We start from the raw sequence: 57512 nt of genomic DNA, 5'->3' as shown, positions 1-57512 counted from the left end.
GAGCACGTTTCCCCTTCTTGCGATCCACGAGCGCGAACTCGGACTCCCCGCACCCCCACTGCCCCAGCGCGACCAACACGAGCAAGAGCCCTCTGCCCTTCTCCGTGAGGACGTAATCCTTGTACGCGCTCCCGTCGGACGCGGGGATCTTCTCAAGCACCCCATCGTCGACTAGTTTCTTGAGCCGCACCGTGAGGATGTTCTTCGCGACGCCCAAGCTCGCTTGGAACTCCCCGAACCGCTTCTTCCCGATGAAGGCATCGCGCACGATCAGGAGCGCCCACCAGTCGCCCACCGTGTCCAGCGACCGCGCGATCGGGCACTCCTCCTTCGCGAAACTTGTTCGCTTCATACCGCCCCCTCAATAGTCTTGTATCAAGTTGCAATGTGCAACCTCTCTGGAATTGTACCTGTTTAGTTGCAAATTGCAACTTCCTTCAAAGGATGGCCAAGTGACTTCGTTCAAGGCGGTCCGTGTGAGACAGGCGCGGATCTTGTCGGTTGAGGTGCCGGCGGCTATATTCGTAATAATCGTGCTGTCCACTTTGGAAACGAATTGGGGATTGGTGTAACGGTAGCACGAGTGACTCTGACTCACTTAGTCTAGGTTCGAATCCTAGATCCCCAACTCAATCAAACCCCACGATTGTCTTGAAATCGTGGGGTTTTTCATTTGTCAGCCCCAAGTCACTTACACTCTGTAGCCAAATTGTCACCAATCGCCTTTCTGCTCCTTAAACTGTAACCGACTCAAAAAAGTTCACGAACAAGTTTGCGTAATTTTTACATATTTGCGATGTCCTTTTGCTCGCCCAAAGGAGTTCCACCTTCGAGGAGGTTTCACGATGGCATCGAATAACTTAAAGTCGGGCAGCGAGTGCGAGGCGCAACGGTGACCCGGCGTGACAAAGCATGTTGAAGCGCACTCCCCGCCCTTGCGGGCGGGGTTCGCCAAAACACGATCGATTCCGACTGCCAGCGCTTCGCGCCGGTCACATCTTCGGTTAGCATCTCGTCCGTTTCCCCCGCCGAGACGGAGCTTCACGCCATGTCCTCTCCCGACCGCCGCACGTTCATCGCGAGTTCGGCCGCAGGCGCCTTCGCACTTGGAGCACCCGCCGTTCACGCCCTCGGAGCCAACGAGTGCCTCAATATCGGCCTCATCGGTAGCGGGAACCGCGGGCGCACGATCAGCACCGAGTGCGTGAAGGCCGGGCACAACATCGTCGCGGTCGCGGACGTGGCCAAGTTCCGCCACGACTTCATCATCGGAGAACTGGCGAAGGTCCGAGGCCCGAAACCCGCTATTTACGACGACTACCGCGAGTTACTGGACCACAAGGGCCTCGACGCGGTCATCATCGCCACCCCGGACCACCACCACAAAGAGCAACTCCTCGCGGCGATGGCCGCGGGCAAGCACGCCTACTGCGAAAAGCCGCTCAGCCACAGCATCGAGCAGGGCAAGGAAATGGTCGCGGCCGTGCGGAAGGCGAAGAAGATCGTGCAGGTCGGCAACCAGCGGCACAGCGGCGAGCACTGGGCGCGCTGTAAGGACGTGATCCAGTCCGGTGACTTCGGCGATCTGGTGTGGGTCAAAGTGTGGGACTGCCGCAACTGGCTCAAGCGCGACCCGTTCGCGCCGCCGAAAACGTTCGACGAAGCCCAACAGAAGGGCGTGAACTGGGAGGCGTTCCTCGGCACCGCGAAGAAGGTACCGTTTGACCCGGTCCGATACTGGGCGTGGCGCTGGTACTGGGACTACGCGGGCGGATTGCTCACTGATATCGGCGCGCACCAACTCGACATCGTGCAGTGGCTCGGCGGAGTCGAGATGCCCAAGAGCGTGACCGCCAACGGCGGTACCTACCACTTCAAGCACTGGGAAACGCCGGACGTGGTCCACGGCGTGTGGGACTACGGCAAGTTTACGGCCACGTTCGCGGTCGAGTTCATCAACGGCTACGACGGAGTGGGCGCCACGTTCTACGGCACGAAACAAACGCTCCAGTGCGACGCGGACCCAGGCGGGATGATCCGGCTCTACGATACCATCGACAAGTTCTCCCCCACCATGAAGCCGAAGGCCCAGTGGAAGGTGGAGAACGAAACGCCGCTCCACGTCCGCAACTGGCTTAGTGCGGTGAAGGACAACAAAGACCCGAGTTCTCCGATCGAATTGGGGCACCGCGTCATCACCGCCGCGCACCTCGCGAACGTCGCGTACCGGACCGGCAAGAAAGTGGTGTGGGATGCGGCGAAGGAACAGATCGTCAGCGGGTGAAGCCCATGTCCGATGAAGCCGCGTTTCTGGCCGCGCTCAAGGTGGACCCCGCCGATGATACGGCGCGGCTAGTCTATGCTGACTGGCTCGATGAACACAACGAGCCCGTGAGGGCGGAGTATTTGCGGCTCGTGGTCACCACCGCCCGGAACGAAGGGAATCTGGCTGCGGCCCCGGGTGCGGAACGATTCGTGGGTTTCGGTGTCGCACTCGCAGAAGAATGGCGAAAAATAGTCGGTTCGCGATTCAGCCTCTTACTCGACTGGTTCTCGGACAATGTAAAGACCACTGCGTTTGTTCGCGAACTGACGGGTTGGGGCTTTGGCGAAGCGAAAACAGTTATTGGGGGAAATCCACCCCGCGCACTGTTATCGCAGATTCTGTTTGAGGATGCTTCGCGTGTGTGCGAACGTGTCCGGGATTGGGACTTCCTTAAACTCAGCATCGCCTCGTATCCGCCTACTCCCTCTAACTGAATCGTCCCCATGTTCATATTCGAGAAAGCTCCCTTCCCGTCTTGCCATGCCTCCACCATCGTGGAGCACGAAGAAGGCAAGTTCATGGCCGCGTGGTTCGGCGGCAAGGACGAAGGCGCGAAGGACGTGCAAATCTGGGCCAGCACCTTCGAGGGGAAGGCGTGGAGCGAACCGAAGGTGCTCGGTACCGAACCAGGGCAGCCGTGCTGGAACCCGGTGCTGTTCAAGACCACAAAGGGGACGCTCTTCCTCTGGTACAAAGCTGGCCCAAAGCCGGACAACTGGACCGGGTACGTCCGCACTTCGACGGACAACGGTAAAACGTGGACGAAGCCCGAAATCATGCCCAGCTCGCTCGTCGGTCCCGTGCGCGCGAAGCCGATTCAGCTCGCGAACGGCACGATTCTCGCTGGGACTTCGTGGGAGAGTTATCGCAACTGGACGCCGTTCGTGGATCGCTCCACCGACGAGGGGAAAACCTGGAAGCGCTCGAACCCGTTCCCGGTGCCGGAGAAGTTCCACCAGATTCAGCCGACTCTGTTTGAAACGAAAGATGGGAAAGTCGTCGCACTGATGCGGTCGAGCAACCCGCGCATGATTTGCCGGGCGGAATCTGCGGACGGCGGCGCCACGTTTTCACCGGCCGAGGAAACGAAGCTCGCGAACCCGAGTTCGGGGATCGACTGCGTGAAGACAAAAGAGGGGGACATATTCCTGATTTACAACCCCACCGCCCTGCTCCGCACGCCGATCAGCCTCGCCCGTTCGACCGATGACGGTAAAACGTGGGCCAAGGTCGTGGACCTCGAAACCGAACCGGGCGAATACTCGTACCCTGCCATCATTCAGTCCGCCGCGGGAACGCTGGAGATCACGTACACGTGGAAGCGAACACATATCAAGTACCACAGCGTGGACCCCAAGAAGTACCGGAGCTGACAACCGTCCGGATTCTTCCCACGCAGACGGAACAGGCCGAACTCGCGATCATCCGAGCTCTGGCGAAGGTGATGGACGAAGCCGTCACTCTGCCCAACACGAACCTCAAGGTCGGACTCGACACGCTACTCGGACTTCTGCCCGTTGTGGGCGACCTGAGTAGCGCGGCGATCGGCGCGTACATTCTCCGCGCCGCCACGCGACTCGGGGTGCCGTCGGTCGTTATCGCCCAGATGCTGCTCAACTTGCTGATCGACGCGGTGCTCGGGATGGTTCCGATTTTCGGGGATTACCTCGACGTGCTGTATAAGGCGAACGTGAAGAACGTCGCCCTGATCGAACGGGCCATCGAGAACCGGCGGACGGCCGCGGCATCGAGTTGGTTCAAGCTGATCGGCACGTTTGGGGCGTTCGCCCTGATCGTTGGTGGAGGGATAGTCGGTACCGTGTTTGCTGTGAAGTGGTTATGGAACGCGATGTGACATCAGCAGTTACGGCGCGGCCAAGGTCTGAGCCGCGCCCCGACGAATTGGATGTGACGATGGATTCTCGTCGCTTTTCCCAATAGACTAACGTTCGGTTTTGGGGCGGTGCGAATCCACCTGTAACTGCCCCTTCTCACCGCTCGCTGCCCGCGCCCGTCGCGCGGGCTCGCTCGCGGCACGCCTCCCCCTCAAATGAGCGATCAACCCGGTGCCCACGCGGAGCCGGCCAAACCGCACCACCAGTCCTTCTGGCTGTGGGTGATGTGTCTGACCGGCGTCGACTACTTCTCCACCCTCGGCTACCAGCCGTCCATCGCTTACGAGAACGCGGGCCTGCTCGCGCCGCTCGCGACGATCGTGCTCGTCCTCGTCACGCTGTTCGGCGCGCTGCCCATCTACTGGTACGTGTGCGGGCGCTCGCACGGGGGTCAGGGGTCGATCGGGATGCTCGCGAAGCTCGTCTCCGGGTGGGGCGGGAAGGTGCTCGTCCTGACGCTGCTCGGGTTCGCGGCCACCGACTTCGTCATCACGAAGACGCTCTCGGGCGCGGACGCGGCCGTCCACCTGATTACGAACCCGAACTGGCCGCTCGCGGTCCCCGACGACGCCGAGAAGACCCGGCAAGCGATCTACGTGACCGGGTTCCTGCTCATGCTCCTCGGCGCGTCGTTCATGCGCGGGTTCCGCGAGGTCATCGGACTGGCAGTCGTGATCGTCGGCGCGTACCTGCTGTTGAGCGGGATCGTGATCGGAGCGGGCGTGGCGCACCTGGTCAAGCACCCGGAGGCGTTCCACCAACTGATCGAGCACATCCGCGCGGGCGAGTGGTACCTGAAAGAATCGGAGCGCCCGCTCGCGGGCACCGGGCTGTTCACGATCATCGCGATCAGCCTGATTATTTTCCCCAAACTGGCCCTCGGCCTCTCGGGGTTTGAAACGGGCGTCGCCGTTATGCCACTCGTGAAGGGGCGCCCGACCGACGACCCGAAAGACCCGAAGGGCCGGGTCGCGAACACGCGCAAACTGCTCATCACCGCGGCCGCGATCATGTCCGTTTACCTCGTCTGCTCGTCGGTCGTGGTCGCGTGCCTGGTGCCCCCCGAACACCTCGTGAAAGTGAACGCGGCTGGGGCCGAACGGGACGGGGTCGCCGACAAAGAACTGAAGGCCAAGGACCGCGCGCTCGCGTACCTGGCGCACGGCGAGAACCGGGCGGGCAAGTTGCTCCCGTTCTTCGGCGACGAGTTCGGGACCGTCTACGACATTGCGACCGTCATCATTCTGTGGTTCGCCGGGGCGAGCGCGATGGCGGGGTTGCTCAACCTCGTCCCACAGTACCTCCCGCGCTACGGCATGGCCCCCGAGTGGACCCGCGCGACGCGCCCGCTCGTGCTGATGTTCACGGTCATCAACCTTATTGTGACGGTGATCTTCAGAGCGAACGTGGACGCCCAGAGCGCGGCCTACGCCACCGGCGTGCTGGTGCTCATCACGAGCGGTTGCGTCGCCAGCGTCATCGACGTCTGGCAGCGGCGCACGGGTCGGTGGTATTCGCGGTTGTGCTGGCCGTTTTTGCTCATCACGCTGGTGTTCGTCTACACCACGATCGCCAACGTGTTCGAGAAGCCGGACGGGATTAAGATCGCGGCGTTCTTCATCCTCGCGATTCTGGTCACGTCGTTCTGGTCGCGCTGGGCGCGGAGCCGCGAGCTGCGGTTCGCCGGGTTCAAGCTCCCGGACGCGGAATCGCGCCTCATGTGGGACACGATCCGCGACTTGGAACTGACGGTTCTGGTGCCGCACCGCCCCGGGCGCCGGAGCCTCGCCAACAAGGAAGGCCAGATCCGGCGCGAGCACCGCATCCCGCGCGACCTGATGATCGTGTTCGTCGAGGTGGAACTGGACGACACGAGCGACTTCGTGAACGAGCCGGAGCTGCGGGTCACGCGCGAGGAGGGGCGCTACGTGGTGAAGATCACGGGGGCCGCATCGATCGCGCACACGCTCGCGGCGCTCGCGCTGGAAATGGCGAAGGTCGGGCGCCCGCCAGAGGTCCACTTCGGGTGGACCGACGACAGCCCGGTATCCGGCACGCTCGGCTTCCTTCTCTTCGGCGAGGGCAACGTGCCGTGGATGGTGCGCGACCTGATTCGCCGCGCTCAGCCCGACGAGTCGAAGCGCCCGCTCATTATCATCGCGGGCACTGCGTAAGTGTGGAGGTACCACCCGCGCGTGCCAACGAGCGGTTCGCCAAAATCCTCCGGGCGAACCGCGCGTGCCAACGAGCGGAGGGCTACGAGAACTAAACAGCTTTGGATATTAAGACTTGTGATCTTGCGGCTTTCGCCCGCAGCACTAGTCTCGTTTCGAGATCCACGTAGCGACCAAACGAGCCGCGACCGCAAGGGAGCGGGGCTACCTGTGTGTGGAACCGCGACGATAACGGGGGTGCCTCTCGCTACAAGGAAACTGAAACGGGACTAATCCCGGGTATCCCACACCGCAATTTGGCCGTCCCCGCCCGTGACCATGAACTTGCCGTCGGCAGAGAATTCGATGGCGGTCACAGGTGTGGAGTGCCGCCGGATCACGAACAGATCCTGACCCGTCTTCAGATCCCAGAACGCGACCTCGCCCGTTGCGTACCCACTGACGAGCGTGCGCCCGTCGGGGGAAACGCCCAAGCCGGTCACGCGCCCGACGTGCCCGAGCAACCGCATCTCCTCTCGACCGCTCACGGACCACACGATCAGCCCGCCGTCGCGCCCCGCGGTCACGATGCGGTCACCACCGGGAAGGAAGTGGAACACCGACCGCTCGTCGGCGTAGATCGTCGTGAACTGCCCGGGCGTACCGAGCGCCCACGCGCACACACCGACAGGGGTGCGCGTCGCAACGAACCGGCCGTCGTCCGAGGCGACCAGGTCGCGCACCGCGTGCCGCGAACCGGTATCGATCGTCTCGATCACGGCCCGGTCCGTGACCGACCACACGGTAACGTGACCCGAGTCGTCACCGATTGCCAGTCGCGCGCCGTCCGGTGTGAGCGCGACGGCGGTCGGTGCCCGGCGCCCGGGTACCGTGGCCCGGAACTGTTCGCGTGACGTGCTCGCCGCAAAGTCGGACACGACGACCGACTTCCCCTCGAACGCGACCGCGCGCGTGGCTCCGGTGCTGAGGGTCTGAACCGCTCGTACCGTACCGGCGATCTTCACCCGCGGCCCCGTCCCGTGACGATGAACGGCACGATCGGTCGCAACGACGAACTCGCCACCCGCGGACGAAACAGTAATCGAAACGACCCGTCCCTCGCTCCACGCCGCTCGCTCGTGCGGATCGCGCCCCACGTCCCACGACCGAACGGTCCCGTCCTCACTTCCCGTGAAAAGCGTCTTACCATCGTGCGAAAATGCCCCCGCGAGGACCGCACCCGTATCGCCCGTCGCGAGGTCCGCGTCGCCAATTCGCACGCGGCCCGGTTTCCCGTTCGCCGCGATGTTAGTTCCACTAACTGCCACCCACGAAATGCGCCCGCTACCCGCGCCCGGAGGTGCCGTGCCCGCAACGAACACGGTCCCGCCTTCGGTCCCAATCACAGGTGCGCCGCTCGCGTTAGTCGCGACTGCGGTGACGTCCGCGCGTGATACCGGAGCGGGCAGCGATTCTTGTTCCAAATCGGCGGTCCGACGGCACGTGATCCCGCTCGAATCGGCCACGAGCACTTTCGCCCCATCCGGGGTGATCGAAACGGCCACAATCGCGGCCCCGCTCACGCGGCCCGGGACCACGAGCCGCGCCTGCGGATTCGCGAACTGCACTTTCACTAAGGAACCGCTAGGGCCGCCGACGAACACGGCCTTCCCGTCGGGCGCTACGACACAACAGGTGACGTCAGCGATAGCGACGCGCCGGCTGCCCGATTCGGGGGCCACGATCCCGGCCCGTGTGACGCTCCACGTGGTCAAATTCGAGGAGGAATCATCGAATCGACCGACGGTCACGATTACGGTTCCGTCCAGGCCGAACGCGACGTGCGTTACAGCGCCCGCGTGCGCCTTTAGCGTCCCGAGCTGGTTCCCCGTCGCGCGGTCCCACACGGTGAGCGTCCCGTCGGCATGGCCGGTGGCGAGCCGCGTCCCATCGGGCGTAACCGCGAGGGCAGTCACGGCTCCCGCAGGGCACTCGATGTGGAGCCGCTCCGCTTTGACCAGGCGCGCGAGGTAATCAAGCGGGAAGTCCGTCGACTCCACGAGCGCGCTCGCGGCGCGCCGGGCCGAATCAAGCGAGTCGGTAGCGACTCCGGGGCTCCCGCCCCGCCAGGCGTAGAATGCGTCGCGCACGTGGCGCGTGTACTCCCGCTGCTGATCGAAACGGTTGCGCTCGGCCTGACTACTGAGGACGTCGTTGAGTTCCTTGTTGTGGGTACTGCGGAGGTTCCGGTTCTGCCACGAGTTCCACGTACCGAGGAGCGTGACGAACAGGGCGACCACCGCGAGCACCGCGATGGCCACGATCTGGTCGTTACGGCGGAGCCACCGGATCGCGCGCCCGGACCACGCCAGCGGGCGCGCGATCGTCGGGCGCCCGTCGAGGAACCGGCGCAGGTCGTCGGCGAAGTCGATCGCGGTACGGTACCGTTCGGTCGTGGTCCGGGCCATCGCCTTGAGGCAAATCGCTTCCAGGTCGCGCGGGAGATCGGGCCGGAAGTGGCGCGGGGGCGCGGCCTTTCCCTCAACGGACTGCCGGAGCACTTCCACGTCGCTCGCGCCGTCGTAGGGGGCGCGCCCGGCGACCAGTTCGTACAGAACGACCCCGAGCGCGTACACGTCGGCCGGCGGGCCGATGTCCTCGCGCCGGGCCTGGGCCTGTTCCGGCGCCATGTACTTCGGCGTACCGAGGATCTGGCGCGTGGCGGTCTCCGAGGGGCCGCCGCGCTCGGCCAGTTTCGCCAGCCCGAAGTCCACCACGCGCGGGATGAAATATTCCCCGCGCATCTGAACGCCGCCCGCCGGCGCCTCGTCGTTCTCCTCGACCTTCACTTCCTGGAGAATCACGTTGTTCGGCTTCAGGTCGCGGTGCAACACACCGCGGTCGTGCGCGTGCTGAACCGCGTCGGCGACCGTGGCGACCAACCGGGCCGCTTGCCGCAAGGGAACGGGAAACGCTTGCCGGTCGATCCACTCCGCGAGCGTCAGACCGGGGCAGAACGCGGTCGCGATGAAGCAGAGCGGGCCGATCTCGCCCCACTCGTAAACCGGCACGAGGTTCGGGTGATCGAACTCCGAGGCCGCGAGCGCTTCGAGCTTGAGCCGGCGCTTCGCGTCCAAGTTGAGGAGCATCTCGGGGCGCGGGATCTTAAGCGCGATCTCGCGCCGGAGCTTCGGATCGTAGGCGAGAAATACGATGCCACAACCGCCCTTACCGAGTTGCCGGCGCAGCTCGAACCGGCCGATGCGGTGGGGGTTACCAGCGAGAGAGGGGGGCGGTGTAAGCGACGAGCGCCCGCCCCGGTATCCCGGGTCCGGGAGCAGTTCGCCGAGCGAACCCTCGTTCGGTGCGTCCGGGCGCATTGGCGTGACTGGGCGCTCGGTGGTGACCGAGGACGAGTTGGCCGGTTGAAATGGGACGTTGACGGTCAGCGCGTCTGTGTCCCCGCCCTCAAGCCCCTGGTCGTAGGCGGCCAGAAATCGCGCGAGGTTCTCGTCAATTTTCAGCGAATCGGACGAATCCATCAGCGAGTAACCAGACGCGAGTGGACGATTCGTCAACCAGATTGTGCTCAGTTTACCATAGGTAATCCGGGCGACAGAATCGTGAATTCCGTGAAAACCGCTTCGTGCCCACCAAAATCGCGCCCGGGATGAAGCACGAAATTGCGAGCGGCGCGCCGTTTTCTTCACAAACGGGTTGTCTTCCGTAGCACAGGTCGAAAGCCGTGTCCCGTCGCCCGAGGAACAATACCTTGAAGGCACTCGTCATCCAACCCACGTTCGGATTAGAAAATCTCGCTGTTGTAGACCGGCCCGATCCGACCCCGGGACCGGGTCAGGTGCTCGTCCGCGTGCGAGCTATATCGCTGAACTTTCGTGACCTGTTGCTCGCGAAGGGGCTGTACAACCCCAAGCTCCAGTTCCCCCGAATCCTCGGTTCCGATGCTGCGGGTGAAGTTGTCGCAACTGGCAGCGGCGTGACGCGCTTCAACGCGGGCGATCGCGTCGCGAACTGTTTCATGCCCGACTGGGAAGACGGACCGATCAGCGACGCGGCGGCGAAATCGACGTTCGGCAGCGACCGCGACGGCGTGTTCGCCGAACTCGTAGCGGTCGAAGAGCGTGCACTGGTGGCTACTCCCGCCCACCTCACGTTCGAGGAAGCCGCGACACTCCCGTGCGCGGCGGTCACCGCGTGGAACGCACTGACGACCGCGGGCACGAGTGCCGGAACGACCGTACTTTTGCAAGGAACCGGGGGCGTTTCCATCTTCGCGCTGCAACTCGCGCACGCACTCGGCGCACGCGCACTCATTACGTCCAGCAGCGACGAGAAGCTCGCTCGCGCCTCGGCACTCGGTGCCACAGCGGGCATGAACTACCGCACGAACGCGGGCTGGGATAAGTGGGCGCGTCAACAGACCGGCGGAGCGGGTGTGGATGTGGTCGTGGAAGTCGGCGGCGCGGGAACGCTGGAGCGCTCGGTCAAGGCGGTCAAAACGGGTGGGCACGTCGCGCTGATTGGGGTGCTTTCCGGTATGGGAGCGTTCAACCCGTTGCCGATCCTGATGAAAGCGGTCCGGCTTCAGGGTGTGTTCGTCGGCTCGCGCGCGATGTTCGAGCAAATGAACTGCATAATTGCGGAGAAGCAAATTCGGCCCGTCATCGACCGCGTATTCCCGTTCGCCGAAGCCCCGGCCGCATTCAAATACTTGGAAAGCGGCTCGCACTTCGGCAAAGTCGTCATGAGCGTGTGAACACAGCGGTTCAAGACGGAGCAAAAGCAGGAAAAGAGCCGCGGATAACGCAGATTACGCGGATCAGACAGAAGACAGTCCGCTAGGGGTTGCGCTCGCATAGCTCGCTTCACCCCTGACTACTAGCAGACTGTTGAAAGTGCCGATGTTTGGGGCGCTCGTAGCTCAGCAACGATCTGTGCGTCGGTCGGGCGGGCGATCGCTTCGCCCGCCCGACGCACCACCGCGGCTCCAACCGCCGGGAGCGGTCCACATCCACAATCGATGTTCAGAGCGAGTTCGGGCACGGGTGCCGGGTCACGATTCGGCTGCCGCACCCGCCGGTCCACATAATGACAGGAAACGAAGTACGCACAGGAGAAGCACGATGACGCGGCGCCGGTTTCTGGCACTCATGGCCGGCACGACCGTCGCCAGCGGGTCGCTCCTGGCGTGGGGCGTGGAACACCACACCCGGAACTTTCACACAGTCGAACCGGGTGTGCTCTACCGCAGCGGCCAAACGACTCAAACCGGGCTGAAACTGGTTCTGAGCGCGTACCACATCAAAACGGTCGTGACACTGCGCACCGTGCGTAACCCCGATCGCCCGTTCCCCGATGCGTGGGAAGAAGATGTGTGCGCGGCGCACGGCGCCCGACACATGCGTATCGTCCCGCGCTCGTGGTCCGTGGATAAGAAGGGCGAACTTCCCGCCGAACAGGTCGTCAAATCGTTCCTGGACATCGTGAGCGATCCGACCAACCAACCGGTACTCGTTCACTGTTTCGCGGGCATTCACCGGACCGGGACCATGTGCGCGCTCTTCCGCATGGCCCGCCAGGGATGGAGCGCGGACCAAGCCATCGCGGAAATGCAGAGTTACGGTTTTAAACCCGGGAGAAGCCGCGAAGAGATCGAGCGGTACTTGCGCAACTATCACGCCGAAAACCGCGCCGCGGCGTAGCTCCGGTCCGCACCACTGTTTTCTTCCGGATTGCGATTCTCCGCGCAACAAACTTCCAGTCGCGCGGACGAACTCCGGACATTTCAGGAACGTAGAATCCTGTAACCTCCGGGCACATTTTCGCCGCGTCTGCGGCCCGGGTGGACAAGGCATCATCGCTCAATTTGCTCCCACTTGTGTCCCCCAACCGCGCGCAAGTCGAGAGCTGCCGTTTCTCACAACACAGGAGTTTCCCCACGATGTCCGGTATCCGAATCCGCACCGGCGCAGCAAGCGCTGTGCTCGGGTCCGCTGCGTTGGCCCTCGCGCTGGGCTTTTCGATGTCGCACGCGGACGAGCCGAAGGCTCCCAAACCACCTACCCCAGAAGCACTCCCGAAAGAAGGGAAGTCGCCCTTCTCTGCCGATCTCAAAAAGGCCCAGGAACAGATGTTCCGAGCGGTGGAAGCCCTGGCCAAAGACCCGAACGACGCGGAAGCCCGGAAACAGTTGGACGAAGCCCGCGCCGCGCTGATGAAGGCGCTGGCAAGCGGGGCGAACGAGATCCCGCGCCCCGGACCGGGGTTCCCGGGATTCAGCCTCGGTCGTGCTTCTGATCGCGCGCGACTGGGAGTTCAACTCGAACCGCTCACGCCGCTGGTGGCGGATCAACTTAGCCTCGATCCAAACTCGGGCATAGCCGTCGCTGGTGTGCTCGAAGGTTCGGCTGCAGCAAAGAGCGGTTTCAAAGTTCACGACGTTGTGATCGAGTTCGCCGGAAAGCCCGTCAGCAATGATCCGCGTGATTTCACCCGCCAGGTGAATGCGGTGAAGCCCGGCGAGAAGGTGAACGCGGTCGTCGTGCGGAAGGGGAAGAAGGTCGAGCTGAAGGGGATCGAGTTGCCCGCCCCGGAAGTCGTTCCACAACCCGAGGCCCAGAGGCTCCCCACGAACCCCAAAGCGCTCGAAAACAACAAAGCCGGTGATTCGGTTTCTGTGTCGATCAACAACGGGAAATTCGTCGTCAAGGCGACGCAGAGCGGCGTGAATTTCGTAATCACCGGCCAAGTGGGAGCCGACGGAGCAACTGCGGACAAGGTGACCATCAAGTCCGGCGACGAAACGATCGAGGTAGCGAGTCTCGACAAGGTGCCCGAGAAGTACCGTCCGACGGTCGAGAAATTGCTGAAGAACGTCGGGCCGTCTCGGGCGAAGGTTCGGGATTAACCACGACTGAACAACCGGTTTCGCTCCGACCCGTTTGTTTAATCGGGCCGCGGGCATCGCCTTATGGGGTGCCCGCGGCCCGATCGTTACTGAGTCGGTGCTTGCAATTCTCCGCGCGCTGCCGCATTCTGCACGTCTGGCTATTCGCACGGAGTCCCACCATGCGCCTCCTCGTCTCGCTTTGCGCACTTCTCTCCTGCGCACCGTTCGCGTTCGCCGACGGTCTGACACCCGAAGAAGCCGCGAAGCGGTTCAAACTGCCTGAAGGCTTTTCGGTTCGCACGATCGCGGCCGAGCCGATGATCCGGCAGCCCGTGAGCATGAGCTTCGACGCACGCGGGCGCTTGTGGGTGCTGCAATACCTCCAGTACCCGAACTACGCGGGACTCAAGCCCGTGAAGCAGGACCAGTACCTGCGCACGATCTGGGACAAGGTACCGGAAGCGCCCCCGAAGGGACCGAAAGGGTTGGACCGGATCACCATTCTCTCCGACCCGGACGAGAACGGTGTGTTCCGCAAGTCGAAGGATTTCGTGACCGGGCTGAACATCACGAGCGGGTTCTGCATCGGTAACGGCGGCGTGTACGTTGTGCAGCCGCCGTACTTGCTTTTTTACCCTGATAAGAACGAAGACGACGTGCCCGACGGCGACCCCGAAGTGTTGCTCTCCGGCTTCGGCATGGACGACACGCACTCACTCGCCAATTCGCTCCAGTGGGGGCCGGACGGTTGGCTCTACGGCGCCGCGGGGAGCACGAGCACGTGCAAGATCAAGCCGCCGGTGCCATCTGCTACAGGTGGTCCCGAGTTCATCGAGTTCCAGCAGGGCATCTGGCGCTACCACCCGAAAACGAAGCGGTTCGAGCTTTTCAGTGAAGGCGGCGGGAACACCTACGGTCTCGACTTCGACAGGAACGGCCAGATCATCGCGGGGACCAATTGGGGCGGGTTCGCGTGCCTGCACCAGATGCAGGGCGCATACTACGTGAAGGGTTTCAGCAAACACGGCCCGCTCCACAACCCCTACACTTACGGCTACTTCGAGCACGTCCCGTACAAGGACTTTAAGGGCGGGCACGTCACGTGTGGCGGCGTGCTGTACGACGCGGACCGGTACCCGGAACAGTATCGCGGTCAGTACATCGCCGCGAACCTGCTCTCCAACGCGATCCACTGGCACAAGCTCGAACCGCACAAGTCGTCGTTCACGGCCGGTCACGGCGGCGAACTGATGACCACCGACGACTCACATTTCCGCCCGGTCGATTGCCTGCTCGGGCCGGACGGGTGCATCTACGTCGCCGATTTCTACGACCGGCGCGCGGCGCACCTCGACCCGGTGGACAACTGGGACAAGGCCACCGGCCGGATTTACCGCATCGACTACAAGGGGCCGCCAAAGCAACAGCCGTTCGACTTGCGGAAGAAGTCCACATCCGAACTCGCGGAGTTGCTGAAGCACCCGAACAAGTGGTGGCGCACCGAAGCGCGCCGGCTCATCGCCGAACGCGGTGACGCGAGCGTTCACCCGAAGTTACGGAAGTGGCTCATTACCGAGAAGGGCTCGCTCGCGCTCGAAGCGCTGTGGGCACTCGCGTCCTCGGATGGGTGGGTGGAACGGGACTTCGACAACATCGGCGAGCACCCGAACGAGTACGTCCGCGCCTGGATGATTCGGCTCATGTGCGACGAAGAAGCCGTTTCGAGCGCGACGCAGTTGGCCCTGGGGGGCATCGCCGCGAGCGAAAAGAGTTACGCGGTGGTGGCGCAGATCGCGTGCTCCATTCGCCGGCTCGCCCCGCCGCAGGAGTACGACATCGTTTCCGCACTGATGATGAACCCACTGGTGGGCGACGACCCGCAGTTACCGCTCCTCGTGTGGTGGGCGCTCGAAGACTGCAACCGCCGCGACACGACCGACATGGTGCGATTCCCCTACGCCAACGAACCGATCCAAAAGCTTGCAGACTTCTTTAACGAGCGGGTCGCGCGCCGGCTCATGTCCGGGAACGTCACCCGCGGGCGCGAGCGCATCGGCACCCTGTTCGGCCTGACCACCGGCGCCAACGACGACATCGCGCCCGTACTTCGAGGCATCGCCACCGCGCTCCGGGCACAACCGCTCGATGCGATCCCCCCTTCCCTCCAACCGCCACTGAATCAACTGCGACAGCAGCGAAAAAAAGACCTGCTTCTGCTCGAAGTGCTGGCGCGGATGAAAGATCCTTCGGCCCGATCCGCCCTCCGTGACCTCGTAACAGACGAATCAATCGGTGATGGGAACCGCTTGCGTGCGATCGCTCTTCTGCGTGACGTGCGTGACCCGCGCGCGGAAGAACTGTTCCTGGAGCAACTCTCCGTGCAGAAGTCGGATAATTTGCGCACGGGTCTACTCGATGGTCTCGAAGCGTTCGAGCACGCCTCTATTGGCGAAAAAGTGCTCGCGGGTTACCCAGGCTACACCCCAGCCGTGAAGAAGCGCGCGGTGCAGCTCCTGCTCACGCGCCCGGCGTGGGCGCTCATGCTCCTCAAAGAACTGGACGCGGGCAAGTTCCCCAAAACCGACGTGACCGTGGACAACGCCCGCACCGCGACGAACCTCAGCGACAAAGAGGTCACAACCCTCGTCGAAAAGCACTTCGGGAAACTCGCGCCCGCAACGGCGGGCGAGAAGCAAGCTCGTATCGCGTGGCTGAGTACCGCGCTCGGGCGGGCAAAACCCGGCGACGCCGTGAACGGCAAAGTGCTCTTCACCAAACACTGCGCCGCGTGCCACCAACTGCACGGCGACGGCGGCAAAGTCGGTCCGGACCTGACCACCGCGGACCGCAAGAACCGCGGGTACATGCTCACGCAGATCGTCGATCCGTCAGGCTACATTCGTCCGGAATTCGTCGTTCACAGCGTATTAACCAAGGACGACCGCAAGCTCTCCGGGATCGTCACAGAGACGGGTGAATCGATCGTCGTCACGAACGTTGTGAACGATCAGGTCACGAAAACGACGCTCGCGAAAGCCGACGTCGCGGACCTGAAGCCGTCACCGGTGTCGCTGATGCCGGAGAAGCTGCTCGATACGCTCACGGAACCACAAATCGCGGACCTGTTCGCGTATCTGGCGAGCGATGCGAAGAAAGAAGAAAAGAACCTAACCCCCCGCCCCCCTTCCCTTGAAAGGAAGGGGGAGCAGAACCACCGACTGGATCTGGCCCCTCTCCCCTTGAGGGAGGGATTGGGGAGGGGTTCTTCGGAAGCACCCAAGCCCAACGCGAAGGGCGCAAATACGTTGAAAATCGCTCTCGTGTCCGGATCGTTCGAGTACAAATCGGACGATTCCCTGAGCGCGTTTCAGAAGTACCTGGAAGCGAATTACTCGGTTGAGTGCGTGCTGATATCGGCGAAAGCAGAAAAGGACACGTCGTTGTCGGGTTTGGAGCAGTTGGAAACGTGCGACGTCGCCGTCTTCTTTACGCGCCGGCTCCAGATCGACGGAGATTCGCTCGAACAGGTGAGGAAGTACGTCAAATCCGGCAAACCGATTGTGGGCATCCGCACCGCGAGCCACGGGTTCCAGAAGTGGCTGGAAATGGACAAGAACGTGTTCGGCGGTGATTACAAGGGACATTTCGGCGCCGGCGCCGCCGAGATACACGCGATCGAGAAAGTCAAGGATCACGCGATCCTGAAGGACGTAAAGCCGTTTAAGACGAACGGCAGCCTGTATAAAAATCCCAACGTCACGGACGACGTGACCGTTCTCCTTCGGGGGACAATGGGCAAGGAATCGGAACCGGTCGCGTGGGTGCGGGAGAAAGACGGCCGGCGGGTCTTCTACACCTCTTTGGGCCACCCGGACGACTTTAAGGACGAGAACTTCACCCGGCTCCTCGTCAACGGTCTGGCCTGGGCAACAAAAACCGATTTTAAACCAACGAAATGAGACCATTGCTCGTCTGTATAGTAGGCGAGAATATCTCCACCAAACCTATTCGCGGCACACAGAGGGATGAGTAGGTAGTACAGACGAGAAGAATTTTGACAGAATCCACGGAATTGCAAACAAAAGGGTAACAACCTCGTGAAGAATGTTAGCCGTTTTTACCCTTTTCGGCGATCGAACAGAAGGCGAATCGTTGTGAAACCCTGGCAATTCCAGCCTTTGGTGCGGAGGAGCCGATTCTGCCTCCGAGAACGTTAGCAAATGTTACTGCTGGCCACCACCAGCATCGAAAGCGCTTCCGCAAACTGAATAGCAATATCGACTATTACCCTTACCCTTGTAAAGTCCCGATCACTGCCGCTCCTAAACGACGGCAGCCCCGCGGAGTAGCCCTTTGGCTCGACAAACTCTCCTCGCTCTCGGCGCGTGTTTCGTTCTGACGGTGGGCACGGCGACCGCAGCGCCGACCGATGTCGCGGACGTGTTCCCGCCGAACACGCTCGCGTATGCCGAACTGCACAACCCCGCGGAACTCGGCCCCCAACTCGCCGCAGTCTTCAAAGGCACGCCGCTGGAAGACAGCATCCCGTTCATTCACGGCAAAAAGGACGGGGCCAAGACGCTCGCGGAACTCAAAGCGAAACAGGAACTCGCGCAACTCGCGCTGTTAATGTCGCCCGAGGTACTCGGCGAGTTCCGCAAACTCGGCGGGGTCGCGGTCGGGCTGATCGGCTTTAACGAACGCGGCGATCCCGAATTGGCGGTCGCGGTCCTCACGGGTGATAGCGCCGCGGCCGGACTCGCCGCGCGCGCGTTCGTCACCACGAGCCAGGATCTCCGGCGCGTGGGCGAAGTCGGAAAGGTGCCCGTGTTTCAACACCGCGCGCCGGCAACCAACTACGACCCGAGCAGCAACCCGAAACTCGCAACCGACAAACTGGTGGAGGGGACATACGAGCCGACGTTCGCGTATGTTCCGGGGCTGTTCGTCGCGGGCACGAGTAAAACCGCGATCGCACCGATCATCGCGCGGTTCCGCGGGGACGAGAAGGATTCACTCCGCGCGACCGAGGGTTTCAAGACCAGCGCGCCGACCTATCGCAAGCCCGGACTGTTCTTCTACGCCAATGCCCCGGAATTCTTCACAAAACTGGACGCGGCCGCACGCCTCCGCGGTGCGCCGATGGACCTCGATTTCTTCGCCTGGCTCAAGCTCGTCACCAACCCGAAAGCACTGAAGACCGTGGCCGGGTGCGTGCAGTTCCGCGACGGCGGATCGTCACTCGTGATCGGCACGCGATTCGACCCCGCACAAAAAAGCCCGCTACTTGATGCCTTCTCCGGCCCCGCGGTGAAGATCGATGCGCTCCACCACGCCCGCAAACCCGCGTCGTTCGCCGCGACAATGAATCTACCCGAAAAGGACCGTGCGGCGGCCGTACTCAGCCTGTTGGACGCACTCGCGAAAGGGAGCGGCGAACTCGGCCGTTTGCCGAGCGATGTGGTGAAAGACCTCGACGCGAAGTACAAGATGTCGGTGAGTGACACCGTGCTCGCGAAGATCCGCGCGATCACAGTGATAGTGCCCACAAAACAAGATCTGGCGAAAGGCGCGAAGCCGATCCCGATGTTCGTGGTCCACGCAGAGGACGCGGACGCGGCGACCGAACTGGAAGCGTTCGTTCCGAAACTGATTGCGGAGATCGCAGGAGAGAAGGACGCGGCGCAACCTTCAACGGAAACGACGGGGGATGTGAAGATACTCTCGCTCGCGGGCACCAGTTTACCGTGGAAGGCCGCGGTCCACTACGCGCGCAAGGACTCGGTACTGGTTTGGGGCCTGGACCGTAAGCTCGTGGCCGCAGCTACCGCACCCGACGCCGCAAACTCCGTCGCGGGTAACAACAAGGAAGCGCCCCTCCCCTCCGGCGGTCTCGCACTCGTCGGCACCCTTAACATCGGCGACCTCGTCGCGTCGTTCGAGACGAAGCCCGTTGCCGGCGGCCCCGTGCGCCCGGTCGAACCGCTCCGGCTACCCCCAGGCGGCGGCAACGTGGCCGTTCACGAGGCGCTTCAGAAAGACGTGGAAAAGGCCCGCGTCGCGTTCCAAACCTCGCTGAGCGAATTGCCCCCCGCGCTCCTGACCGCACAGCGCACCGGAGACGAACTCCGGTTCGAGTTGTTTCAGCCGAAGGTCCAGAACGGCGGGCTGGCTCCGCTCGTTAGCGCGGGGATGGACTGGTTCGACAAGCTGATGAGCATGCGCGACCCGAACCAGATGAACTCCGGTTACTACCCTCCGGGTCGGTTCCCGCGGTGAGGTTCAAACGGACCGGGGCAGCCATCCGTGCGCCAGCCCCAGAGTGACAGCACAATCACCAGTACATCTGCACGGTCGGCTTGATGACCAGTTCCGGGATCGACACGCGGGCCGGCAGGCTCGCGACGAAAAGTACGGCTTCGGCCACGTCCTCGGGCTTCAGAATGACGGCCCGTTGTTCCTCACTAACCGGCTTCGGACGGGCAGCGAGAATCGGTGTGTCGATCTCACCGGGGTAAATGTTGCTCACGCGGACGCCGCTGTCTTTTTCTTCGTTGGAGAGAACGAGCCCCAGTCCCCCCATCGCGAACTTCGCCGCAACGTATGCCGCACCGCCCAGGGGGTTCGCCCGCTTCCCGGCGACGCTGACGACGTTCACAATCACCCCGTCCTTGCGGTCGAACATTTGCGGCAAAACGGCCTTCGTGCAGTAAAATGCGCCGTCGAGATTGGTACGAATCATCATGTCCCACGCTTCGGGCGTGAGTTCCCGCAGGGTGCGGTCCTTGATGTTCGTGCCCGCGTTGTTCACCAGAATGTCCACCCGGCCGAACGTCTTGGTGGCGAAGTCGATGAGTGCTTGGCACTGTTCGACTTTGGTTACGTCCGTGGGGAGGGTGCGGAGAGAGTCACCGGCGTTCAGTTCTTTCTCCACCGCCGCGAGCTTAGCGCCGTCGCGCCCAGCGATTACGACCTTCGCCCCTTCTTTGAGGAAAAGCGCGGCCGCCGACTTGCCCACGCCGGACCCGCCGCCCGTGACCACGGCGACCTTGTTGGCCAATTTGCTCATTGTGCGCGCCTGAATTTGGGAGGGGTTCCGCGTCGTCACCACCGGGCAACACGTCTTGCTCTTCTGGCTCTGAACCCTCTTCGATATGCTACTGTCTAACTTCACGTGTGGCCGTGTGGCCGCACCTTCCGAAGGGTAATGCGATGAACCCGGACCTGCGCCGCCGAACCGACGAACTCTGCACCCGCCTCACCCAGTTGCGGGACTCTCTTTGACGTGCGCGGCAAAACCGCCGCGCGCGACCAACTGGAAGCGAAGCAGGCCGAAGGCGACTTCTGGAACAACCAGGAGAAAGCCAAGGGGGTTATCTCGCAACTGAAGGTGCTGAACTCGCTGCTGAAGCCCTACGAGGAACTCACGGCCGCCGCCAACGACATCACCGCGATGGCCGAACTCGCGGACGAGGACGCGGCGTTCGAGGCCGAACTGGAACCCGCGCTGGTTAAAGCCGAGCACCAGTACGAAGCGTTCGAGCTCCAGGCGATGATGAGCGGCAAGCACGACTCGTGCTCGGCGGTCGTCTCGATCAAGCCCGGCGCCGGCGGTACCGATGCGTGCGACTGGGCGAACATCATGTTCCGCGCCTATCAGCGCTGGGCCGCGAACCACGGGTTCGACATCCCGAAGGACGAGATCGACATCGAACCGAACCTCGAAGCCGGGGTTCAGAGCGTGTCGTTCAAGATCGTCGGCCCCTACGCCTACGGGTACATGCAGTCCGAGATCGGCGTCCACCGGTTGGTGCGCATCAGCCCGTTCGGGGGCGGCGACACCCGCCAAACCTCGTTCGCGGCCGTGGACGTGCTGCCCGAACTGCCCGACGACATCGAAATCGTCGTCAAGGACACGGACTACGAGATCCAGACGTTCTGCACCGGCGGCCCCGGCGGTCAGCACCAGAACAAGACGCAGTCCGGCGTGCGACTGATTCACAAGTCGGGGGTCCGGGCCGAGAGCCGCGTCGATAAGAGCCAGCACAAGAACAAGGACAACGCGCTCAAGTTGCTCAAAGCGCGGCTCTACGCGATCGAGGAGCAGAAGCGCATCGGGGACGCGGTGAAGAGTTACGACGCGAAGGGCGAAATCGCGTTCGGCTCGCAGATCCGCAGTTACGTCATGCAGCCGTATACGCTCGTGCGCGAGGAACGCGACGGCATTGACGTGAAAACCCCTGCCGTCAGCGACGTGCTCGACGGCGACTTCGACCAGTTCATGCACGCCTACTTGCGCCACAAGACGGCCCGCGCGAACAAGACGAAATCGAAGTAAGAATCAGCCACGGATGCACACCGATAACACGGATCAAACGAAAAGCAGTGTTTGAGCTATCTCTTGTCCGATCTGTGCTATCGGTGTTCATCCGTGGCTGATTGCCCTCCATGACTCACATCATCGACATCCCCGATCTCTCAGCAACGGAAGCCTTTGGGCGCCGGCTTGGGGCCTTGCTGTTTCCCGGTGCAGTGATTGCCTTAATCGGCCAACTCGGAGCGGGGAAGACGCACCTCACGCGCGCCATCGCCGAGGGGCTGAACGTGAAGAACCCGGCCGCAGTGAATAGCCCCACGTTCGTGCTCATTCAGGAATACCCCGCACGCTTGCCCATTTACCACTTCGACGCCTACCGCCTGAGCGGGGCGAGGGAGTTCGCGGAGTTGGGCACCGACGAATACTTCCACAGCGACGGCGTTTGTATCGTTGAGTGGGCCGATAAGGTGGCCGCGGCTTTTCCCGTCGACCATCTGCGCATCGAAATCGAGATCATCGACGCGAACCGGCGGCGGTTCCAGGTTCAGGCCACGGGCGAAACTTACTGCAATCTCCTTAAGCGGCTCGATTAGAACCACTTCGGCCTACCCCGACCGTCTTGCACTCCCGGCATTTGCACCGCATTGTTGAGTGCGATACTCCGTTTCGACGGACGCGGGAGATCCGAAAAGAATGTCCATCACCATTCGCAGCGACCGACACGGTTTACCGGACGGCGCGGGTGCGGGTCGGGTCGTGCTGCCCGAATCCGCCACGTTCCCGTTCCTCCGCGCCCCTGCCCTGCCCGGCGAACTCGGGCGACTCGGCAACTACCGCGTGTTCCGGCTCATCGGTTCCGGTGGAATGGGCAAAGTGTTCTTCGCCGAAGACATGACACTACAGCGCGACGTGGCGCTCAAAGTGATGTGCCTGCCGCCCGGCGAGGACGTGGGGAGTTGGTGGGAGCGGTTCCTGCGCGAGGCCCGGGCGCTGGCCGCGATCAAGCACCCCAACCTCGTGACCGTGTACCAGACCGGCGAAGACCGCGGGACGATGTTCCTGGCGATGGAGTTGCTCAAAGGCGAATCACTGGAGACGCGACTCCGTAACAAGACGCCTCTGGAATTCGACGAGTTACTCCGAATCGCCGAAGAAACCGCGACCGGGTTAAGCGCAATTCACGAACGCGGACTGATTCACCGTGACATCAAACCGGGCAACATCTGGCTCGAAGCCGAAACGCGCGGACAAACGACCGACTCGGCTTCGTCCCTCACTCCTCGGGTAAAGATCCTCGATTTTGGCTTGGTCCGCGACATCCACGAAGACACGCACCTGACCGAAGCCGGTGCCGTCGTAGGCACCCCCGCGTACATGTCCCCGGAACAGGTACGCGGGTGGGCACTCGACCAGCGCACGGACCTGTTCAGTTTCGGGTGCGTTCTCTACACGATGGCTACGGGACACCAGCCCTTCGCGGCCATCAACCCGATCGCACAGGCCGCGGCACTGGTCGCGGACACCCCGTCCCGCGTGCGCAAGTTGAACCCCGATATCCCCGAACCGCTCTCGAACCTGATTGCCGAACTGTTGTCGAAGAACCCCTCCGACCGACCCGCAACAGCGGCGGCCGTAGTCAAGCGCCTCCAGGACATCCGCGACGGCTTCGACCGCGACTCCGACACCGAAGTGATTGAAGCGGCCCGGCGCTCGTTCTGGCGCCGGCACCGAACCGTACTGGCGCTCGTCGCATGCGTGTGGTTCGTAGCGACCGGGGTGATACTCGGTGCAGCATTGACACGCGACCGCGGGAAAACAGCCACACCTACTAACACACCCGTCGCGAAAGAAACGGCCCCGCAGTTCATCTCGGAACTGCCCGTGTTGGACTACTACGAGTTTCCGCCCCCGGGTCACCTCCCGCCGCACGTCGACGGCAAGGTTCGTGTCCGCGGCGTTCTGTCACCGCACGGGCTTTTCATGCACGGCGCCCCTTCGTTCGGCCAACAGATGTTTACCTCGTATTCGCTCGATAAAAAGTACGCGCGGTTTCAGTCCGAGGTCGCGATGATCGACTCCTCCGATGAATGGAGCGGGCCGCTCGTGTTCGTTGTGACCGCCGACGGCAAAGAACTCTGGCACTCGAAGGTCATGGGGGTTGGTACGCCAAAAGAAGCCTGCGACCTGGATGTGATTGGAGTCAGTGTACTCACCCTCGGGTTGCGCACGGCTGGGAATCACAGAGGCGCTCACGGAGGCTGGATCGAGCCGCGTTTAGTAAACGCACCACCGACTTCAGGCGGTGGCTTCGAGTAGCGGACTAAAAGTCCTGTTCCGACCGGAGGTCGACTGAAGACCTCCGGCTGAAGCTACTCAGCCCTTCGACCCCGAACTTTGCACCCCCCGGACCGGCCCTGGTTCTCGATGCACTCCTTCATCACCTCATCGGTCACCGGCCCACTGCTCCGGCGGACCCGGACCCATAGGTGCCGACCCCAGAACGGCTTCCGCACGTGCGCGGACCCACCCAGCAGTGTGTACACGGTCTTCCCTTTGAGTTTCTGCACCACCGCCACCTGGCGGCGGGATCGGCAGAGGTCAAAAGGTCAGTGGGAGCCCGGCGACGTTCTTGATGATGAGAGTGTGCCGACGGCGAGGGTTCCGGTATCGCTCGGCCGCGATCCGCCACACCTTCATCTTCCCGATCCCGTGCTCGACCACGATCCGACGCCGCGACACCCGACGGTTCCCCGCCTTCTGGCGAGGGATTAGAGCCTGTTATGAACCTGGGTCAGATCGCCGCTCGGTTTCCCGGCGCTTTTGCAGTTTCGCAGGGCGGGGACATGGAAAGAGGGTCGCGGCCGTCTGGCACGCATGTGCCGTCACGCTGAAATCAAAGCGTTTCCACACGCGCCAGGTTCATAACAGGCTCTAATCTCGACTGGTGCCGATTCTGAGTGCGCTCAAGCGGCCGGGGCGAGCGCCGTGAGTAGCAATTCCCGCACGCGGTCGGGGAGTTTATTGAGAGTGGTGCCGTCTCCGGCCTGTGGCAAAAGGGCCTGGTCCCAAAGCCACCGGCGCACGGCGGCGAGCGCGTCCGAGAACGTGGTGACGGTTTTGCCCGGCCATTCCACGCTCCCGGTTCGTTTCGCCTCGGGCCGTGCGTGGAACAGGATCGCTGTCACGGTGTACAACCCGAACAGGCACGGGGCCGCACGCACAACCGTCTTCTCGCGCCACCCGCGGGTCGTCTCCAGGCCCAATTCCGCGCGCCTCTCCTGGAACGTGGTCTCGATGTTCCAGCGACCGCAGTAGTGACCGATCGCGGCCGCCGGCCCCAGGTCCAGGTCGGTGGTGAAGAAGTACTCGTCCCGGTGCGTGCCGGTGGTGTCCCGCACGAACACCCCGCGCACCGGCACCAGCCCGCGACCGGCCTTGTACCAGTGACCGGTGCCGCCGAGGGCTTGGACCGTCCGCGTCCCGCCCCCGTACCACCCGACCTCCAGCCGGGTGAAGGTCGTGGCTGCAGCGACCGCTTGGCGCGGCTTGGGGCACCGGTCGCCCTTGACTCGGGGCCGTCCCTTGCCGGTGTACGGCGAGGGCGGGTCGAACAGGTTCGCGTCCGGGTGTAGCTTGCTGACCAACCATCCCTTTCAATGCATCACGTCTGTTCATCGTTGAGTAGTCGTGATGTGGCGACGTGTTTGGCGTCGGGGAACCGGGTGCGGGGTGGGCGCGGTTTCTTCGGTCCCCGCGTGGCTTTCCGATATCGCCCCAGGTTCGCACCTCGAGCCAACCCCACCAGCCATTCGGCCATCCGGCCGACCGACCATACGCCGATCTCGACCCACGCTTCGGCCGGGACCGCGATCCACAACCCCGGGCACGCGCCCGATACCTCCAACGCCAAGTGGTAATCCGAGACCCCGTCCGCGCGCCCCGCGCCGTGGGCCGCCCGCAACGCTCCTTTCACACCCGCGTACACGTTCCCCGCGGCCAACGCCACGCAGAACCCGAACAATGCGGCCGGCGGATAACCGAGCGCGTTCACCTCGCACCGGAGCACCGTTGTCAACCGCAGGAACAGCCCCTCGACCGACCAACGCCCCCGGTACAGCTCGACCACTCGTGCCCCGGTCGCCGCCCGGGCCGGCAGGTTCGTCAGCACCTCGATGACCTCGTCCCCATCACGGGTCGGGTGGTCCAACGTGAGCCGCACCCGGCGCACCGCCAACTCGGCCCCGCTCGGCTCGGTCAGCCAAATCGTCTGCTCGGCGAGCGCTCCGGTGTCGGTCCGACCCACCTCGACCCAGTCCGATTCCCGGTCCCAACTCAGGGTCGCGGCGTGCCGCCGGATCACGAACGAGCCGTTCCGTCGGGCGATCCCGAACAGGAACCCGGTGGTGCAAAAGTTCCGATCCGCGACCCACACGTCGTTCTCATCCACCGTCGCCAGGATCGGGTCGAGCAGGGACCGCTCCTGGGCGTGGGCGTCCTCACACGGGATCACGTCGATGGCCAACCCGAGAGCCGGGTCAAGGACCACCAGGGCCTGCCCCGGCAACGGCCCGGCGATCACGTCCCGCAACGGCTTGAGGCGCCGCTGGGTCTTGCTCAGGTGATTCCCATCGAGCACCTTTACTCGATACCCGGGAAGCGGTTCCACTTCCGCTCCGCCCATCGCCCGGATGACCGGCCCCAACCGCTCGGCCGTGTGTTGCACCCGTTCCCGTCCGGCGGCGGTCGGAACCCGGGCCAGGCGGGCGTACACGGCCGAAACGGACACCGGCAGGTGGTCGTCCGCTTGGTACGCGGCGTGGGCCGAGGGCTTCACCCGGCACACGACCGTGGCCATCAGATCGACGCATGTGGAGAACAGGAGCTCGCGGTCGTCCCGATCCCCGGCGATGCGCACGAACAGGTCATCCAGGTGCCCGGGATCGAGCGCGTACTCAAACGCACCCCGGATCGCAACCGCCATCGGGCTGTGGGCGATGAATCGCTCAAGGACCGCATCCAGCAACATCCGTGCTCCTCATCATGCCCACGCAACATCTACCCCCGTAGGCTATTACGGATCACACGCCTGTGTTGAAAGGGATGCTTGCTGACCAACGTGAGTCGGCCCCGGTGCCGATGACAGAACCGGGCCACGTCGTGGGTTCCGTACCCCGAATCCCCGGCGAACACGAAGGTCCGGTCCGGGAACCGGATCAGCAGGAGCCGCAACAGGCTGCACATGATTCGGGCCGGGGTACGGTGCGGTCGGTTCCGCTTCCGGTCGTCATCCGCGGACCGGTACAGGTCGATGAGTACCGGTAGCGCCCACGGGCGGGTGGCGAACGGGAATTTCACCAGCACGGCCAGCACCACCCACTTGTGCCCGTACCGGAACGCGGTGTACGAGTGGGTCGAGCGCACCGGGTCCCGGTGCCGGGCCTTGCCGTACACGTGCGGCCCCTTGTGCCCGTCAACCGTGTCGTCCCCGACCAACCGCACCGGACCGTCCGGAACGATGTGATCCAGCACGAACCGCATCAACGCGCACCCGAGCGCGAGCCCGGACCAGGGCGCGCGGGAGAGCACCCGGCGGTAGTCGGTGGGGTGCCCCGGGGCCAGGTGCCGGAGCGTGCGGAGCAGGTTCGCCACGGTGCGCCGACCGGTGCTCACAAGCGCACCGACCAACAGAACCGAGAACCGCTGGTACGTGGGGCTCGTGAAGTGCAGCGCGAGCACCTGCACCAGCGCGTGCGCCTCGGGTGGTAGAATCATGGCGGCCGTCCGTGGGCGAGGGCCACGGGAGCTTCAGCAACCCCATGATACCTCACCACGGACGGCCCTCAGAATCGGCACCAGTCGAGCTCAGGGCCTTCACGACGACCGAGGCGTGGGCCTGGAACCGATCCGAGAAGGACTTGGTAGGGCACCGCTGCGCGTCCCCTTGGGACGATGAGTCACGACGTCCGAGTCACGCCGACAAGCGGCGAGCATGGCGGCGGGAGTTACTGGGAAATGAGATCCAGGCCGTTCTACGCGCCGGGGTAACCGAGCGGGAATGACAAGTGGCTGCGGAACGCCTGCTCGACTTGGCGGCCTGATTGCGATGAGTTCACGCAAAGAGCAGGGACTTCCTCGGGTGCGCCATGACGTCGGAGGTCGGCGCCGGGCACGGGCGCGACGAGCGGTACGTGACGGTGGTTCAGAATCCAGCCGGATTGCCGGACGGGTGGACTGATGTCGGTGCGGTGGCCTTGGTGTGCCGGGAGCGCGCGGTGAACGGGACGAGGACCAGGGCACAGCCCACTACTACCTGACGAGCCTGCGCGTGGGCGCGGCGGTACTGGCCGGCTACATCCGGAACTACTGGGCATCGAGAACGGGCACCACTGGGTGCTCGACGTGGCGTTCCGAGAAAACGAGAGCCGCGCCCGGGCCGGCCACGCGGGTGCCGACATGGGGATGCTCCGATGGGTCGGGGGGCGTTGCTCAAGCGCACCGGCACCAAGGGCAGTAGAGTCGCTGCACAATAGTGGCCGGGTGCGTAGGTTTGGTGTATGAGCCACACGAGTCGGTTGAGGCGAATGCCGGACACGTTCCGTCAACTGACCGGGATTACCCCCGATGCGTTCGACCAACTGTTGGCCGAACTCGAACCGCGTTACCCGCAGGCCGACGCCAAGCGGAAGAAGCGGCCCTCTCGTCAGCGGAAGCCGGGTGCGGGGCGCAAGTTCGCGCGCCCGTTGAGCGACCGATTGCTGATGCTGTTGATGTACTACCGGACCTACACCACCCACGCCTTCCTCGGGTTCTTGTTCGGCATCGACGACCGTTCCGTGTGCCGCAACATCAACCCGCTCCAACCGCTGTTGGCCGGGATCTTCCGGATCCCGGAACGCCGCATCGAACGGGAGCCCGACGAGATCCGCGAGCTTTTCTTCGACGCCACCGAGCGGGCCATTCCCCGGCCCACTCGGCGGCAGAAGCGGTTCGACTCGGGGAAGAACAAGCGGCACACGCTCAAGCACCAAGTGGTGGTCGTGCGCAAGCGCAAGAGCTCCGGGCGGGGCGGCCAACGGCGCCGGGTGCGGATCGCCGCCGTGTCGAAGGCGTTCCCGGGCAAGACGCATGACAAGAAGGTGTACGACGCGACCGCCGTGGTGTGCCCGGACGGGGTGCGGCGCACGGGCGACACGGCGTACCTGGGAACCGGGCTGTGTACCCCGCGCCGGCGACCGCCGAAGGGTCCGCTGACGGCCCGGCAGAAGGCCGGGAACCGGCGCGTGTCGCGCCGTCGGATCGTGGTCGAGCACGGGATCGGGAAGATGAAGGTGTGGCGCATCGCGGCCGAGCGGTACCGGAACCCGCGCCGCCGGCACACCCTCATCATCAAGAACGTCGCCGGACTCCACAACCTCATGTACGCATGAGGTCGAACACCCGGGGCAGCGCATCGACTTGAACCGATCAGCCGCTATTGTGCAGCGACTCTAGTATCCAGACCCGGCGCATGAGGGCCGGGTGGGACGACGATTACCTACTCAAGGTGCTACAAGGGATCGCCGCCAAAGATAGTGCGTGAGCCCTGCGCTAACCCCAATAAACACTACTTCCGGTTCACCAGGAATTCGAGCAGGTCCGAGGCCTCTTGGGGCGAAAGGCCGCTCATCTGACCTTCGGGCATCAGCGACACGCGCGCGGGGCGCACCGAGTCCACGTTGTCCCCCTCGATCGTGACCTCCTTGTTCTCCGCGTCGCGCAGGACGAGTTGTTTCTCGTCGCGCTTCACGATGATCCCGGTGTACGTCTTGTCGTCCTTCGTCTTCACGTTGTACGCGGCAAATTGCGGCTCCACGCGCGCGGAAGGGTTCAGCATGCTGTCGAGCAGTTCGGGCCGCGTGCGCGCCTTACCGATCGCCGAGAGGTCCGGGCCGAGCGCCGTTCCGCGGTCGCCGACTTTGTGGCAGTTCGCGCACTTCATTTCTTTGTTGAAGAACAGTGCCTCGCCGTTCTTCGCGTCGCCGGTCAAAGCCAAGATCGGCGCGGGGCGCGCGTTCGCACCGAGCTTGCGCCCCTTCGGGTCCGCGGGCGTGTACCCCTCGAACAAATCGCGCACGGGCACGGCCCCGTGTTTCACCACCTCCGCGGGCAGGTTGCTCGTACTCTTGCTATCAATCTTGCCCAGCGCGAAGGCCCGTGCGAAGGGCCACGCGGCCGAGAACGACCCGTATGCGAGGTCCGGTCGGTTCACGTTCGGCAGCCCAGCGCCCCACTCCTTTGGCGGGTTCGAGAGGGACGCGATCCACTGCCCGACCACGTCCAATCCCTGCGCGTGCGGGAACTCGGACCCGAGGTGCGGCATGCGCCCGCGCCCGAACTTCGCCATCCGGTAGAACAGCACGCTGCGGTACGGGTCGCCGGGTGCGACGATGCGCGCGTCCGCCAACCCGAAGTCGCCCTGTTTCGGGCGCACGTCAAAGATGCCGGTTTCCTTGAGCGGCTTTGCGGCTTCGAGTTCGATCACCACCTGACCGCCCCCGCCGCCGAACCTGTGACAGTGGGCGCAGTTCGCGTGGAGGTAACTGCGTGCCCGTTGATCGAGCGGATCATCTCCGATGAGAGGAACGAGCGCGGGCTGCTTCTTGATGGAGTCCGCGTCGAACGGAGGAAGCTCCTTGTCGTCCGGTCCCACGCGACGGGCGTAGCCGTGCTTCATCAGTTTGACGAGCTGATTGGTTTTATCCGTGCCAGTAAACAGCGGCACGCGGTTAAGTTGTGCAGTGTTGAACGCGAGCGAGTATTCGGACCACGCATTGTGACAACTGAGGCACTGCGTGCGGCTGTGGAACGTCCACACTTGCTCTCGCTTGCCAACGGGCACCCAGGCGCCCTTCTCGATCTTGCCGCCCGCAGCAATCGGGAACGTTTTCTCGGCACCGTCCGCAGGTACGAGATCCGCGTCAGTCTGGTCGTCGCGCCAAGCGTAGGAATACCCGCGCCAATCTTCGCCATCGAAGTGAAGCAGTTGCGTCTCGACGCGCGTTTCGGACGGGCCTCGATCGGTCGCCATGTCGAGCGCGAGCGTTTTGACCAGCACCGCATCCTTCGGGAACTGCATCTTGAATTCGTGCCAGAACACCTGCCCCGGGATCGCGCGCGGCTTCTCAAAGAAGCTCACGGCCGACAGCCCCGGCAGCGCGAGCAGGTAGTCCGCGGTGGCGCCGTCCTGCCACTGCCGGGCGCTCGTGTAGAACGGGATCACGCCCGCGGCCGGCTCCAATTTCTTCACGTCCGCGAACAGCCCCGTGTCGCTGAGCTTGGTGGGGAACTTGGAATTGGCCGCCCCCCCATCGTTGCGCTCGAACGTGTAAATCGACCCGTTGTCGTAATCGCAGAAGTAGATTTCGCCCGCGTTGTCCTCACCGAACGCCGACGGGCGCACGCTCGGTTTCACGATCTCGGGCATTTCCTTGACCCGATCACCCTCGACGCGCGCGGCCCAGATGCGCCGCGTCTCCCAGTCGCCGAAGATGTACGCGCCGACCAGTTCGGGGAACTTCTTCCCGCGGTAGACGTACCCGCCCGTAATGCTCGCCGCGATCGTGTGCGGCAGTTCGATGAGCGGCGGGCGGATCGGGGTCGGCCCGATCTTCTGGTCCGGGCGCACCGGTTGCCGGCCCTCCACAATGCTCCACCCGTAGTTCCCGCCCTTCTCCACGCGGTGAACCATTTCCCACAACTCCCACCCGACGTCACCGAGCCACAATTCGCCGGTCTTGCGGTCGATGCTCATGCGCCACGGGTTACGGAACCCGAAGGCCCAGATCTCCGGGCGCACGTCCTTCACCCCCACAAAGGGGTTGTCCTTCGGGACCGCGTAGTTCTTCCCCTCATCCTTCTTGTTCACATCGATTCGCAGCACGGACGAGAGCAGGTCGGAGCAGTCCTGACCGGTCGTGGCGGTGTCCGGCGGGTTGGGGCCGGAAGCGTCGCCGGTCGAGATGTAGAGGAAGCCATCGTGCCCGAAGTGCGTGTCGCCGCCGTTGTGCCCGCCGCCCACGAACGTGATGACGATCTCCTCGCTCGCAGCGTCGAGGCGCGGGGGATCGGCGTCGGTCACCTTGAAGCGCGACACGCGCGAGCCGTCCGGGAACCGGCCGTCCTTCGGTGGGACTTTCGCGTTCAGTGTGTAGCAGACGTAGCAGTACCGGTTCTTCGCGAACTCCGGGTGGAACACCAGCCCGTACAGTTCGCCGACGCCGCCCGCGCCGGGCGTCTTGTCGATCGTCTTCAGTTCCTTTTTGAAGTCGAAGAAGAGTTCCTTCTTGGCGTCCGGCTTATTTTGAACCGAGTACAGCACGCCCTCTTGTTCGCCGATGAAGAGCCGCTCCGATCCCGGGCAGCGCACGATCAGGAGCGGGTGGTGGAACTTCGCTTCCGGGAACGCGCGCACCGGCTTGTACTTCGGCGGTGGTTCCGGGCTGCCCGTCACCTTCGAGGTCGTCCACGATTGCCGCACGTTGGGATCGACTTTCGCCTTCGGCGGGTCTTTGTCGTCCGCTGCACGCGAATGCCAGTTGATCTGAAGGATCAGAGCAAGGGCCGCGAACCCGATGATCGCGGCGCCGGTCCGTGCGAGGGGGAGAGATGACATGACAAGCTCTCATGAAAACGTGAAGCCCGTGGGCTGCGAGTATACACTCGAATCGGGAGGTTCCACCATGATTCCGCTATCCGTGGTCGATGCGTTCACCGATACGCCGTTTCGCGGGAACCCCGCGGCGGTGTGTCTCCTCGGCTCCTGGCCGTCGAACGAGTGGCTGCAACTCGTCGGGCGCGAGATGAACCTCGCCGAAACCGCGTTCCTGCGGCACCTGGCGGGCGGCGAGTACGAATTGCGCTGGTTCACACCCACGGTCGAGGTCGCACTGTGCGGCCACGCTACGCTCGCCGCGGCTCACAGCTTGTGGGAATCGGGCGCTGCGACACAAGACGCGCTCACGTTCTCGACCAACAAAAGCGGCCTGCTCACCGCGCGCCGGCTCCCATCGGGCGAAATCGAACTGGACTTCCCGGCCCTACCCGCAACTGAGTGCGCTCCACCCGCAGGATTACTGGAATCGCTCGGCGCGAACGCAATTGCCGTTGCTCGCAACGAGTCCGACTACCTCGTAGAAGTCGCGACCGAAGCCGAAGTGCATGCCTTGGCTCCAGACCTCACGCGGCTCGCGCGAATCGAGTGCCGCGGGGTGATCGTCACCGCGAAATCCGATGACACCCGTTACGATTTCGTGTCGCGATTCTTCGCCCCGCAATCCGGTATCGACGAAGACCCGGTTACTGGCTCCGCGCACTGCTGTCTGGCGGTGTGGTGGGGGAACAAGCTCAACAAGACGGAACTGGTGGGCCATCAGGCGAGCGTTCGCGGCGGGGTGGTTCGCGTGGTTCGGGCCGGGGACCGGATTAAACTCATTGGCCGCGCGATCACAATCTCGCGCGGCCAGCTCCTTGCTCTACCGACGTAGTCTCATCCGGCACGCGGTCCAGCCGCACATTCGGCCGGACCCGCCGTATCACTTTTCGTTCAGTCGGAGCGACTGCTTCGCACCGAGAATTGATTGCGTCTCAACACGCACCCGACTACATTGTCCCCGTTCCCGTAATCGGTTTCGTCGGCGCTGGGGATTCGGCACCGGTACAGGGGTTTTGTCGCTCGTGCGGCTCGCCTCCTGATGCGGCTCAGTCGTGGTGTTGCAGTGTTGAATTGATGCGTTTGGTCTTTTGTTTGGTGGCACAGGCCAGAGCAGTAGTTGCCATACTCATGCCGTCGTCGGTGGTCGTGGCAGTGGTTGAGTTTGTGTCTCGGGCTGGTGTGTGTCAATGGGAACGGGTGTGAGGATCAGGATTAGGTTCCAGCGGATCTCCCCCAGGGTGACACCGCGGGCCGCGATCCACCAGGCCCGGATCAACAGGCTCACCCCGACCAGGAGCAATCGGTACACGGGGTCGGCGCACGTGGTCCGAGCCAGGCACTCGCCCAACTGACGGTAGCTGGTCTCGATCCCGAACCGGGTCCGGTAGTCCAGGATCACTTGGGGCAGGCGCTCGAACCCGGGGGAGCACGCGAACACCAGGGGCCGGTGCCAGGAGCGACCCGGGACCACGGCCACGCGCACTGGGGCCGAACCGTCCCGGGACCGGCGGCACCGGATCGTGTGCTCGAACCACCCGCGCGTGCCCCGGGCGAAGAAGCGCTCGACTGCGTGCCCCCGGCGCACCATCGGGATCACGAACCGCACGTTCCGCTGGGTCAGGGCGCGGACCACGGACGCCGAGTAGAACGCGCGGTCCAACAGCACGTACCGGATGCGCACCCGGGCCCAGCCGATCTGGGCCAACAGGCGCGCGACGATCGCGTCCGGGGTATCCTTGGGGCGCACCGCGGTCCGGGCCCGGGTGTGGCGCCGCCCGGGGACCAGGGACACGGGCGTGGCGTAGGTCCAGAACCACGCGGTCCCGTTCTTGAACTGGCCCCCGACGACTCCGGGTGTGGCGCCCCGGTCCCCGTAGAACGGCCTCTGATGGGTGTCGATGGCGATCGGGATCGGGTGCTTGCGGAACGCCCGGGGGATGTGCCCGCGCAGCCCGGCTCCCAACCACCCCTCGAGGGGTGGTTGGGAGCCGGGCTGCGCCGAGTGCCGCGCGCACGGTTTCGCGCCCGACCCGCGCGACGCGCCGGGCGACCGCGGACACGGCCACACCCAGCGCGGACGCGGCCAACAGGCACCGGGCCAGGGCCACACGGGTCACCCCGGTCCCGTCGCGCAGGTGCAGGATCTGGGCCAGGACCTCGGCCCAAGCGTGTTGGCTCAGAACCGTTTGCGGGTTACATTGACAGCGGCGCATGGGGGCTCCGAACCGTGGATTGGTGGTACAACCCATTGTCACGGAACCCCATGCGCCACTCAATCGCCTTGGCAACTACTGCTCTGGCCTGTGCCACGAACACAAACACAAGCTTTCAACGCAGCATTGTGGTTAAAAAGCGAGTGCCATGAAATATTGGGTCGCAAAGCTCCTCGAAGGCTCCTGGCGCTCGCCTGTGCCCTGTTGAGTTCAGCAACCGCGGCGTACTCGCGAACGATGCAATTCGAGGAGCGGGCGTTCGGGTGCGATCCGTTCGGCTACCTGTGTATGGCCAAGGAGGTCCGGCGCGCTGCGGCCGAGGGGCGGTTCCCGGACTACGCCATTGACACGCCGCACACGCGGGAACTGATCGAACACCTGAAAGCGCAACCGAATCTCCCCGGTCCGAGCTGGTACACACTCACCGGCCCGCACGCGCACCACTACCAGCACCGAGCGGGGCGCGTCGGTCCGCAGTACCCTCCTGGCACCGAGGCGATGCTCGCGCTCTTCCCTCGAGGCAAAGCGCTCCACGGGCTCTCGATAACAGTCATCGTCGTGTTCTCGATAACGGGGCTCGTCGCGCTGGGGTTTGCGTTCGTGAAGCGGAGGTGGGCCGCGGTGGGGGCAGTCGTACTGGTCCTTCAAACGGGTTTTGAAGTCATCAGCCGGCACGGAGACGCGAGTTACTCGATCATCGCGGTCGTTCTGCCGCTCCTGGTCACGGTCGTAAGACTGGTCGCGGCCCGGCGCTGGGCTATCGACCGACCTCGGTTGTCGCGTGTGGCAGCGTTTCTGGCCAGCTTCGGCTTCGCTGTGCTGGTGCTGTTTCTCCTACCGGGCGTCGCGATTCTTGTAGTCGGAGCGGTGCGGTACGCATTCGTTGATTCCCGCATCATCGCGTTCGGGCTGGGTGCGGCGCTTTTCGGTACGCTGCCGCTCGTGCACCACCAGCACCGCGTCGCGGGAGGCTGGAACGTCTCGACCCACGGGACGGATGACGCCGCGCCGCCGTCGATGAAGCCGGTTGACGAAAACATCCGCTACTACCTCTACGAGTCCCGCGGAGCCGAGCAGAACGTGAACCTGCGGGTCGCGCTCCTCGGCTTTCTGGGCGTCGTGCTGTTGCCTGGAAAACCGGTTGTGGCTGGACCGACTCCGTCTGCTCGCGCCCGCAGCCACGGTGTGGGGGCTCCCGATGGCCTACTTCCTGACGCACGCCATCAGGATCGACTACTACCCCGCCCCGGGGATCTTCGCTGCTGCTGTGATTCTCGGCGTGGGCGGGTTGTCCCTACGAACCCCGAAGGCAAGCGCCGAAGCAAACGATGCCGGTGCGTTTCGGCCGATCCACGCACTGGTACTGGTGGCGGCGCTCGTCCCAGGCGCTTTTTGCGCTCAAGACCGGTTGGAATGCGTGGCCGAGGACGCTCTCGGTCAAAGCCAACCCCACACCAACCATCGAGTACCCGCCCGAATTGACCGACCCGCGTGCGTGGGTCTTCGGCGACATCCAGACGGGTTCGGTATGGTATTACTCCGGGCAGACGGCGTTCAAGCTCCCGTTCGCCGACAAACAAGCGCGGGCGGTCATTTGGCAGTTCGTGGCCAGCCGCGGGGAGCCGGTGTTCCTGATCCGAGATCACGACGGCATGCAGCCCGCGATCTCCGATCTCGAACAGTCCGGCGGCCAACTCGAACACCGGGGGCTTGTGATGGGCATGCCGTACTACAGAGTCACCTGGCCCCGCCGATAGCAGCGTCGGGCACCAGGTGCGGTGAGTTATGCACCCCCTTTGTTGCGTGGAGCTATTGCGCCGCGGGCTTCTCCTGGTGCCCGCCGAAGGCGTGCCGCATCGCGGAGAGCAACCGGTTCGCGTACTCGTCCTCGCCGCGCGAAGAGAAGCGCTCGAACAGCGCGGCGGTCAGAACCGGGGCCGGAACGCCCTCTTCGATCACCGCGGTGACGGTCCAGCGCCCCTCGCCGGAATCGGATGCGCGGCCCGCGAAATGCGGCAGATCCGGGTCCGACCCCAGAGCCTGTGCGGTCAGATCGAGTAGCCAGGACGAGACGACACTTCCCCGGCGCCAGACTTCGGCGATGTCGGCTACGTTCAGATCGTACTGGTAGTGTTCTGGGGCACGGAGCGGGGTCGTTTCCGCATCCGCCGCGTGCTCGCGCCGGCCCACGTTCGCGTGCTTGAGGATGTTCATGCCCTCCGCATACGCGGCCATGATCCCGTACTCGATCCCGTTGTGAACCATTTTGACAAAGTGCCCGGCCCCGTTCGGCCCACAGTGCAAGTAGCCGTGTTCGGCGGGGCGCGTCGGTCCTTCTTTCCCGGGAGTGCGCGGAGCTGATTCGATCGGCGGAGCGAGCGCGGCAAAGATCGGGTCGAGGTGCTTTACGACTGCCGGTTCGCCGCCGATCATCTGACAATACCCGCGGTCCAGCCCGAACACCCCGCCGCTGGTCCCCACATCGACGTAGTGCAGCCCCTTCGCGGACAGTTCCTTGGCGCGGCGAATGTCGTCCACGTAATACGAGTTCCCGCCGTCGATCACAATATCGCCCGGTTCGAGGCGCGAAGTCAGATCGGCCAGCACGCGGTCGACAATAGCGGCCGGAACCATGAGCCACAGTGCCCGCGGTTTTGCGAGCTTCTTCACCAGTTCGTCGAGTGTTGTGGCACCAACTGCGCCCTCTTTGACCAGGGCTTGGACGGCGTCGGGGTGCGTATCGAATGCGACGCACTCGTGCTTACCGCGCATGAGTCTGCGAACCATGTTCGCACCCATTCGGCCCAGACCGATCATCCCGAGTTGCATGAGGAACTCCCGCGTGGTGAAGAACCGGAGCTGATCGAGAGAGGTTGAGGGCAAACAACGGGCCGGAGCCGGCGATTGACCCTCCGTGCCTTCTATTTCGCTCGTTGGGAGTCGCCCGCCGGCGCTCATAAGAAAAGAAAGATGACCACTGACTCACAACCGCCGGCCGGCGGCATGCTGTTCGGTCGCCGGCCCTACGTTCTCTTTCTGACCAGCCGATTCTTTAGCACCCTGGCGACCGGTTCCCAGGCGGTCACGATCGCGTGGGAGGTGTACGAAATCGCCCGCCGGACGATGGACGTCGAGGAAGCCGCGTTCGCGGTGGGGATGATCGGGCTGGTTCAGTTCCTTCCGCTTATTTGTCTGACTCTGGTTGCGGGGGAAACGGCCGACCGGTACAACCGCCGGCTCATCCTCGCGCTGTGCTACATCACGCAGTTGCTCACGGCCGCGGCGCTCGCACTGCGGTCGGAACTGGGAACCGGTTTGTGGCCGGTCTTTGTGCTGTCGGCTCTGTTCGGGAGCGCACGAGCGTTCTTTCACCCGGCCGCGAGCGCGCTGGGGCCGATGCTGGTGCCGATTCACTTGTTACCGCGTGCGATCGCAACGAACTCTCTGGTGGCGCAACTGGGGAGCATTCTCGGCCCGGCGCTCGGCGGGCTGCTGTGTTCGATCTCTCCGGTTCTCGGGTACAGCGTGAGTGCCGGCTTGTACGTGGGTTCGACTATTTGTTGCTTGCTGATTCGCGCGGACACCCGGCCGCCGTTCGAGCACGGGCGCTCGCGAGCGGCACAGATTCGTGAGGGGCTCGGGTACGTGTGGCACAACAAGTTGGTTCTGGGTGCGATCTCGCTCGACTTGTTCGCCGTACTCCTCGGGGGCGCTACCGGGTTGCTCCCTGTATTCGCCCGTGACGTGTTGCACGTGGGGCCGGAAGGGTTCGGCATCCTGCGTTCGTCGCCGGCGATCGGGGCGCTGGTGGTGGCCGGCGTTTTGGCCCTCCGACCGATTCGGAGTGGGGCGGGGGTGAAGATGCTCCTTGCGGTCGCTCTGTTCGGGGTGATGACGATCGTGTTCGCGTACTCGCGATCGTTCGCGCTTTCTGTTTTCGCGCTGGCCGTGTTGGGTGGAGCTGACATGGTGTCGGTGTTCACGCGGCAAAGCCTCGTGCAGATCGCGACGCCGGACCGGATGCGCGGGCGGGTGTCGGCGGTTTCCACGCTGTTTATCGGGGCATCGAACGAACTGGGCGAGTTCGAGAGCGGGGTCGTTGCTCGCTTTCTCGGCCCGGTTAGTGCGGTGGCCTTCGGAGGTTTTGGGTCACTGTTCGTAACGGGCCTCTGGACGTGGTTGTTCCCCACGTTGCGGAAAGCGGACCGTCTCACGTGATTGAGCGCCGTTCGGCACATCACTTGCGGCGATTCGAGGGTGGTTGTGAATCGCCCCACCTCTCAGTGCTGTGGAGGCTCATGATGAAGACCGTCACCATTCGTCGGTGCCCGACCTGTCCCAATATTGGAAGTCACACCGATCAACTCACGTCCGCGCTCCGGAACGATCCCAATCTCAATGTCCGGGTCGTGGACGGTAATAAGGGTGAATTCAACGTCGAAGTGGACGGTCGGAGTATCAACGGAACGAGCGGCGCATCGCTGCGCACGCCCGAAGAAGTGGCTGCCGAGATCCGCGGAGTCGAGGTCGCGTCCGCGGGTTAAGGCATGTCTCGATTTGAAGCAACGGACAACCGCAATCACCTCTATAGTTGCGGCTGTCGTTTGGTACCGATCGCCTCATGTCTTTGCGCTGGCGATGCGCTCTAACCAGCGAGTCACTTCCGCTTCTGGTAACACCTCGACGACTTCCACGCGCGATTTCAGCGCGTCGTGAATGTTCGCGAAGAAGTTGCTGTCCCATCCCCGCCCGCCCAGAATGGGCGGACCGATGACGACGATGCGTTGACCGTCGAGCGGCGGGATGCTCAACGGGGACTCTTCGACCGGAAGGGATAGCAGGGTGCCGACCGGATTTTCGATCGACCCGGACCAGATGTCGAAGTGGAACCGCGCGTGATCGGACAGGAGGCGCGGGTGGGGGCTTTCGCCGGTCGCGATCGCCATCACTTCTGCGTCGATCGGTTCGCCCGCGAGGTGCCCACCGCCGATGAGTGCCCCTTGAATCAATGTGAAAAGGTGTGCGTTGGTACTGACCGCTTCGAGGGCGAGACGGAACCCCTTCCGCTCTTGCGGGGCCAGGACGAGGAAGTCGAGACCGTCGGCGAGATTGAGCACCTGGGCGACGAAATCGGCTTCGGGGTAGTGTTCTCGAAGCGCAAAAATATTCTCTACGATCTCCGCATCCGCACGAAGTGCTTGCCGGTACTCGGCCGAGCGACAAATCACGGTCATCGTCGCGAGGAGGAGATACCTCAACCCGCCGGCCGATTTCACGGCGTCCGGGTCTTCATCGAAGAGTGTGCGCGGGGCGATGTCTTTCTTGTGAGCGCGTTTGGCGAGATCGAGGTGACGCGGAAGTTCGCCGAGCAGGTGCGGGAACACCAGACCGGGATCACCACCGATTTCAACGAGTGTACCGCAATTCAACGCGACCGTGCTCCCGCGGAACGGGTCCGCGGCGCGAATGAACGGCGCCAGTTCCGCGAGGAGTGCGTTGAGTTCCGCTCGCGAACCGAGCGTTTGCGTGAACTGCATCAGGGTCGAAAACGGCGGCCCGCCGAAGACCTCGGCCGGTTCCGAGTGAACGTCGTGCTTGGTCGCGAGTTTCTGCGTGTACTTGGCAAACGCATCGAGAATGGCAGTGCGGTCGAGCATGGTGACATCCGAAACTACTTGCGCGTGAACCAGTACGCCCACGCAATGAACAGAACCTGAAACGGCAGCCGTACCCACCATACGGCGGGCGGCAGATTGGGGAACAGATCGGCGCCGACTTCCGGGTTCAGCGCCATGTGGATGTTCGCGGGGAACACGGCAATGAGTAGCGCGATCAATCCCCACGCGGCCGGAACCGTGAACCGCGGAATCAGAAGCCCGATCCCGCCGAGGATCTCGAACACGCCGCTAATCAGCACGAGTTCGTGGGGCCACGGCAGATACGGTGGCATGATCCTGGCGTAGAACTCGGGCTTCCAAAAATGGTTCAACCCCGCGGCAACGAACAACACACCGAGTAGCCACTTCAGAGCGATCTTGGCGGTTCCAGATTTCACGTTCCAGGTTCCGTTTGGCATCCGAGGGAAGAGCTGTTCCTTGCTCAAAGTTGAGTCTCACGCGCCTCCGGAACCTGGAACACAAACTACTTCTTCGGTGCCGGAGCGAACGGGTTCTCCTGTTCGAGCGGCAACTGGAACGCATCCGCGATCCGCGTCATGTAGTTGCACCACCCGACGTAGTAGATCAGATCGACCGTGCGCTCGCGCCCGAACACTTCGACCAGCGCCGCCCGGTCCGCGTCCGTGATCGACGCCGGGTCCTTGCTCATCTTGTACGCCAACCCGAACGCCGATTGTTGCGCCTTCGGGAACGAGGACCAGTCCCCGCTCGCCAGCTTCTTCGTCAGGGCCTTCACGTCTTCCGGTTTTACGCCCGCGACCGCGAGCAGCATTTCGCTGTGGCCCATTCAGTAGAAACAGTCGTTGGTTCGCGTAACCACCCAGAACATGGAATTGGTGAACACGCGGTCGACCTTGGACTCCTCGTAGTACGCATAGAGGCAGGCGAACCACGCCCGGGTGAGTTCCGGCTGGTACCCGGCGCTGACCGTGTTCCAGAGGATGCGCTTCGCAGAATCACGCTCGCGCGGCGGTAATTTGTCGATTGCCGCGTCGCTCGGGAGCGGAACACGGAGCGTGCGCTCTTTCTGCCGATCCATCGCCGCATTGACTTCATCGAAGCCGTCTTTCCCCCACTCGACCCGGACCGAAATTCCGCCGGCCTTTACGGACTTGAGGTCGTCCCACGACGGCCGCTCAGGAGCTTTCACTTTCGCCGCGTCGAGATCGAACTGCGTGGCGACCGGCGGGGCGATCGGGTCTTCGCCCTTCACACCAAGCGCAAGCGCGATGCGGTTCTGGAAGTTGGCACAAGCGACGGTGTGAACGATCGCGGTCACCTGCTCCGGGGAGAATCGCTTGAGCAGCGCCGCGAACTCGCTGTCGGTGATGGCGTGCCCTTCGAGCGTGAGCTTCTTTGCGAATGCGAGCGCCGCCGCCTCGTCCTCGGTAGGCGGACGAGCCACCAGTTCGGCGCGGTCGAGGTCGGCCTTCGCCACAGCGCGCCCGTACTTGCTGTCGAGCGCGTCCGCGACGGTCCACCGGATTCGGGCCGCGAGCCGGGCACCGAGCGGGTTCTTTTCGCGGTGCAAGTAATCGAGTTCGAGCATCTTCGCGGTCGTTTTGGGTAACGGACCCGCGAACACCTTCGCCCAATCGGGGAGCGGGGGCTTTTTCGGTGGAGGGAGCTTATCCCAGGTGCCGCCGTCGGGCAACGCGGGAAGCGGTGAAGCGGTTTTTGCGGGCTGTGCCGACGCGGACAACGCGCACGCGAACAAAAGTAAACCGGGAACGATAAACCAGCGCATAATGAACCCCTGCGTTGGGGCGGGAGTGGGCGTATGAAGCATACCGAGTCGGGTCGAAAAGCGAAGCAATAAATCACTTCGGATCAGACGATGCGAGGTGGGCGCTTCATGCAACAGTCGGGGTGCAAAATGGACAAATTTGCATTATTTTCGCACAGCGGGCGAAGGTTCTCTTCCGGACTCTATTTGAGGGTGTTAAGATAAGTTCATGATTGACGCGCGTATAGATTCGGTTGGACGGGGATCGAACCTCCGACCCGTTAGCCGGTTCGATAACACCTCGAAGGTACTGGCGCTCGACGTGATCGAGCCGGACGCGGACGATATTGCCGCGCTCTCGAACCCAGCCACGGAGTTCATTCCGGACCGCACCAAATCGGTCATCTCCGAGAACGACAGCCCCGATGTCGGCTTCCGATATAGCCTGAACCCGTACCGGGGATGTGAGCACGGCTGTTCGTACTGTTACGCGCGCCCGACTCACGAATACCTGGGCTTCGACGCGGGTTTGGGGTTCGAGACGAAGATCGTCGTGAAGCACGACGCCCCGAAGCTGTTCCGTGCGTTTCTGGCCCGAGATGCGTGGGTGCCCGAGCCGATCGCCCTTTCCGGGGTGACCGATCCGTACCAGCCGTGCGAGCGCCGGTTCCGGCTCACGCGCCGGTGCCTCGAAGTCGCGGCTGTCTCGAACCAGCCGATGAGCATCATCACCAAGAACGCACTGGTGGTGCGCGATCTCGATCTGTTCGCTCCGATGGCCGCCGAGGGGCTGATTCACGTGAACGTCAGCATCGGGACACTTGATGCGGTGCTCGCGCGGTCGATGGAACCGCGTGCGTCCGCGCCGCTCGCCCGGTTGCGGGCGGTTCGCGAATTGTCCGCGGCCGGCGTGCCCGTGCGGGTGTTGGTGGCGCCGATTATTCCTGGGCTGAATGATGCAGAGATCCCAACCATTCTGGAGGCGGTGAAGGAGGCGGGCGCGAGCGCTGCGGCATACACAATGTTGCGGTTGCCGTGGGCCGTTGCGCCGGTCTTTATGGACTGGATGGCACGGACGTTTCCGGAGCGCGTGGAACGTGTCGAGGGGCGCGTGCGCGACGCGAGGGGCGGGCGGCTCAACAACAGTGCATTCGATCAGCGGATGACAGGAACTGGCGTGTACGCGGAACTCATACGGCGGGTGTTCAAAGTGTTCGCGCGGCGGTTCGGTTTGAACAGCGGATTGCCGCCTTACGATTGTTCAAAATTCCAGCCGCCGCCCGATGCGAACGGGCAGGGGCGGCTGTTTTAATCGGCCGTATCAATCGAACGGGTTCACCCGGCGTTGGCGATGACACACCGATACACCTTCGGCGTGTGGGCCTTCTGGGACTGTTTCCGTTGGTAGTGTTCGGCGCAGTAGAAGCGATCGCCAGCCAAGCGAACGGCCGGTTGGTTGCACCGTGCGCACACGTGACCCGCGAACAGTTCGGCCATCCGCGCCTTGGTTTCCGGAGCGAGCTCGAAGCTGGCGTATGGGTTGACGTCGTACATGGCCGGAGTCCTCGTGACTGATGTGAGTGGGTGAATGGGCTTTTAGGCGGCCGGTCCGAAGGCGGTACTTAGCACGAGTGCCTCTTCGTCTGCGTCAGCCTCGGCGAGCGCCACCAGCAGTTCGACGAACAGTACCTTCGCGAGTTGGTCTTCAGCATGGGCAACGGACATGGGTCATTCCTCTCTTCGGCACCGTGTCGCGTGTGCCGCACTTAAGAGTTAAGCAACGATGGTGCCGTTCGCGCGAGAATGAGTGCTTCGACACAATTCCGCTGCGATTCCGGTGGAAAACTGGCGCGACTGAACCAGTTATTCGGCTGATTCTGAGGCGAGGGCGGATGCCGTGAACGGATCGGTTGGTTGTTGATCGCGTTTGGAGCGAGGCGACGGGAGGTTTTTGAGTTACCAGATTGAGAACTTGGGGACCGTGCGTGCTTACGGTGCGCGATATCTTGCGCGGATTCGGGCCGGAATTGCCCTAGCCGCGTGCTTCCTTTCAACGCGGGTTGGTGTTTTTACCGCCGTTGGGCATTTGTTCAGAAAGAAACTGCACCGCGGGGGCGCAATACCGACCTTGTTTTCAGTTACGGTATCGCCTGCCCGTCCGTGAGGGCCGCGGCCGGGGACGCGAACTGTTCGGAGCCGGTTACGTCGGTCCAGTCGGTGGCCGCGGACTTTTTGTACCGGCGAACTTGGGTGAACTGACCGTCGCCCTTAATGAGTTGGACGGTTACGCGGGCCGCTTTTCCACCTTCGACCGCGTACATGACCGCATCGTCGCCGGATTTGCCGACCGCTGCCGCCGGGACCGACCACGCGGCCGGGAGTTCGATCGTCAGTTTCGCGTGGACGAACATTCCCGGCCGCAGTGCTCCTACTTCATTGGGGAGGTCGATCTCGGTTCGCAGCGTGCGCGATCCCGGCTCCAGTGACCAAGACGTGCGGACCACTTTCCCCACCTGCTCCGGTCCCTGGAGCGCCAAACGCACATCCTGACCGACTGCGACCTGTCCGGCGTCGGCCTCGGGTACGTTTACCACCACTCGCACCGGATCGGTTCGGGCTACAGCAAATAGACCGGTCTTCTCGGTCCCGCTCACCAAGTCACCGGTGTTGACCGACCGGCGGGTCACTACCCCGTCGAACGGGGCCTTGATCGCCGTGTAGCTGCGGAGTGCGTCCAATCGGTTAACCTCTGCTCTGGCGACTTCCAGTTTCGCTCTCGCGCCGACCACATCGGCCACCACCTTTGCTTCGTCGGCTACTGCCTTTTTCACCGCGGCCCGTGCCGCAGTGACGCGCGCGGTCGCTTCCTTCTGTCCGGCTTCCGCGGCCCGGAGTTGGTTCTTCGTCTCGTCGAGCGTCTGGCTGTCGCCGACCCCGTTGCCGAGTAATTTTGCGATCCGGTCGACTTCCTTTTGCCAGCGCTCGTACAGAGCCTGCGAGCGATCCACCCCCGCTTCGGCAACGGTGACCAGCGATTCTGCGGCCGTGACACCGGCCTTCATCGCCTCTGCCGCTTTCTCGGACTGCACCACTTCTGCTTCGGCCTGTTTGACGAGGGCGACCTTTTGCTTCCACTCTTCGTCCAGTTCCGGCATGGTCAACACGGCCAGAATCTGCCCCGCCTTGACGCGGCTCCCGATATCGGTTTGCCGGTCGTGGGGCGGGCGGTTCGCTTTCTCCGGGTCGTCCGCGATCCTCCCGACGAAGCCGGGGAGCTTCGCGTGCAGGACCGTTTCCTCGAACGCCGTGGCCGTGCCGGGCTGCTCGATGACCCGTTTGATCGCGCGCCGCTCCGGTTTGATGACCGTGATCGGTGTCGCGGGGGCCGGAGCTGCTCCCCCGGGAGGAGTTGATTTCTGATTGCACCCGACGGCTGGCGTGAGGCCGAGTGCGGCAGTGAGAACGAACGACAGGTCACGGCGCATGGGAAGCCTCCCGCGAGACGATCTCGGCGTTCGGGACGTAGTGCGGGCTGTTGGGGTCGAACGGGTCGAGTGACGCGGACGCGGTACCGGCGCGCCCCAGGAGCAACGCGAACGCGGCCGGCAACACGAACAGCGTGGTGAGCGTGCCGGCCGCCAGTCCGCCGACCACCGCTCGACCGAGTGGCGCCGTTTGGTCCCCGCCCTCGCCGAACCCGAGTGCCATCGGGACCATGCCCGCAATCATCGCGCACCCGGTCATCAGGATCGGCCGTGCGCGGGTTCGCGCGCCCTCAGTACCGGCATCGCGGGCATTCATTCCTCCGACGCGAGCGCGCTCGGCGAACGTGACGAGCAGGATGGCGTTGGCGGTCGCTACCCCCACGGCCATGATCGTTCCCATGAACGACTGGAGATTGAGTGTGGTACCCGTAATCAGCAGTATCGCCACCACTCCCGTGAGCACCGCCGGTACCGGGACCACTGCCACGAGTGCCAGCCGGACGGACTGGAAATAGGCCAGGAGCAGCAACCCAATAACGACGACCGTAATGATCAGACCAATCCCCAGCCCCCGGAACAGTTCGTTGAGCGGGGCGACCTGTCCGCGCACGTCTACCTTTACCCCGGCCGGAGGGGGACCGGCCGCTTCGACCGCCTTTGCTACCTGCCGCGCGACTTCGCCCAAATCCTCGCCCTGAACGTTGCCGGTCATGCTCACCACGCGGCGCATGTTGTACCGGTCGATCTGGCCGGGCATCGTACCTTCCTTGATTCGACCCACGTCGCGGAGCAGCACCCGTTCCGATCCCTTCGTGATGACCGGAGCCTGTTCCAGATCCTTGACCGAGTTGACCAGCGTGAACGGCACCTCGACCTGAACCTGATAGCCGACGCCGCTGGCCGGGTCGCGCCAGTAGTTCGGTACGGTGAACCGACTCGACGACGTGTAGGGCGTGATCGCCTTGGCCGCGTCGCTCATGGTCGCTCCGGTGCCCTGGAGCTTGTACGGGTCCACCTCGACCCCGAGGGTCGGGTAGTCGAGCGCCTGCCCGTACCGCAGGTCCACCACCGCGGGCACCTTTGCCAATTCCTGGTATAGTTTTTCCGCGTGCACCCGGTTGTCGGCCATCTTGGGGCCGCTCACGGCCACTTCAATGGGCGACGGCGAGCCGAAGCTCATCACCTCGTTTACGATGTCGGCTGGCTCGAACGACAGCCGGAGATCGGCGAGCCGCGCCCGGGCGATATCGGCGGGCACGCCCTCGCGCTGCCACTTTTCGGCGGTCCACTCGCGCAGGTGAGCCGGCAGCTTCTCGCGCAGCCGGGCCTTTAGAGCCTCGACGCGGGCGCTGCCCGATTTCAGCGCCACCCGAACGACGGACTCTTCCGGCCCGCCCATCCAGAGGTACACGGTGTTGATCGGGTACGACGACGGGACGATGCCGACGTACCCGAGGCTGATGTCCACCGTACCCCCGGCGTCGCGCACCTCGTGGTCGATGAACCGCAGCGCTTCCTGCGTGATCGCTTCCGTTTGTTCGATTCGGGTACCGGTCGGGGCCTTGAGCCGGAACTGGAATTGCCCAGCGTCCACTTGCGGGAAGATTTCCGTTCCCAATTGGCGCCCCGCGAGGAGCAGAACCGCGACCGTGACCCCCAGGTATGTTGGTACCAGCACCCACCGGCTCGCGACGCCACTTCGGGTGACGCGGGCGAACGCGCGTTCCACTCGCCCGGGTGCGTGCGACAAACTGGCGTGACTGCTCGATTTGTTCTTCAGCAGCCACACGCACAGGACCGGCAAGAACGTGCTGGACAGGACGTAACTGGCGATCATCGAGAACCCGACCGCCAGTGCCAGCGGTGCGAAGAGGGCACGTGCTGTTCCCTGCATCAAGAACGACGGGATGAAGACGGCCAGGATGCACAGCATCGCCAACAGGCGCGGCACCGCCGTCTCCGTGTTCCCCAACCGAACGGCCAACGCGACGGACTTGTGCCGGGTCATTTGAGTGTGGATGTTCTCCACTTCGACCGTGGCTTCGTCGACCAGGATGCCGACCGCCAGCGCCAGCCCGCCGAGCGTCATCAGGTTGATCGACTGCCCGGTGAGCCACAGCGCGACGAGTGCGGCCACGAGCGCGAGCGGGATGTTCAGCACCACGACCACGACCGACCGCCAGTCGCGGAGGAACACCAGCACCATGAGACCAACCAGACCGGCGGCGAGCAGCCCCTCGAACGCCACCCCGCGCATCGAGTTGGTCACGTAGGGGGACTGGTCGAACTCGAAGCTCACCTGAATGTCGTCCGGGAGCACGGCCTGCATTTCCGGCAGGTTCTTCCGCACGTTGCTCACGACGTCGAGCGTGCTGGCGCTGGCCCGCTTGGTGACGAGGATGTAGACCGCGCGCTTGCCGTTCACGAGGGCGTAGCCGGTCGGGACGTCGCTGGCGTCCTCGATCAGCGGCCGGTCGGTCAGCTTGTCGCGCAGGCACACGTCGCGCAGGAACACCCCCGGTTTCACTTCGAGAGCGCCGAGTTCGTCCGGCCGGGTGACCATCGCGTTGGTCGGCACCAGCGGCATCCGGGTGGCGTCGCGGATCTGCCCAGACGGGGCGATCGTGTTGCCGGTCGAGAGCGCCTGAACCACCTGGTCGGCGGAGAGCCCCTGGGACTGGAGTTGCTTCGGGTCGGCCCGGACGACGACCGTTCGCTGGCTGCCACCGAATGGTGGCGGCGCGCTGACGCCCTCGATCGCCGCGAACATCGGCCGCACCTTGAACAGCGCCTGGTCCTGGATCTGGCCGACCGTCTTGGTTTCGCTTTTGAGAACCAAGTACCCGACCGGCACGCTGCCCGTGTCGAACCGCATGATGAACGGGTTCACGGTGCCCGGCGGCATGAACGCGCGCGAGCGGTTCACGTACCCCACCGTCTCCGCCATCGCCTGGGCCATGTCGGTGCCGGGGTGGAAGTAGAGCTTCATCAGGGACGCGCCCTGCGTGTTCTTCGACTCGACGTGGTGGATGCCGTTGATGTAGAGGAAGTGGTACTCGTAGTAGTTCGCGATCAGCCCCTCCATCTGTTGCGGGTCCATGCCGCCGTAGGGCTGTGCGACGTAGACGACCGGCAGGTCCAGCGCGGGGAAGATGTCCACCTTCATCCGGTCGGCGGCGAGCAGCCCGGCGAAGGCGGCGCCGGCGACCAGCACCATGACGGTGACCGGCCGGCGCAGCGCGGCGGTGATCGGGTTCATTCGCGGGTCCGGTGTGAGGTTGGCGCGGGTTCCGTCTTCAAACTACCGCAGTGACGCGACCGGGTCACGGGGAAGGAGCTGAATTCTTCTTGATCTCGGTCGGCTCGAACTTGTTCGGTGGCGGGACCGGTTCGGCGGCCCGGTCGGGCACAGGTACCGGTGCGGGCCGCGCAGGGCCGGGAACCACTGTCCCTGGTAGCGACGCTGGCGGAGCGGCCGCGTTTGCAAGGCACTGCGCGGGGTGCCCGAGTGCGCGATACAGCCGGAACTGCGCGCGGTTGTGATCGCCGACCGCTGCGTAGTAGTCGCGGTACGCCTGGTCGAGTGCGGCGACCGCGGCGACGGCTTCCTGCGGCCGGAACACGAGGGCCAGTTGCTCGCCGACGCGCTTGCCCGGCACCAACCCGCGCAGGTTCTTCTCGGCCGTCTCTGCGGCGTTCGTAACGCCCTCTTCGGCCGCTTTCAGCCGGTTCGCGGCGCGGCGGAGTTGGGCGTGCGCCTGCACTACTTCAGCCGTCACGCGGTCCTGGGTGCGGAGTAACTGGAGCAGCGCCGCGCGCTGTTCGGCCTCGCGCTCCCGGACGTTCGCGCGGTTGCCGAATCCGAGGTTCTGCACTTCCCAAACGGCTTGCAGGTCGAAGCTGAATCGACCGCCGAAGTTGCTCAGGTTGTCGTTGATCCCGCCGCCGAACACTCCCCCAGCCAAGCCCGGCACCTGTGACCCGACCCCGCGCAGGGCGACATTGGGAACGAACGGCCGCATTTTCTCCTGCTTCAGTCGTGCGAGGGCCGCCTGAATCAGTGCCTGGTCCGCGGCCAGTTCGGGCCGGTGCGTGAGTGCCACCGGAATAAGGTCATCGGGCGCGGAAGTCGGGGCGATCAGCTCGACGATCAGCGCCGGCTCCTCGGCCAGCTCGACCAGCGTGCCGGGTTCGAGGCGCAGCACGCGAGTCAAGTCCGCGCTGGACGTCTGCCACCGTTCGTATGCCGCTTCGACGGCTTGCCGGCGGCGAGCGACTTCGGTCTTCGCCCGGTTCACCTCGACCGTCGGCGCGAGGTCCGGGGCGACCTTTTCGGTCAGCTTCACCAGTTCCTCCGCGCGCCGGAGGGCATCGATGGAACCGGCTACTTCGCCACGGGCTTGTTGAACGGTGAAGTACGCTTCCGCGACACTCAACGTTGCGTCGTTTCGAGCCGCCTGAGCGTCTGCTTGTCGCGCACGCAGAACTTGTCGAGCAGCGAGTGGCGCGTAAACGGCCTCGGTCACGGGGAATACTGCGGTGGGACCGGCCCCGACGAGGAACGAGGAACGGCTGGTGGTGAAAACTCGTCCGGCGATGTCCTGAATCTGTCCGTCGTGGCGGTAGTAGTCCACGCCGACGCCGATGTTCGGCAGCCACATCACTTTCGCCCGATCGAGTGCGGCGGACGCGGCCCGGACCCGTTCGCTGGCGATTTGCACGTCGAGCGGGCGGCGCTCGTGAGGGTCAGCGCGGTCGGCAGGTCGATGGGGAGCGGTTTGCCCTGCGTCGCAGCAGCCGGTACCGCCGGGAGAGTCACGCCTTTCGCGGGTGGCGCACTCTTTTCGCCACCGTCCGCGGGGATTTGTGCGCTCGTTTGAACCACAGCCTGTGTAGGTGGCCGGCTGGGTATCGGTCGCACGGATGTTTGGAGTGTGTGCGGTAACTCGGCGGGTTGTTCGATGTAGGGCGTGGCACAAGCCGGAAGCGCCAACGCCCCGGCGCCGACAATCCACTGAGTGGCCCGGTGAATTCGGCTCCTGGTCGCCACTTCAGCCTCCAGACACTCGGCGCCCCGGCCCCACGGAACCGACCGTGACGGACCGTAACGTGAGTATCGGTATAGGAGTTACGCAGTTGGCCGTTTGGGGGTGACGTTCGGTGGCTTGTGCAGGTAAGTTGGTACCCCATGAACCCACCCCGCGCCACCGCCGAGGATTATATCGCGTTCCTGGTCGCCACACCGGGTGAGGGCACGGCAACCGAGATGGGGCGGTGCCAACCGGCTCGCCCCGATGCTCCGGCTCACGATGCCTTTACCCGGCTCCTGAACCGCCTCGAACCGGAACCCGAGGCCCTGTGGGACGAAGTGCGCCCGTTGCTTCCCACCGACGGGGTGCTGGTGTTCGACGACACCGTTCTGGACAAACCATTCGCCCGGCACATGGGACTGGTGGGCCGGTTCTGGTCCGGGCGCCACAAGCGCGTGGTTCCGGGCATCAACTTGGTCACCGCCCTGTGGACCGACGGTGATGCCCTGTGGCCGTGCGACTACCGCCTCGTTGATAAAGCGGCCGGGGACGGCACCAAGAACGATCAGTTCCGGGACATGCTCCGGGTGGCCGCCGGGCGCGGGCTCGCGCCCCGGTGCGTGTGCTTCGATTGCTGGTATTCGGGCAAGGACAACCTGAAAGCGGTGCGCGCGTTGGGGTGGACGTTCGTGACCCAGGTGCGGTGCAACCGCAAGGTGAACCCGGACCGCACGGGCAACCGACCCATCGAGGAATGCGACATCGCGGCGAGCGGCACGGTGGTGCACTTGGAGGGGTTCGGTCGGGTGAAAGCGTTCCGGATCGCCACCACAGACGGTGGCACGGAGCACTGGATCACCAACGACCTGTCGATGGACGAGGGGGCGCGGTTGATGTTCGCGGAGCGGGCGTGGGGGATCGAGGAGTTCCACCGGGGCCTGAAACAGCACACCGCGGTGGACCGGTGCCAGACCCGGATGGGGCGCGCGCAACGGAACCACATCGGGTTCGCTCTCCGCGCGTTCGTCCGGTTGGAGTGGCATCGGTTCAACACCGGGGTTACCTGGTTCGCCGCCAAACTCGCCATCATCCGAGAGGCCGTGCGCCAATTCCTCGCGCAACCGGTCTACCGACTGCCAACTGCGTAACTCCTATCGGTAAACTCGGCTGCTGAGATGATCTGTGGAATGTGAAATTTCGGTTTGATGCCAGACTTCCGCGTAGGGAACTTCTTGTGCGAAATCAGCGCGGTCCGCACGTCGGCACTCGTTTTCTACCGCAGGGCCGTTCCGTTATTCACGCTGGGGTATCCCGATAAGGACTACCGGACAAAACTACGAAGTCGCCTATCCTGATCGGCACCCATTCTGCTCAGGATTCGGTCCATGCAACTGAAGGATCTGGCCCGCGAACTACCGGAAGGCATCTGGGCGGTCTTTGAGCCGGTCCTGCCGACCAAGGTTTGGTCCGGCAACGGTCGCCCGCCGTGCGGCAATCGGGAATGCCTTCACGCGCTGTTGTACGTCCTGGCCTCGGGCATTAGTTGGGAGTTGCTCCCGTGGTGCTTCCCGTCGTACAAGACGGTCCAACGCCGACTCAAGGACTGGCTCCGCGAGGATGCGTTTCTTCGGGCGTGGCAACAACTGGCCGAGCGGTACCAGCGGTTGCACGGGATCAACTGGGACCAGATCCTCCTCGACGGGTCCAAGAAGCCGTCGGAAAAGGGGGCGAAGCTTCGGGGCCGAGTCCGGTTGATCGCGGCAAGTCGGGCACGGCGATCCACATAGCGAGCGACGCGCGAGCCATGCCCCTGGCGGTCGTAGTCACCAAAGCCGGGGCCAACGACGGCTGCCAGACCCACAAGGTGCTGGCGGCCCTGGTCGTTCGTGCGCCGGCCCCGGAGGTGCCGACCGACACGACCGACGAGCGGGGCCGACCAACCGCCCGAGCGGACGGTGCATACGGGAACGAACCGTCGCGGGGCCGAGCCGGTTCCCAGGGGTTCCGGTTGTACGCTCCCGGCCGTGGTCAGAAGCGCCCCGGAGTCGGCAAGGTGCGCAACGCCGTCGAGCGGTGTCACAACTTCTTCGCCCAGTTCGGCCGGGTCCGCAGGCGGCGCGACCGCAACGCGCGCAACTACCTCGGCTGGTGCCAGATGGCGGCTTGCGTGATCCTCTTACGATCGGGTTTTGTCCGGTAGTCCTAAGCTTCTGGGCGTGCTCGGGGTGCATCTGAAGCCACTCAAGAGCCTCGGGGCAACTCTTGGTTGGCGCGGTAGCGAGCAGGTGGACCACGGCGTTACGAAGCGCGGCCAGCACTTGAGGTGCGACCCCCTTGCGCACCCGGCACGCATCCTCGCCAAGGGTCACATCCCGAACGTAATGCAGTTGGTTCTCGATGCGCCAGTGGTCCCGAACCAGGGCCAGAAGTGCGGTCGCGTCGGCCCGCTCGGGTGACAAGCTGGTAATCCCGTGTACCACCTCGACCGTCGTTACCCCCTTGATCGTCCGCGCGCGGGTTACCCGGAACCCCTGCTTCAATCCCTTCCACCCCGAACCCACCGTCAGGATCGGGGTCGCCCGCAGGGTTCGCTTCTCGAGGCGCCCGTGCCCCTTGTCCACCGATGTGGCCTGGCGCCCCAGTTGTTCCGGCGTCGGGACCGGCTCAGGGGGAAGTGGCCGCGGCGATCCCGCGGGCCGCGTCCTCGAACCCGAGCCCGGCCTCGATATCGGCCACCCGCCCGGGTTGGTTGTCCTTGGCCACGAGCCAGGGGGTGCGCACTATGAACGGCTGACGGTGTAGGAGTTTATGTCTACACCGAGGGTATCAGGAGGATACCCCTTTCGTTGACCGCCGTGTTCGCGGACGTGCCCGACCCCAGGATCGAGACCGCGAACAAGCTGCACCCGCTGACGGATATTCTGGTGATCGCCACCTGCGCGGTGATTGCTGGGGCCGACGGGTGGGATGAGATCGCGGAGTACGGGCGCACCAAGGAGCCGTTCTTCCGCCGGTTCCTCGAGCTGCCCAACGGGGTGCCGAGCCACGACACGTTCGAGCGCGTGTTCGCCAAACTCGATCCCGATGCGTTCGCCGACCGGTTCGGCCGATGGATGGGCGCGTTGTGCGAATCGACGGGCTTGGTCCACATCGCCATCGACGGGAAGAGCGCACGGCGTTCGGCCCAAGGCACGTTCACCGGGTGCCTGCACGTGGTCAGCGCATGGGCCACCGAGAGCCGGTTAATCCTGGGCCAGCGGTCGGTGCCCGAGGGCGGGCACGAGATCACGACCGTTCCCGACCCGTTGGCCGCGCTGGACCTGCGCGGGGCGGTGGTGACGCTGGACGCGGCCGGGTGCCAGAAGGCCACGATCGAGCAGATCCGGGCACAAGGCGGCGAGTACGTGGTGTGCGTGAAGGGGAACCAGAAGGGCCTGCGCGACGCGGTGGGCGACGTGTTCGACATGGCGGCCGAGGCGGAGTTCGCCGGGTGCGACATGGCGGGCGAGGCGGGTGTGGGTCACGGGCGCGAGGAAGAGCGGTATGTAACGGTGGTCCAAGACCCGGATGGTTGGTCGGATGTGGGCGCGGTGGCGCTGGTGTGCCGGGAGCGCCGGGTAAAGGATCAGAAGAACGAGGGCATCCAGGGTTGCCGCACTATGAAGTGGTGACAATGTAGAGGTTTAGGGCTACATCGTGGGTATCACGGAGGAACCCCGATGCCGATGCCCCTGCTCGCCGTGTTTGCCGACGTTCCTGATCCGCGTCGCGAAACGGAGAACAAGCTCCACCTGTTGGGCGATGTGCTCGCCCTCGCCACCTGTGCCGTCATCGGCGGGGCCGAGTCCTGGGATTCGATCCAGGCGTATGGAGAAACCCAGAAGGCGTTCTCCCTTCGCTTCCTGACCCTGGCCAACGGGATCCCCAGTGCCGACACCTTCGAGCGGGTGTTCGCCAAAGTCGATCCGGCGGCGTTTACGCGGGCCTTCGGTCGGTGGATGCTTGCGGCGTGCGAGGCAACGGGACTGATCCCGATCGCCCTCGACGGCAAGTCGGTTCGCGGGTCGAAGAAGGCCACGGCGACCGGGTGCCTGCATCTGGTGAGTGCGTGGGCAACGAGCACTCGGCTGACACTCGGTCAGGTGAGCGTCCCGGAAGGGTCCAATGAGATCGCCGTGATCCCGGAGTTGCTCTCGATACTAAGTAGGCTGGCAGAAGTTTTCACAGGTATGCGTTGAGCCAGAAGCCTGGGGCCAAGATGCCGGCCTTCCGTAAGGCTTGACGCTCAGTCAGCCCGAGGAACCAGCGCATGGCGTAACGCGCTTCCTCGTCGATGGTCCGGAACTGACGGTTGGCCGCGACCAACCGCTTGAGTTCGCGCCACAAGTGGTCCACCGGGTTCAGCTCCGGGCACTGGGTCGGGAGCCACAACAACCCGATGTTCAACCGCCCGGCCAGCGTCTGACTCCGGTGCGCCTCGTGGCACGGGGCGCGGTCCAGGATCAGCCACAGCGAGCGACCCCGGTACCGCGCCCGCAGATGCCGCAGGAACGCTTGAAAGTCCTCCTGGCGCGCGGCCGGGCGGGAGATCACGAGCCGGTACCCGGTGCGCGGGTTGATGGCCCCGAACAGAACCCGCTTGGCGTTGCGCCCGGTGATCCGAACGTCGGCCTGCTGGCCCCGGAACGCCCAGGCGCACCGCAACGGCGGGAACAGGCGCAGGATGGTGGCGTCGATGAACAGCACCACCGCGTTACGCGGCAACAACTTCAGCCGGCGCACGAGCCCCCTTTTTTCTGGGCCCGGTGCGAGTCCTTGTCCGCGTACACGTATCGGGGACGCTTCCACCGCAGTCCCAGCGCCCGCATCCGCCGGCGGAGTGTATCCGGCTCCCGCCGACCTCGGCTTCGATCAACACGACCGGCACCGATTGGCCCGCGCGGGCGAGTCGTGTCCCGACGCGCGGACCTTTCGGCGGCTCCAGGCCGTTTTGTTGATCGCTCGTGGACGAGCCGTTCCGGAGGTGGCGCGGCTTACGGCCCTCAAGCCCTGGGCCATTTATGCCTGGGTCCGCCGGTACTTGGCCGAGCACCGCGCCGACGCGCTCGTGGACCGCCCCCGCTCGGGCCGACCACCGGCGTCACCGGCCATTACCGACGCCCGGATCGTGCGCCAGTTCCGCCGTGACCCGTTGCGCCTCGGGTACAGCACGACCGGTTGGACCGTGCCGCTCTTGGCTGCGCACCTGAGCCGGACCTACGCCGGCCCGATCACCCCGGATACACTCCGCCGGCGGATGCGGGCGCTGGGACTGCGGTGGAAGCGTCCCCGATACGTGTACGCGGACAAGGACTCGCACCGGGCCCAGAAAAAAGGGGGCTCGTGCGCCGGCTGAAGTTGTTGCCGCGTAACGCGGTGGTGCTGTTCATCGACGCCACCATCCTGCGCCTGTTCCCGCCGTTGCGGTGCGCCTGGGCGTTCCGGGGCCAGCAGGCCGACGTTCGGATCACCGGGCGCAACGCCAAGCGGGTTCTGTTCGGGGCCATCAACCCGCGCACCGGGTACCGGCTCGTGATCTCCCGCCCGGCCGCGCGCCAGGAGGACTTTCAAGCGTTCCTGCGGCATCTGCGGGCGCGGTACCGGGGTCGCTCGCTGTGGCTGATCCTGGACCGCGCCCCGTGCCACGAGGCGCACCGGAGTCAGACGCTGGCCGGGCGGTTGAACATCGGGTTGTTGTGGCTCCCGACCCAGTGCCCGGAGCTGAACCCGGTGGACCACTTGTGGCGCGAACTCAAGCGGTTGGTCGCGGCCAACCGTCAGTTCCGGACCATCGACGAGGAAGCGCGTTACGCCATGCGCTGGTTCCTCGGGCTGACTGAGCGTCAAGCCTTACGGAAGGCCGGCATCTTGGCCCCAGGCTTCTGGCTCAACGCATACCTGTGAAAACTTCTGCCAGCCTACTTAGCCGGTGCGGATCGGGCCGCGTGGAAGCAGTTGCGGGCCGAATTGGAGACCCGGCGGGAGCGGCGGGTCGAGCGGAGGCGATTCCGGCGCGACCCCGACGGGTACCTGAAAGCCCTCGAAAACAAGCTCATCCAGTCACGTTTGCCGGCCTAGCTTTTTTGCAACGCTTGGCGCACCGTCTCCGGGCAGATCGAATCCACGACCTTCAATTCGACCAGCTTGTCGGCCAGCATCTCCAAGGTCCACGCCACACGCCCCGTTGGAACCTTCGAGCACGCCAGGGCGATCAGGCGCGCCTCGCCGGCCCCGTCGAGTTTACGCTCCCGGCTGGGCTTGTCCGGCTTCTTGCGGACCAGGGCCGGTTCCAACCCTTGCTCGACGAACCGCTGCCGAACCCGCTCGATGGTGGCAACGCTGACGTCCAGCGCCTCGGCGATCTGTTGTCGGTCCAGGCTGGACCGCTGTCGGCCTGGTCGGCCTTCAAGAGGATGCGGGCGTGGATCAGTTTCTTGGCAGCCGCCTTACCCGTGGCGACCAACGTGCCCAGGGATTCACGTTCCTCGGCGGTCAGGGTGACGCGGTATTTCTTCATGGCGGACTCCTTCGGGTCCACACATCAAAATCGTACCGAGATCACCCCGCAACACAAAACAGTTGAACTACTAGCGTGGCCCCGTGCTGGCGCCCGAATCGGGCGATCCGTTGGAGGCTGGTGCGCCCCATCAGCACGGCCAGGGCGACCAGGCCCAGGACCGCCGGCAGTGGGTGGATCAGCCCCTGCAACCCGCGCGGGTCCGGAACCGTCGCCAACTCGTCGTACAGGGAACGCGCGCACATGGAGCACCTCCGATCGAAGGAGCACCCCGTCTACCCAACAAACCCACTCACGCCAAGGTGAGATGGGGAATGGCCCTGTTTTCTACCGTACCGAAGAGCCCCTTCGGTCGAGCAGGGCGCGTACTTTCCGGGCCAGGCTGTGGGGCGTAAACGGCTTCTGCAAAAACGTCTCCGCCGTTCCGAACACGCCGTGGCGCCGAATGGCCTCGTCCGTGTACCCGCTAGTGTAAAGCACGCGGACGTGTGGGTGTAAGAGTGTGTTTTGAAACCGGTCTGGAGGGTAGGCGT

General features: G+C 64.2%; 52 protein-coding genes, 1 tRNA gene and 1 pseudogene (1 of these 54 running past the window's edge). 30 read left to right on the top strand and 24 right to left on the bottom strand.

What is annotated here, in order from left to right:
* On the bottom strand, positions 1-352 hold the 5' portion of the coding sequence (locus VT84_RS17310) for a winged helix-turn-helix transcriptional regulator (protein ID WP_052553945.1). Its footprint begins 77 nt before the window's first position; only the first 352 of its 429 coding nucleotides appear in the window; the start codon lies at positions 350-352; the stop codon falls past the left edge of the window.
* Between the two features lie 205 nt (positions 353-557).
* On the opposite strand from VT84_RS17310, the gene VT84_RS17305 reads away from it, so the two are divergent.
* The 6 genes from VT84_RS17305 (at position 558) to VT84_RS17280 (ending at position 6395) form a co-directional block, all read left to right on the top strand.
* A tRNA-Gln gene (locus VT84_RS17305) sits at positions 558-628 on the top strand.
* Positions 629-1048: 420 nt separating this feature from the next.
* Positions 1049-2284, top strand: a complete 1236-nt coding sequence (locus tag VT84_RS17300) for a Gfo/Idh/MocA family protein (RefSeq protein WP_082840403.1) — start codon at positions 1049-1051, stop codon at positions 2282-2284.
* Positions 2285-2289: 5 nt separating this feature from the next.
* Positions 2290-2760 (top strand): TIGR02996 domain-containing protein, encoded by a 471-nt coding sequence (locus tag VT84_RS17295; RefSeq protein WP_052553941.1) that lies wholly within the window; start codon positions 2290-2292, stop codon positions 2758-2760.
* 84 nt (positions 2761-2844) lie between these two features.
* Positions 2845-3699 carry a sialidase family protein gene (locus VT84_RS17290; RefSeq protein WP_162271739.1) on the top strand — a complete coding sequence of 285 codons (855 nt, stop codon included), beginning with the start codon at positions 2845-2847 and terminating at the stop codon, positions 3697-3699.
* Entirely contained in the window at positions 3642-4181 is a 540-nt protein-coding gene (locus VT84_RS17285) for a DUF4112 domain-containing protein (RefSeq protein ID WP_157469566.1), read from the top strand. Before VT84_RS17290 ends, VT84_RS17285 begins: the two co-directional genes overlap by 58 nt.
* A 195-nt stretch (positions 4182-4376) precedes the next feature.
* Positions 4377-6395, top strand: coding sequence for an amino acid transporter (locus VT84_RS17280; protein WP_052553935.1), 2019 nt, complete (start codon positions 4377-4379; stop codon positions 6393-6395).
* Positions 6396-6664: 269 nt separating this feature from the next.
* On the opposite strand, the gene VT84_RS17275 is transcribed toward VT84_RS17280, so the two are convergent.
* Entirely contained in the window at positions 6665-9952 is a 3288-nt protein-coding gene (locus tag VT84_RS17275; RefSeq protein WP_157469565.1) for a serine/threonine-protein kinase, read from the bottom strand.
* 194 nt (positions 9953-10146) lie between these two features.
* On the opposite strand from VT84_RS17275, the gene VT84_RS17270 reads away from it, so the two are divergent.
* The 5 genes from VT84_RS17270 to VT84_RS17250 all read left to right on the top strand — a co-directional run bounded on the left by VT84_RS17270 (position 10147) and on the right by VT84_RS17250 (position 19563).
* On the top strand, positions 10147-11151 hold the full coding sequence (locus tag VT84_RS17270) for a zinc-dependent alcohol dehydrogenase family protein (protein WP_082840398.1): 1005 nt from the start codon (positions 10147-10149) through the stop codon (positions 11149-11151).
* A 367-nt stretch (positions 11152-11518) separates the two neighbouring features.
* Positions 11519-12097: a fused DSP-PTPase phosphatase/NAD kinase-like protein gene (locus VT84_RS17265; protein WP_052553929.1), complete on the top strand. Its 579-nt coding sequence runs from the start codon at positions 11519-11521 to the stop codon at positions 12095-12097.
* Positions 12098-12336: 239 nt separating this feature from the next.
* Positions 12337-13302, top strand: a complete 966-nt coding sequence (locus tag VT84_RS17260; protein WP_052553927.1) for a S1C family serine protease — start codon at positions 12337-12339, stop codon at positions 13300-13302.
* A gap of 161 nt (positions 13303-13463) precedes the next feature.
* Entirely contained in the window at positions 13464-17243 is a 3780-nt protein-coding gene (locus VT84_RS17255; RefSeq protein ID WP_082840396.1) for a PVC-type heme-binding CxxCH protein, read from the top strand.
* Between the two features lie 394 nt (positions 17244-17637).
* Positions 17638-19563 (top strand): hypothetical protein, encoded by a 1926-nt coding sequence (locus VT84_RS17250; protein WP_082840395.1) that lies wholly within the window; start codon positions 17638-17640, stop codon positions 19561-19563.
* A gap of 55 nt (positions 19564-19618) precedes the next feature.
* Here VT84_RS17250 and VT84_RS17245 read toward each other — a convergent pair whose 3' ends face one another.
* The gene (locus VT84_RS17245; RefSeq protein ID WP_052555590.1) at positions 19619-20353 is read right to left on the bottom strand and encodes an SDR family oxidoreductase; all 735 of its coding nucleotides are present in this window, start codon (positions 20351-20353) and stop codon (positions 19619-19621) included.
* Between the two features lie 143 nt (positions 20354-20496).
* Between VT84_RS17245 and prfB the strand changes: the two genes are divergently transcribed.
* The 3 genes from prfB (at position 20497) to VT84_RS17230 (ending at position 23917) form a co-directional block, all read left to right on the top strand.
* Positions 20497-21622 (top strand): peptide chain release factor 2 gene (gene prfB / locus VT84_RS17240; protein WP_157469564.1). Its coding sequence is split into 2 segments (ribosomal slippage): positions 20497-20565 and positions 20567-21622, totalling 1125 coding nucleotides; the frame shifts between segments, so codons are not numbered across the junction.
* Between the two features lie 110 nt (positions 21623-21732).
* Complete coding sequence (gene tsaE, locus VT84_RS17235; RefSeq protein ID WP_082840394.1) at positions 21733-22194, top strand: tRNA (adenosine(37)-N6)-threonylcarbamoyltransferase complex ATPase subunit type 1 TsaE; 462 nt, start codon at positions 21733-21735, stop codon at positions 22192-22194.
* Between the two features lie 100 nt (positions 22195-22294).
* Positions 22295-23917 carry a protein kinase domain-containing protein gene (locus tag VT84_RS17230; protein ID WP_052553915.1) on the top strand — a complete coding sequence of 541 codons (1623 nt, stop codon included), beginning with the start codon at positions 22295-22297 and terminating at the stop codon, positions 23915-23917.
* Between the two features lie 53 nt (positions 23918-23970).
* Here the strand turns inward: VT84_RS17230 and VT84_RS17225 are convergent, their stop codons facing one another.
* From VT84_RS17225 to VT84_RS17205, 5 genes are all read right to left on the bottom strand, one after another.
* A complete protein-coding gene (locus tag VT84_RS17225) occupies positions 23971-24168 on the bottom strand; it encodes a hypothetical protein (RefSeq protein WP_157469563.1) in 198 nt (65 codons plus the stop codon).
* A 31-nt stretch (positions 24169-24199) separates the two neighbouring features.
* On the bottom strand, positions 24200-24370 hold the full coding sequence (locus VT84_RS17220) for a transposase family protein (protein WP_082840392.1): 171 nt from the start codon (positions 24368-24370) through the stop codon (positions 24200-24202).
* Positions 24371-24564: 194 nt separating this feature from the next.
* Positions 24565-25245: a hypothetical protein gene (locus tag VT84_RS17215; RefSeq protein WP_204249783.1), complete on the bottom strand. Its 681-nt coding sequence runs from the start codon at positions 25243-25245 to the stop codon at positions 24565-24567.
* A gap of 17 nt (positions 25246-25262) precedes the next feature.
* Positions 25263-26627, bottom strand: a complete 1365-nt coding sequence (locus VT84_RS17210; protein ID WP_082839639.1) for a transposase — start codon at positions 26625-26627, stop codon at positions 25263-25265.
* 29 nt (positions 26628-26656) lie between these two features.
* Positions 26657-27373 carry a transposase gene (locus VT84_RS17205; RefSeq protein WP_239465876.1) on the bottom strand — a complete coding sequence of 239 codons (717 nt, stop codon included), beginning with the start codon at positions 27371-27373 and terminating at the stop codon, positions 26657-26659.
* Between the two features lie 371 nt (positions 27374-27744).
* Between VT84_RS17205 and VT84_RS38625 the strand changes: the two genes are divergently transcribed.
* Positions 27745-27915, top strand: coding sequence for a hypothetical protein (locus VT84_RS38625; protein WP_157469562.1), 171 nt, complete (start codon positions 27745-27747; stop codon positions 27913-27915).
* Between the two features lie 267 nt (positions 27916-28182).
* Complete coding sequence (locus VT84_RS17200; RefSeq protein WP_239465874.1) at positions 28183-29028, top strand: transposase family protein; 846 nt, start codon at positions 28183-28185, stop codon at positions 29026-29028.
* A 176-nt stretch (positions 29029-29204) separates the two neighbouring features.
* Here VT84_RS17200 and VT84_RS17195 read toward each other — a convergent pair whose 3' ends face one another.
* Positions 29205-32252 (bottom strand): PQQ-dependent sugar dehydrogenase, encoded by a 3048-nt coding sequence (locus VT84_RS17195; RefSeq protein WP_082840391.1) that lies wholly within the window; start codon positions 32250-32252, stop codon positions 29205-29207.
* 67 nt (positions 32253-32319) lie between these two features.
* Between VT84_RS17195 and VT84_RS17190 the strand changes: the two genes are divergently transcribed.
* Positions 32320-33123, top strand: a complete 804-nt coding sequence (locus VT84_RS17190) for a PhzF family phenazine biosynthesis protein (RefSeq protein WP_082840390.1) — start codon at positions 32320-32322, stop codon at positions 33121-33123.
* Between the two features lie 294 nt (positions 33124-33417).
* Here VT84_RS17190 and VT84_RS40135 read toward each other — a convergent pair whose 3' ends face one another.
* A complete protein-coding gene (locus VT84_RS40135) occupies positions 33418-34254 on the bottom strand; it encodes a hypothetical protein (RefSeq protein ID WP_204249781.1) in 837 nt (278 codons plus the stop codon).
* Between the two features lie 487 nt (positions 34255-34741).
* Between VT84_RS40135 and VT84_RS17180 the strand changes: the two genes are divergently transcribed.
* A complete protein-coding gene (locus VT84_RS17180; protein ID WP_052553909.1) occupies positions 34742-35986 on the top strand; it encodes a hypothetical protein in 1245 nt (414 codons plus the stop codon).
* Positions 35983-36261, top strand: a complete 279-nt coding sequence (locus tag VT84_RS17175; protein WP_052553907.1) for a hypothetical protein — start codon at positions 35983-35985, stop codon at positions 36259-36261. The genes VT84_RS17180 and VT84_RS17175 overlap by 4 nt, the downstream gene beginning before the upstream one ends.
* A 52-nt stretch (positions 36262-36313) precedes the next feature.
* Here the strand turns inward: VT84_RS17175 and gnd are convergent, their stop codons facing one another.
* On the bottom strand, positions 36314-37333 hold the full coding sequence (gnd, locus tag VT84_RS17170) for a phosphogluconate dehydrogenase (NAD(+)-dependent, decarboxylating) (protein ID WP_082840389.1): 1020 nt from the start codon (positions 37331-37333) through the stop codon (positions 36314-36316).
* Between the two features lie 141 nt (positions 37334-37474).
* Between gnd and VT84_RS17165 the strand changes: the two genes are divergently transcribed.
* Positions 37475-38722: an MFS transporter gene (locus VT84_RS17165; protein WP_052553901.1), complete on the top strand. Its 1248-nt coding sequence runs from the start codon at positions 37475-37477 to the stop codon at positions 38720-38722.
* Between the two features lie 80 nt (positions 38723-38802).
* Positions 38803-39048: a hypothetical protein gene (locus tag VT84_RS17160; RefSeq protein ID WP_157469561.1), complete on the top strand. Its 246-nt coding sequence runs from the start codon at positions 38803-38805 to the stop codon at positions 39046-39048.
* Between the two features lie 75 nt (positions 39049-39123).
* On the opposite strand, the gene VT84_RS17155 is transcribed toward VT84_RS17160, so the two are convergent.
* The 4 genes from VT84_RS17155 to VT84_RS17140 all read right to left on the bottom strand — a co-directional run bounded on the left by VT84_RS17155 (position 39124) and on the right by VT84_RS17140 (position 41929).
* Positions 39124-40161, bottom strand: coding sequence for a hypothetical protein (locus VT84_RS17155; RefSeq protein WP_082840388.1), 1038 nt, complete (start codon positions 40159-40161; stop codon positions 39124-39126).
* Positions 40162-40175: 14 nt separating this feature from the next.
* Complete coding sequence (locus tag VT84_RS17150; protein ID WP_239465872.1) at positions 40176-40559, bottom strand: DoxX family protein; 384 nt, start codon at positions 40557-40559, stop codon at positions 40176-40178.
* A gap of 86 nt (positions 40560-40645) precedes the next feature.
* The gene (locus tag VT84_RS17145; RefSeq protein ID WP_082840387.1) at positions 40646-40969 is read right to left on the bottom strand and encodes a carboxymuconolactone decarboxylase family protein; all 324 of its coding nucleotides are present in this window, start codon (positions 40967-40969) and stop codon (positions 40646-40648) included.
* Complete coding sequence (locus VT84_RS17140; RefSeq protein WP_082840386.1) at positions 40970-41929, bottom strand: hypothetical protein; 960 nt, start codon at positions 41927-41929, stop codon at positions 40970-40972. It abuts the gene before it with no gap.
* Between the two features lie 208 nt (positions 41930-42137).
* Between VT84_RS17140 and VT84_RS17135 the strand changes: the two genes are divergently transcribed.
* Positions 42138-43220: a PA0069 family radical SAM protein gene (locus VT84_RS17135; RefSeq protein WP_082840385.1), complete on the top strand. Its 1083-nt coding sequence runs from the start codon at positions 42138-42140 to the stop codon at positions 43218-43220.
* Between the two features lie 23 nt (positions 43221-43243).
* On the opposite strand, the gene VT84_RS17130 is transcribed toward VT84_RS17135, so the two are convergent.
* The 5 genes from VT84_RS17130 to VT84_RS17115 all read right to left on the bottom strand — a co-directional run bounded on the left by VT84_RS17130 (position 43244) and on the right by VT84_RS17115 (position 50114).
* Positions 43244-43462: a hypothetical protein gene (locus VT84_RS17130; protein WP_052553883.1), complete on the bottom strand. Its 219-nt coding sequence runs from the start codon at positions 43460-43462 to the stop codon at positions 43244-43246.
* Positions 43463-43504: 42 nt separating this feature from the next.
* Entirely contained in the window at positions 43505-43633 is a 129-nt protein-coding gene (locus tag VT84_RS41705) for a hypothetical protein (protein WP_255359553.1), read from the bottom strand.
* A gap of 413 nt (positions 43634-44046) precedes the next feature.
* Positions 44047-45393: an efflux RND transporter periplasmic adaptor subunit gene (locus tag VT84_RS17125; protein ID WP_082840384.1), complete on the bottom strand. Its 1347-nt coding sequence runs from the start codon at positions 45391-45393 to the stop codon at positions 44047-44049.
* Positions 45383-48652: an efflux RND transporter permease subunit gene (locus tag VT84_RS17120; protein ID WP_082840383.1), complete on the bottom strand. Its 3270-nt coding sequence runs from the start codon at positions 48650-48652 to the stop codon at positions 45383-45385. The genes VT84_RS17125 and VT84_RS17120 overlap by 11 nt, the downstream gene beginning before the upstream one ends.
* Before the next feature lie 64 nt (positions 48653-48716).
* Positions 48717-50114, bottom strand: a complete 1398-nt coding sequence (locus tag VT84_RS17115; RefSeq protein ID WP_162271738.1) for a TolC family protein — start codon at positions 50112-50114, stop codon at positions 48717-48719.
* Positions 50115-50581: 467 nt separating this feature from the next.
* Between VT84_RS17115 and VT84_RS17110 the strand changes: the two genes are divergently transcribed.
* From VT84_RS17110 to VT84_RS40890, 4 genes are all read left to right on the top strand, one after another.
* Positions 50582-51571, top strand: a complete 990-nt coding sequence (locus VT84_RS17110; RefSeq protein ID WP_082840381.1) for a transposase — start codon at positions 50582-50584, stop codon at positions 51569-51571.
* Positions 51572-51808: 237 nt separating this feature from the next.
* A complete protein-coding gene (locus VT84_RS17105; RefSeq protein ID WP_082838127.1) occupies positions 51809-52210 on the top strand; it encodes a transposase in 402 nt (133 codons plus the stop codon).
* A gap of 17 nt (positions 52211-52227) precedes the next feature.
* The gene (locus VT84_RS40895; RefSeq protein WP_082838126.1) at positions 52228-52623 is read left to right on the top strand and encodes a hypothetical protein; all 396 of its coding nucleotides are present in this window, start codon (positions 52228-52230) and stop codon (positions 52621-52623) included.
* Entirely contained in the window at positions 52613-52879 is a 267-nt protein-coding gene (locus VT84_RS40890) for a hypothetical protein (protein WP_239465870.1), read from the top strand. The genes VT84_RS40895 and VT84_RS40890 overlap by 11 nt, the downstream gene beginning before the upstream one ends.
* On the opposite strand, the pseudogene VT84_RS42295 reads toward VT84_RS40890, so the two are convergent.
* Positions 52763-53044 (bottom strand): annotated as a pseudogene (locus VT84_RS42295) (ISAs1 family transposase); the annotation flags it as partial. The gene VT84_RS40890 and the pseudogene VT84_RS42295 overlap by 117 nt on opposite strands.
* A gap of 234 nt (positions 53045-53278) precedes the next feature.
* Between VT84_RS42295 and VT84_RS17085 the strand changes: the two are divergent.
* Positions 53279-54094 carry an ISAs1 family transposase gene (locus tag VT84_RS17085; RefSeq protein ID WP_239465922.1) on the top strand — a complete coding sequence of 272 codons (816 nt, stop codon included), beginning with the start codon at positions 53279-53281 and terminating at the stop codon, positions 54092-54094.
* A gap of 48 nt (positions 54095-54142) precedes the next feature.
* The gene (locus tag VT84_RS38615; RefSeq protein ID WP_157469560.1) at positions 54143-54661 is read left to right on the top strand and encodes an ISAs1 family transposase; all 519 of its coding nucleotides are present in this window, start codon (positions 54143-54145) and stop codon (positions 54659-54661) included.
* On the opposite strand, the gene VT84_RS17075 is transcribed toward VT84_RS38615, so the two are convergent.
* Entirely contained in the window at positions 54645-55205 is a 561-nt protein-coding gene (locus VT84_RS17075; RefSeq protein ID WP_204249779.1) for an IS630 family transposase, read from the bottom strand. The genes VT84_RS38615 and VT84_RS17075 overlap by 17 nt on opposite strands.
* Positions 55206-55302: 97 nt before the next feature.
* Here VT84_RS17075 and VT84_RS17070 point away from each other — a divergent pair, with 97 nt between their 5' ends.
* On the top strand, positions 55303-55818 hold the full coding sequence (locus VT84_RS17070) for a helix-turn-helix domain-containing protein (protein WP_204249780.1): 516 nt from the start codon (positions 55303-55305) through the stop codon (positions 55816-55818).
* Positions 55806-56366, top strand: coding sequence for an IS630 family transposase (locus tag VT84_RS17065; protein ID WP_204249779.1), 561 nt, complete (start codon positions 55806-55808; stop codon positions 56364-56366). The genes VT84_RS17070 and VT84_RS17065 overlap by 13 nt, the downstream gene beginning before the upstream one ends.
* A 170-nt stretch (positions 56367-56536) precedes the next feature.
* Here VT84_RS17065 and VT84_RS17060 read toward each other — a convergent pair whose 3' ends face one another.
* Together VT84_RS17060 and VT84_RS17055 are read right to left on the bottom strand one after the other, a co-directional pair.
* Positions 56537-56824: a helix-turn-helix domain-containing protein gene (locus VT84_RS17060; RefSeq protein ID WP_410000398.1), complete on the bottom strand. Its 288-nt coding sequence runs from the start codon at positions 56822-56824 to the stop codon at positions 56537-56539.
* 196 nt (positions 56825-57020) lie between these two features.
* Positions 57021-57224, bottom strand: a complete 204-nt coding sequence (locus VT84_RS17055) for a transposase family protein (protein WP_082840379.1) — start codon at positions 57222-57224, stop codon at positions 57021-57023.
* Positions 57225-57512 lie beyond the last annotated feature (288 nt).

It is taken from the genome of Gemmata sp. SH-PL17 (assembly GCF_001610855.1).
Lineage (GTDB): Bacteria > Planctomycetota > Planctomycetia > Gemmatales > Gemmataceae > Gemmata > Gemmata massiliana.
The sequence above is the reverse complement of the archived record's forward strand: the minus strand, read 5'-3'. Positions and strand labels throughout refer to the sequence as shown.

Excerpts from the sequence above, each read along its gene's own strand:
- VT84_RS17300 (WP_082840403.1), top strand. The coding sequence starts at position 1,049 with ATGTCCTCTCCCGACCGCCGCACGTTCATCGCGAGTTCGGCCGCAGGC.
- VT84_RS17295 (WP_052553941.1), top strand. The coding sequence starts at position 2,290 with ATGTCCGATGAAGCCGCGTTTCTGGCCGCGCTCAAGGTGGACCCCGCC.
- VT84_RS17290 (WP_162271739.1), top strand. The coding sequence starts at position 2,845 with ATGGCCGCGTGGTTCGGCGGCAAGGACGAAGGCGCGAAGGACGTGCAA.
- VT84_RS17280 (WP_052553935.1), top strand. The coding sequence starts at position 4,377 with ATGAGCGATCAACCCGGTGCCCACGCGGAGCCGGCCAAACCGCACCAC.
- VT84_RS17265 (WP_052553929.1), top strand. The coding sequence starts at position 11,519 with ATGACGCGGCGCCGGTTTCTGGCACTCATGGCCGGCACGACCGTCGCC.
- VT84_RS17260 (WP_052553927.1), top strand. The coding sequence starts at position 12,337 with ATGTCCGGTATCCGAATCCGCACCGGCGCAGCAAGCGCTGTGCTCGGG.
- VT84_RS17255 (WP_082840396.1), top strand. The coding sequence starts at position 13,464 with ATGCGCCTCCTCGTCTCGCTTTGCGCACTTCTCTCCTGCGCACCGTTC.
- VT84_RS17245 (WP_052555590.1), bottom strand. The coding sequence starts at position 20,353 with ATGAGCAAATTGGCCAACAAGGTCGCCGTGGTCACGGGCGGCGGGTCC.
- tsaE (WP_082840394.1), top strand. The coding sequence starts at position 21,733 with ATGACTCACATCATCGACATCCCCGATCTCTCAGCAACGGAAGCCTTT.
- VT84_RS17230 (WP_052553915.1), top strand. The coding sequence starts at position 22,295 with ATGTCCATCACCATTCGCAGCGACCGACACGGTTTACCGGACGGCGCG.
- VT84_RS17210 (WP_082839639.1), bottom strand. The coding sequence starts at position 26,627 with ATGTTGCTGGATGCGGTCCTTGAGCGATTCATCGCCCACAGCCCGATG.
- VT84_RS17205 (WP_239465876.1), bottom strand. The coding sequence starts at position 27,373 with ATGATTCTACCACCCGAGGCGCACGCGCTGGTGCAGGTGCTCGCGCTG.
- VT84_RS38625 (WP_157469562.1), top strand. The coding sequence starts at position 27,745 with ATGACGTCGGAGGTCGGCGCCGGGCACGGGCGCGACGAGCGGTACGTG.
- VT84_RS17200 (WP_239465874.1), top strand. The coding sequence starts at position 28,183 with ATGCCGGACACGTTCCGTCAACTGACCGGGATTACCCCCGATGCGTTC.
- VT84_RS17195 (WP_082840391.1), bottom strand. The coding sequence starts at position 32,252 with ATGTCATCTCTCCCCCTCGCACGGACCGGCGCCGCGATCATCGGGTTC.
- VT84_RS17190 (WP_082840390.1), top strand. The coding sequence starts at position 32,320 with ATGATTCCGCTATCCGTGGTCGATGCGTTCACCGATACGCCGTTTCGC.
- VT84_RS17180 (WP_052553909.1), top strand. The coding sequence starts at position 34,742 with ATGCAATTCGAGGAGCGGGCGTTCGGGTGCGATCCGTTCGGCTACCTG.
- gnd (WP_082840389.1), bottom strand. The coding sequence starts at position 37,333 with ATGCAACTCGGGATGATCGGTCTGGGCCGAATGGGTGCGAACATGGTT.
- VT84_RS17165 (WP_052553901.1), top strand. The coding sequence starts at position 37,475 with ATGACCACTGACTCACAACCGCCGGCCGGCGGCATGCTGTTCGGTCGC.
- VT84_RS17160 (WP_157469561.1), top strand. The coding sequence starts at position 38,803 with ATGATGAAGACCGTCACCATTCGTCGGTGCCCGACCTGTCCCAATATT.
- VT84_RS17155 (WP_082840388.1), bottom strand. The coding sequence starts at position 40,161 with ATGCTCGACCGCACTGCCATTCTCGATGCGTTTGCCAAGTACACGCAG.
- VT84_RS17145 (WP_082840387.1), bottom strand. The coding sequence starts at position 40,969 with ATGGGCCACAGCGAAATGCTGCTCGCGGTCGCGGGCGTAAAACCGGAA.
- VT84_RS17140 (WP_082840386.1), bottom strand. The coding sequence starts at position 41,929 with ATGCGCTGGTTTATCGTTCCCGGTTTACTTTTGTTCGCGTGCGCGTTG.
- VT84_RS17135 (WP_082840385.1), top strand. The coding sequence starts at position 42,138 with ATGATTGACGCGCGTATAGATTCGGTTGGACGGGGATCGAACCTCCGA.
- VT84_RS17130 (WP_052553883.1), bottom strand. The coding sequence starts at position 43,462 with ATGTACGACGTCAACCCATACGCCAGCTTCGAGCTCGCTCCGGAAACC.
- VT84_RS41705 (WP_255359553.1), bottom strand. The coding sequence starts at position 43,633 with ATGTCCGTTGCCCATGCTGAAGACCAACTCGCGAAGGTACTGTTCGTC.
- VT84_RS17125 (WP_082840384.1), bottom strand. The coding sequence starts at position 45,393 with ATGCGCCGTGACCTGTCGTTCGTTCTCACTGCCGCACTCGGCCTCACG.
- VT84_RS17120 (WP_082840383.1), bottom strand. The coding sequence starts at position 48,652 with ATGAACCCGATCACCGCCGCGCTGCGCCGGCCGGTCACCGTCATGGTG.
- VT84_RS17110 (WP_082840381.1), top strand. The coding sequence starts at position 50,582 with ATGAACCCACCCCGCGCCACCGCCGAGGATTATATCGCGTTCCTGGTC.
- VT84_RS17105 (WP_082838127.1), top strand. The coding sequence starts at position 51,809 with ATGCAACTGAAGGATCTGGCCCGCGAACTACCGGAAGGCATCTGGGCG.
- VT84_RS40895 (WP_082838126.1), top strand. The coding sequence starts at position 52,228 with ATGCCCCTGGCGGTCGTAGTCACCAAAGCCGGGGCCAACGACGGCTGC.
- VT84_RS38615 (WP_157469560.1), top strand. The coding sequence starts at position 54,143 with ATGCCGATGCCCCTGCTCGCCGTGTTTGCCGACGTTCCTGATCCGCGT.
- VT84_RS17055 (WP_082840379.1), bottom strand. The coding sequence starts at position 57,224 with ATGTGCGCGCGTTCCCTGTACGACGAGTTGGCGACGGTTCCGGACCCG.